The organism is Nocardia seriolae NBRC 15557, assembly GCF_007990715.1.
Taxonomy (GTDB): Bacteria; Actinomycetota; Actinomycetes; order Mycobacteriales; family Mycobacteriaceae; genus Nocardia; species Nocardia seriolae.
In genome coordinates this window covers 1-47,119 of sequence record NZ_BJWY01000047.1, presented here as the reverse complement: position 1 = coordinate 47,119, position 47,119 = coordinate 1, and the positions used below count along the sequence as shown (strand labels likewise).

The following is a 47,119-nucleotide window of genomic DNA, read 5'->3' as shown; positions in this document are numbered from 1 at the left end:
TTAGCTGCCGGGACGAGTGGAGTGCAGTCAGAGGAGAGGTCCTTCGGCGGTGAACCGGAGCCGCCCTCGACGGATACGACTAGTCGAGCAGCGGCCCCATCAACAGGAGATTTTGCGCGGTCACCGTGTCGTTGGGCTGTGTTCCAGGAGGCGGGTCTGATGAAGACGGCGACAACTCTGCTGCCGCTGGTGGTCGTTCTACTGATGGTGGCAGTCCTGGTCTGGTGGTTGCTGGAGCGCGGTAATGCCCTGGGCGCGTGGCTGGTTGCGGCAATCCTGTTCGCGCACGGCTGGGCGCATCTGGTCTTTCTCCTGCCGACACCGCGTGGGTCCTCCACAGCCAACGCGGACAACCCGTTCGATATGGACCGCTCGTGGTTGATCGGGCGGGGCGTTCACAGCAGATTCGTGCACTCCATGGGAGCCATGCTGGCCGTCGTCACATTTGCTGCGCTAGCGGCCGCTGCGTTGGCAGTGCTCGGATGGTTGGTTCCCAACGCCTGGTGGACCGGTCTCACGGTTGCCGGTGTCCTAGGTTCCACGACGTTGCTCGTGTTGTTCTTCGCGCCCACCCTCGTGCTCGGCTTCGTTATCAACGCCGGCCGGATCGCTCTGGTGCTCCAGACGGCCTGGGACGTGCCTCGATGCCATCGGGCCGCATCTCGCAAGATCGGTCCGGCACGAGTGTGAGGCCCGAATCCGACGATTGTCGCGCGCAATGCCCGAGGAAAAGGGAGGGACTTGTTCTGCATCGGAGGGGACCTTGGCCCCTTGGTCCAGACCGCATTGGATAGTCACGCTGGATAGCGGAAACCTCTCATCGATCGAGGACACATCGATGACTTCTCCATCGGACCCCATCGACGAAGAAACTCCGCGTCAGACCGTGCCCTGCCAATCAGGATGGGCGGCAACCGACTTGGATTGGGCTCGTCGGCGAGTCGAGCGTAAACACAAACTGCGGGCCGACGTCATCGCGTATGTCGTGGTGAACCTGTCCCTCGTCGGCGCCTGGGCGGTCACCGGATTCGGGTATTTCTGGCCCGGCTGGGTGATCGCCGCGTGGGCGGTGCTGCTGCTCCTCGACGCCATCCCGATCTATTTCCATCGCCCTGTGACCGCCGCGGAGATCGACCGCGAACTGCGCACCCGCGGTTAGGAATACGGAGCCGGCAATGAGGGCGCTGAACCTGCGCGGCAGAGTGCTCGATTCCTGCCGGTGGCCGGGCCAGCAGTGGTTCGTGCAGCGGGCGTTGTGCGGGAAGTCCTCCGTCGAGTTCACCGCCCTCCTCCGGGGGTGGCCTTCATGGCCCCTATCCACTTCTGCAACTGCCCGCCGCTTCTCGAGGGCTGGATCAACCGGGTCTGGACCCTGGACTTCGCATTCGGGCTCACTGAGGCGGGCAGGCACGGCGACGTCGAACACGTCTACTTCTACGCCGCCGCCGATCCCGACCGGATCAAGCAATTCCTCGAACAGGCGAACGACCTCGGCCCCTTCGATCGACCGCACCCCACCGAAGCACCGCAATGACAGGACCATCGCATGGACCACACCACTCCCACCACGCTTCCTGCCAATGGTCGTGCCCACGGCGACCTACTCGCACCGATCGAGCGGGCCAGCGCGACGGATCGGGCATTCCTGGCCATGGACACCGGACCAGCGCCCGAGCAATTCGGTGTCGTCCTGATGCTCGACCATGCCGACTCGATCGATCTCGACCGCACCCGCCAGTTGATCGCCGAACGCATCGACTCCGTCCCGCGGCTGCGGCAAAGACTGATCCGAACGCCCCTCGGCTGCGGCGCACCGATCTGGGTCGACGATCCGCGATTCGACCTCCGAAACCACGTACGCACCATGCAATGTCCGGTGCCCGGCGACGAGCAGGCCATGCTGGACCTGGCGCTATCGGTGATCATGAACCCGCTGCCGAAGACGGCACCACTGTGGGCGGCGGTCTTGATCACCGGCCTCACCGATCGGCAGCGCGCACTCGTGGTCGTCCTGCATCACGTGCTCGCCGACGGGATCGGTGGGCTGGCCGTGCTGACCGATCTCATCGACACGCGACCCCGCCCCGCGCGACACGACTTCCCTCGGCCCGAACCCACCGCGCCCGCGCTCGCCCGCGACGCGTTGATCGTTCGATGGCGGTCCTTGCGTGGCGCTACTCGATCCCTGCGCCTGTTACGTGCATCCCTGCATGCGGCAGGCGGGTTGCGACCGTCGCGGGTCGTGCCCGGTTCTCTCACTCAGCGCACCGGACCGCGCCTGCGTCTGGCCCTCGTCCGCGCCGATGTCACGGCCTTGCGAACCTGCGCGCACCGTTATGACGCCACGACCAATGACGCGGTCCTGGTCGCCGTGGCAGCCGCGCTGCATCACGTGCTGAGAAATCATGGGGAATCCGTCGACCCGATCGTGGCCACAGTTCCGGTGTCCGGCCGCCCACACGACACGACCCCTGGCGTGGGCAACATGGTCGCACCGATGCTGATCTCGATTCCCACCGATGGGGCTGTGGCGCAACGCCTTCGCAATGTCGCCGACCAGGTGCACACGCTCCGGGACGCCGCGACCGGACCGCCTCCGATCGCGACATTGGGATGGCTGTTCCGGCCGATGGCGGCACTGGGCGTATTCCGCTGGTACATGAACCATCAGCACCGATTCCACACGCTCATCTCCCATGTCCGCGGCCCCTCCCAGCAGATGTCGTTCGGCGGATCGACCATCACCTCCGCCATACCCATCGGCGTCGGCCCGGGCGGGAACACCCCCGTCTACTTCGAAGTGCTCTCTTACGCAGACACACTCACCGTGACGATCGCCGCCGACCCCGACCACTTTCCCTACCTCGCGGAACTGGCCGACGCTGTGCGGACCGAATTCGACCGCATGCTCGGCGACCATCCCCGACCCCAGCCACTCACCTAGGGCGGCTCGATGGCGACACAAGCTGGTTGGGTGGCCATCGAGCCGAGTGAATTGTTCATACGACGGCCAATCAGCAAGCCTCACAAGGTTTTCGAGGTACTCATATGAAGCGAATCACACGAAACATCGATCTGGCGGAGGCGCGGGATCTCCTCGAGAACGTGCCACGCGCATGCCTGGCATTCACCGGTGAACAAGGCCCACAGGCCGAACCGGTCACCGTTCTGTTCGAGGGCGACCGCTACCTGGTCGGAATACCCTCGAGTGCCGCCGGTTTCCCGGCTGTCGGCGACGAAGTCGTGCTGCTGGTCGACGCGGGATCCCAATTCTTCGACCTCCGGGCGGTCTATATGCGAGGGCACGTCGAGCCGATGAGCGGGATAGAGCACCTCGCCCGCGGATTCCTTTGGTACGCACTTCAACCGGCGCGAGCTGTCGCATGGGATTACGGGCGCATGAGGGAGGCCGAGGATGAATCCTGACGATCCGGACGCGGTCGATATTCTTCGTCGCGCGATGGTGGCGCGCACCGCGACCGTCTCGCGGACGGGACGACCGCATGTCAATCCGCTCTACTTTGTATACGGGAACGGCGAGATCTACCTCGGCACCTCGGAGCGCACCCTGGCGGCGATGAATGCCAGGGCCAATCCACGAGTCACGGTCCTGTTCAATGTCGAGAGCGCGCCGAATGATCGGAGAGTCCTGCGGATCAGCGGCCGTGCGACGGTGCGCACCGATTCCGGGCTGCGCCGATGGTATCTGCGCCGCGACGTGTGGAAGTACTTCGTGAACTGGCGTGGGTTCAGCAACGCGATCATGCACGCTCGCCTGCTCTTCCTCGTGCGCCACTACCTGTCGTCGGGGTCGAGCGACCGTATGTGCGTGCTCGAGGTCCTACCGGAGACCGCGGAACTGTTGACCGCGCCCGAACGAGTCCGGAATCCGGAAGCGTTGTGATCTCGAACGGCCAGCTCACAACCCCGGACACCGTGGCAAGACGAACGCCCGGGCAAGGACGACGAGCTCCACGCGGCGAGAGCTGCCGAAGGGCATACGCAGCCCGGGATCGATACCTCTGACAACGGCAATCCTCACTCGTATGGCGACAGCACCGGCCTACATCGCCGCCGCGATCACTGGCTTGTGGGTGTCTCGCACGCCATTCCGCTGCGGCAGGTGATACCAGGATTCGGGGATATCTCGGCAGACAATCGGCGGCGCTGGTCCAGGAATGGCCGACCGAAGCGATCACCATGCGGGCATTCGCCCCACCGGTCGTCGCGGTCACGGCTGTGAGAGCGGAAACGATTGTGGCGGAGTGGTCTACCACGTGATCGCAGAGGCGTAGATCGTCCTGGCGGTCCTCACCGGCTTGACGGGTGCGCGCACTCTGGGTGCCGTCGGGCTGTGACAACCGGCCCTTCCGCTGTCGGGCGCCACTCGGTGATGCTGGGTTGATGAGCCGACACGCACATGTCGATCCCTTGGCGGCCGCCGAGGCCGCTGCCGCGTCCGGTGCTCCCGCACTGCGGATGACCGGGGTCGGCAAGACCTACGGGTCCGGTCCTGGCCAGGTGGTCGCACTGCACGGCGTGGATCTGGAGGTACGCCCCGGTGAGTTCGTGGTGCTGCTGGGCCCGTCGGGGTCGGGCAAGACCACGCTGCTGAACCTGGTGGGCGGCATCGAGGAGCCCTCGACAGGTGTCATCGAGGTCGCCGGCATGGATATCGGCACGCTGAAAGACAAGCAGCGCACCGCTTTTCGACGGGATCGGGTCGGGTTCGTGTTCCAGTTCTTCAATCTCGTCCCAACCCTGACCGCACAGGAGAACGTGGAGGTGCTGGCGGAATTGACCGGACCGAATGCCGCCGTCCGCAGTCACGACGCGCTCGGCCTGGTTGGTGTCGGCGATGTCGCCGACCGGTTTCCCGGGCAGCTCTCGGGTGGCCAGCAGCAGCGGGTCGCCATCGCACGGGCGATCGTGAAGGAACCGCCGCTGCTTCTCTGCGACGAACCCACCGGCAGTCTCGACCTCACCACGGGCCGGCAGGTACTGGGTGTGCTGCGGGATCTCGCGCGGGAGGGCCACCACACCGTCCTGCTCGTAACCCACAATTCCGAGATCGCCCGCATGGCCGATCGCGTGGTGTGGTTGCGGTCCGGTGCGATCAGCAGTTCGCAGACCGTGGCACGTCCGGTCGAGGCGTCGGAGTTGCAGTGGTGAGCCGGGTGCTGCTGCGCAAACTGCTCCGCGATCTGTGGCGGCAACGCTGGCAGTTCCTCGCCATCGCGACTGTCCTGGGCATCGGAGTGGCCGCCTTCGTCGCGGCCACCGATGCGTATCGCAACCTCGATCAGTCTTTCGCCCGCGCCTACAGCGAGCAGCGGCTGCCGGACGCGATCATCTCCGGTCCCGGTGCCGCGCAACTGAGTTCGACGCTCGACCGGTTGCCCGGGCAGCCGATCGTCGACGTCAGGCACCAGAGCGAGGTCGGTATCCGCGTGCATGGACGAGCGTTCCTGGGACGCGCGATCGGTGTCCCGGAGTCGGTGCAGCCCGGTGTCTCCCAGCTCGAGATGAAATCGGGCACGCTGCCGTCGGCCGGGCGGCTCGTGGTCGAACAGCATCTTGCCGACCATTACGGCCTGAAGCCGGGCGACAGCATCGAGTTGCTGACTTCTCTTGGGTGGCAAGCCATCCCGGTGGCGGGATCGGCGCTGTCGGCCGAGTATTTCTGGCCTGCCCGCTCGGTCCAGGAGATCATGACCACCCCCGAACACTTCGGCGTCGTGTTCGTCCCGGACGGCGACCTGGTCGCGAAGCTGCCCGACCCCGTCGAACAGGTCGCGCTCTACGCTCGCGATCGGGCCGCGGTAGGCGACCTGACTCAAGCAGCCGAGCAGACGGCGCGAGAACATGGACTCCAACTCGTTCCGCGCGATCAGCAGCCCTCGTATCGGGCTCTCCAGGATGATGTGAACGCGTTCGGGACCTTCGCCAATCTCCTGCCGTGGTTGTTCCTGGCCGCTGCGGTGCTCGGGACCTACGTGTTGTTGTCACGGGTCGTCGCGGCGCAGCGCGCGGTCATCGGAACCCTTGTCGCCAACGGGTTCTTCCCCGCCCGGCTGCGTCGACACTATCTGGGATACGGCCTGGCCTGCGCTGTGCTCGGTATCGTTCCCGGTTTGGCCGGAGGTTACCTGCTCGGCGATTGGATCACCACTCGCTACACCCGGGCGCTCGGACTGCCGTTGCATGTGACCGCGCTGCATCCCCTCACCCTGCTCATCGCTGCCGCCGCCACGCTCGCCGCCGCCACCCTCGCGGCATGGGCGCCCGCGCGTGCCGCCGCGCGGATGCGGCCCGCCGAGGCCATGCGGGTCGCCCCACCGGCCCAGAGTGGGGGCCGCAGCCTGGTCGAACGCCTGGTGCCGCCGCTGAAACATGCACCCGCACGCTGGCGGATGACGGTGCGCGCCGTGCTGCGCAACCGCCGCCGCGCCGTGTTCACCGTCGCCGGCGTGGCCGTCGCGGTGAGTCTGGTGATGGTGTTCGCGGGACTGCGCGACACCGTCGCCACCCTCATCGACCGTCAATACGGCCGAATCACGCTGCAGGACGCCGAGATCGCCATCACACCTGGCAGCACCGATACGGTGCTGACCCGAGTCCGGCAGGACCCCGACGTCGCCGCGGCCGAGCCCGTGGGCCGCTACGACGTCATGCTCTCAGCGGGTCAGCGCCACTACGACACCCTCCTGATCAGTTTGCCGCCCACGACCCAGATGCACCGGTTCACCGCGACATCCGGCTCGAATCAGTTGTCCGGCAAGGGGGTATTGCTCGGCTCCGGGCTGCGCGAGACGTTGGGACTGTCTGTGGGAGACAGCGTCGATGTCTCCGCCTCCGCTACCGGGCACCACGTCTCGGCCCCGATCGCCGGTTTCGTCGACGAGCCGCTGTCCCCGGTCGTCTACGTCTCGTCCGACTATCTGCGGCAAGCGATCGGACCCGTGCCGGACACGGGCGTACTGGTGAAGCTGCGCCCCGATGTCACCGACGAGCAAGGCGTCTCCGGCCGCCTCACCGCGATACCCGGTGCGGTTGCGTACCTTTCCACGGCAACCCTCGCCTCGGCGATGCGACAAGCGTTCGCCATGTACAACACGCTGGTCGGGATCATGCTGGTGTTCGCGGCCGTCATGGCGGCCGCGCTGCTGTTCAACGCGATATCGGCCAATATCGGCGAACGCCTCGGTGAGCTCGGCGCGCTGCGCGCCGCTGGCATGGGTTCGGGAATGCTGTCGCGCCTGATCGCCGCCGAGAACCTCACCCTGGCCGTGGTCGGCATACCCGTCGGGGTCGGCTGCGGAATCCTGCTGGCCCGCTGGCTGATGTCCACCTACGAAAACCAAGGCGCCCACCTCGAACTCGCGATGCGGGCGTTCACACCTGCGCTCGTCGCCGTCGCCATTCTCGCCGCCGCGATCGTCGTCCAGTTGCCCGCACTGCGCCGCGTCCGCGCTCTGGACATCGCGAGAATCGTCCGCGAACGCTCACTCTAGAACAAGGTGATCGGCGAACCCCCCAGGACCGCCAGATGCGAGGACCGTGCTCATCAGGTGAAACTGCTTGTTGTTCGATCGAATACTGCTCACCCACAAGCAATTCCAGTGACCAACGTCGATTCGGCAATGGGACTGACGGCCCTGCTGAGGCGACCGGATCCGGCGGAGGGTTGCCCTATGACCTCCGACAACAGCGACCGTATCGAACACTCGACGCTCATCGTCTACGCGTCCGCAGCGGGTTCGACCGCCCAAATCGCCGAGTTCATGGCGCAACGCATGCGGGACAAGCAGTTACACGTCCGTGTCGAACCCGTCGACCGCGCACCCGACCCCGGCCTGTTCGAGGCGGTGGTGCTGGGCAGCGCGATCCACAACGGCCGTTTCCTGCCCGGCTTCGCCGACTACATCCAACGCCACGCCGCCACTCTGAAACAACAGCCGAACTGGTTGTTCAGCGTCGGCATGGGCCCCGCGCTGCATGGTCCGGTAGGAGCGATCTTCAAACGGATCACCCCACCCGCCGTGACCGAATGCCGAACTGCGGCCGACAGCAAAGGGTATCAGGGCTTCGCCGGTGTCGTCGCCCGGCCGCCCGACTTGCGGACACGGCTACTGGTCCGTCTGTTCGGTTGCCCCTTCGGCGATCTGCGCGATTGGACCGCGATCGCCGCCTGGATCGACGGCATCACCGGCTGGATCGACGACAACCTGCCCGCTACCCGTTTCCCTGCCACCGGCAACCTCGGCGAGTAGCGCACACGACATCGAACGCCGAGCCGAATCGACTCGTGATCACGCCGCTGTCATCGCCCGGGTGGCCGTCACAGCGGCAAGAGCGAATCCGGCTACCGCCAGAATCGCCAGGAATAGCGCTCCGCCCCAAGGCGGAACCTCCAAGTACGGGTGGCCGACCGCACCGAACAACGAAAGCCGGGTAATCCAGGACGGCCAGGCGAACATCGGCACCAGAAGCGCGAGCAGATACGACAGCCCGAGCACGATTGCCAGGCCCGCAACGGCATACCGCGGAATCCAGGTCACCAGCCACGTCGCGACCGCACCCAGTCCGGCGGCCAGCAGCAACGCGCTCGCGGCGACCCGCGCCGTCCCGGCGGCATCGAGAGACACATCGACGACCGTCGCGCCGATGAGCAACCCGCCGAGGGCGACCGCGACGATGATGACCGTGCCGACGAGCACCGTGATCAGCCGCTGCCTGATCAGCGCGGTCTGTGACAGCGGAGTGGACAACAGCAGGGCAAGGCGGCCCTGCTCGCGATCGCCGACCCCGCTCGCGGCCTGGGTGACCACGTACCCGGCCACGATCGGGCCGGTGAATTCGGAGACGAAGCCGAGGTACTGGCCGCCGGCGCTGAAACCGGGGTCGACCTGCAGCATCCGGCGGGTGAGATCGAATTTGTCCCATATGTCGATCACTTCGGGCTCCAGCCACGCCATCAACCCGAGCGCCGCCGCCGACGCCGCCGACCACACTGCCAGCCCGCTGCGCTCCCGCAGCACGGAGGCCGACCACAACCGATTCAGTACGGGACGCTGCACCGGCCGAACGGGTTTCGCGTGACGGACCGACCGTGTCCACAGCGCACTGCCGACATCGCGACGTCCGAACAGCCAGGCCGCGACACCGCTCAGGCCCGCGGCCGCCAGCACCAGGCCGACCAGCGAGAACCCGTCGAAACCCGCGCCGGGCACCAGGGCACGACACCGTGCGAAGTAATAGAACGGCGACAGGAATCGCAGCATCGTCAACGGCCCGAACCGGTCCCACACATTGGTGTAGAGGTAGAGCGCCACCACGACCAGCGCCGCGACCGCACCGGCCGAGCGTGCGGTCGCCGCGAGCTGCGCGACCGCCGCGCCGAGACCGTAACCGGCGAAAGCGCATGCCGCCGCGGCGAATGCGATCGCGAACGAGCCGACCGGATCGGAGTCGCCACCGACCGCCATGGCCAGCGCCAACCCGGCGCCGAGTCCGAACCCGATCAGCGCCAGCACCATCGCGAATCCCAGGGCGCGGTCGCGCACCAGCTGTGCCCGCGTTCGTCCGGTGGCCAGGATCGACTCGATCGAGTGCCCGGCCTCGGCGCCACGGACCGCTCCTCCCCCTGCACCGCCGCGTAGAGGGTCAGGAACAGCACCAGCAGGGTGATGTTGTGATACGTCAGGTAGCCACCGAGAGTGTCGAGCCGATCGGCGGGCCAGCGCAGCAGCCGCATGGCCTGCACCCCCGCCTGCATGCTATCGGCCATACCTTTCGGACAGCCGGCGAAGCGCTCTGTCTCACTGCGGAATCCGGCGCCGATGGCCGTTATGGCGACGGCGCTGCCCACAGTCCAGCCGAGGATGCCCCGGCGATGGCCGCGGACGGTGTCAGCGGCCAGCCGCAGGCTCACGAGCGGTTTCGAACTCATGCAGGAACACCTCCTCGAGCGACAATTCGTGGCTGTCCAGTTCGACGACACCGGCCGCCGTCAACACGTCCAGCAGCGGCCCGATCGAGCCCTGCACCGAGCAGGTGAGACGAGATCCGGTGACCCGAGGATCGCCGACACCCGGAATCTCACGAAGTCGCGCCGGATCCAGTGCCCCGGACACGATCGCCTCGACACGGTGAATCCGCGTGACCCGCAACTCGTTCAGCGAGCCGACCTTCCACACCCGGCCGTCGCGGATCAACCCGATGCGGTCACAGACCGATTCGACTTCCGAGAGCACATGCGAGGACAGCAGCACGGTGGCGCCGCCCGCCACGGCTTCGTGCAGCAGTTCGTGAAAGACACGCTGCATCAACGGATCCAGTCCCAGTGTCGGCTCGTCCAGGACCAGCAATTCGGGCCGGTGCATGAACGCCTGGATCAATCCGACCTTCTGCTTGTTGCCGTGTGAGAGTTCCTCGTAGCGGCGGCCGAGGTCCAAGCGCAGTCGCTCGGCGAGGGCCTGGATGTAGTCCTCGTCCACGCCGCCGCGCAGGCCCGCGAGCATGCCGATCACGTAGCCCGCGCTGACCCGCGGCCATTGCACCAGTTCGCCGGGCAGATAACCGATCTTGCGTTTGATCTCCACGCTGTCGGTGTGCGCGTCGAGCCCGCAGATCGTGGCATGCCCGCGATCGGGACGCGCGAGGTCCATAAGCAGGCGAATCGTGGTCGTCTTCCCGGCGCCGTTGGGGCCGATGAAACCGAACGTCTCCCCACAGCCGACGGTGAGGTCCAGGTCGAAAACACCACGGCCCGCGCCGAAATCCTTCGTCAGCCCGGTGCAGGCCACCACCGGTTCGGCGGCCGGGCGGGCATCGATATCGGAGGTCATGATTCATCGTCACCATCGGCGCCACCGACCGGCAGGGCCCTTCGTCCTCGACCGGTGAGGATCTCGCCACCATCGGCAAACGCGATTCGCCAGGCCACCCCGATCGTGATCGTACTCAACGCGACCAGTTGAATCCGCTGCGGAACGCCTACCCACCCGAAGGGATAACCGGCCACACAGGCCAGCCCGGCGACGATCACAACGGCCAGCCCCGTCCGGAGACTCACCCGATCGATGCGGGTGCACGATCGTGTGGCCAGCCGCTCGAGAGCGAGTACGACGGTGATGGCGGCGAGCTGGGAAACGACGCTCGATCCCAGATGCGCGAGGTGATGCCAGGACACTTGCGCGGCGAATTCCCTTCGCTCGCATTCAGGATCGACCGTGGTGAGGCAGTCCGGCACGAACACGGCGTCGGTCACGGTCGCCATCCCGAACAGCGCCGCCGCTGCGACCGTACCGGCGATGAGCCGATCACCCGCGCGGCGCCCCGCGGCCACTAGAGCGGCCGCCGCCGTATAGAGGATGCCCGCGATGACGTCCCCGCCGCGGAAGAGCAGGTGGTAGGGCTGAGACACCACATAGTGCTCGCTGACGAAGCTGGAGATCAGCGAAAGTCGTGTCGGCAGTGCGAATTCCACCAGCCACAACGCATAGGCGAGACCCGCCCCGGCGAGTATCGCGGCAGTGAGGATTCGCCATCGATGACGATTCCCGGATTCGCTGCCGACCGCCGGCGAGCGACGGGTAAGTATCGTCATGGCTCCGACTCCGGTTCTCGTTTTCTCTCACTATCGACCGTGAAGCGGATTCCTACATCGGACGAAAGTCACTGGAGTGCAGGTCTTTACGATTCGATATCGCCGTAGGGCAGGTGCTGACCATCGCCGGGATCGCCCGGTGTGGCGGGAAGTAGTTTCGTCCAATCGATTCGGGCCAGTGGCACGACCAGCAGCAGGAGGATCAGCTGAAGGGCGATCCCGTACACCGAGGTGACCGCGTCGGTGAACACCGCGCCCAGGCTCTTCTCCGCGATGCTTGTGGCGCCGACGTAGAGGGAGTAGCTGACGAGCCGTCCGCCGATGAACGCCACCGTGATCGGCAGCAACCGAATGCCCATCAGCCCGGCGGCCTCGAACAGCGGCGCCGAGGGGATCGGGGACAGGAGAAAGACGCTCAGCCCGAGCAGTGATCGGCCTTTGTGGCTGGTGAGGTAGTCGCGGGCCGCTCGCAGGCTCTCCTGGCGATGCGGACTCACCCGGGCGCGAATCCGGCCCGTCGCGGTGGCCAGCAGATATCGTCCGCAACCGCTCGTCAGCGCGCCCGCCACAACCAGGACAACGGGATTCAGATGCCAATTCAGCTTGAACAGCACCAGCACGAGCGCGGTGGGCGGCCCGAACGCGGGCATCACGTTGACCAGGAAGGTGCTGCAGAAACTGCGTTGTTGCCCGCACCGAGCCGGATCGCTGGCCAAGGCCATCCACGTGCTACAGGACCGCGAGATTCACGCCGCACAACGATGAAAAAGGCTCAATGCCTCCAATACCGTTTGGTCTGCTCCCGTCCGTTTCCACGTCGGCACCAAAACGAGAGGCCACCAATCCAGATCGAGATAATCGGTGTCCGGCACCGCGGTGAACGAACACACCGTGTCCAGCGCCTGCACCGACTCGCGACATTTGGCGAGCAACACCGTCGGGATGCGGGCGAGCTGCCGGGTCATGGCCACACAGGGCAGTATGCCCAACGGACGGTCCGAAACCGCGCTGTCCGGCAGTCGGTCAGCTTCGACCGACCCGTTGCACCGCTGCTTTTCACCCGAATCACCCACACGACAACAGGGTTCCGGTAACGAATCCGCTGGTACAGATGCGGACGACAGTCACCTTCAAATTAGGAGGCCACCGCAACAATTCGTTGGCGGACGACTGCGACCGCTGCTACCATTACGGTGGCCGTGCCGGAGAACGAGGAGGTGGTACCCGTGAACGCAGTATCGACGTGGGTGCTCCCCTCCGGGGTCACGGTCGGGCGATAGAGGTCGTCCGGGAGCGCCGTTTTCAGCACTCCCGAAAGGCACGACCGTGCAACTCATTTCAGAACAGCACCTCGACAACGACATCCTCGAGCGCGAATTCACCCTCGGCGAGATCCCCGGCATCCTGTGGACACCCGCATCCGCCTCCACACCGGTACCGCTGATCCTGGTCAGTCCCCCTCCCTTCGGGCTGCGCAAGGCGTACCCGCGACTGCTCGCCCGGGCCCGGCACGCCGTAGCCGAGGGTTATGCCGTGGCCACCATCGAGCTCCCCTGGAGCGGTGACCGACCCCGTTCGGCCGCCGCCGATTCGGCCCTCGCCGACCTGCGCCGGGCGCTGGCGGCCGGCGGGCCGGTCGACGACGAGATCGTCGACCGGCTCATCCTCCCGCTGGTCGACAAGGCGGTCCCGGAATGGCAAACCGCTCTGGACGCCCTTCTCGCGCTGCCCGAGATCGGCGGCCCGGTCGGTTACTCGGGCGGGGTGATCGCCATCGGCACCCGGCTGGCGGTGGTCGAGCCGCGCATCGAGGCCGCCGTCCTTTTCGCCGGGAGTTTCGTTCCCCGCAGCATCATCGAGGAGGCCCGGCAGGTCACCATTCCGCTGCACGTCCTGCTCCAGTGGGACGACGAAGGAAACGACCGGCAGATGGCCCTGGATCTGTTCGACGCCTTCGGCTCCAAGGAGAAGACGTTGCACGCCAATATGGGCGGGCACACCGGCGTCCCGCAGCACGCCGGGGAGGAGGCGAACCGGTTCTTCACCCGACACCTGAGGTGAGGCCGGGCCGCCGGGCCGGTTGCAGACAATAGGGCCGTCGGCCAGTGCGCCGCTATCGAGGACGAGTCCCGACCCTCCTCGATAGCGGTGGCCGTCAAGCTGAACGGCATTCAGCAGTACGCTTGTCCTGCATAGGGTTCGAGGAGGGATGCCCGAACGCCGGGCGGCTGCTTGCCAACAAAGTGAAATAGAGCTATTTTGCTTTACCGGTCAGCTGCTGAGACCTGCGTCACGGTCGAAGCCTAAACCGGCCCGCCTGTGACTCGATGAGGATTTGCATTGACCAGTACCTGGACCAAGGGTGGCGTTCTCCCGCCCCGGCTGGCCGCGGCCGTCGTCGGCGCGCTCGCCTGCACGGTCCCGATCGGCACGGCGGCGGCCGATGCCGAACCCGCTGCGGGCCGCGCCCTTGTCGTGCTGGGTGATTCGTACACCGCGAACCCGCCGTGCGATGCGGTGCTGGTGAAGTGCGTGGATACCAGCAGCGCCGGACTGCGGGCCTGCCTGCACGGCCCGACCTCCTGGCCCGTCCAGCTGAGCACGCTGATGGGCGTCGAAGCGGCCGACGTCGAGAACAACTCGTGCTCGAGCGCGACGATCGACACCGGTCCGGCGACCTCCACCGGGCAGCAGGTGCCCGGCCGCGACGGCTACACCCTGACCCAGGAGGTCCGGCAGGCCGCCGAGGACGGCGCGTTCGGCCCGCGGACCCGGGTGGTGGCGATCCAGATGGGCTTCAACGACGCGTGGCCCCGCGACGCCGCCGTCAGCCCGGACGCGACCCGGGTGTTCACCTGCACGCTCGATGTCGTGCGCGGCTGTGACGAGAATGCGGTGACCGAGGGCCGCTGGCCGGACCTCGACGCGGTCACCGGTGCGGCCTACGCCGATCGCATGCGCAAGGTCGTCGAGTTCGTGAAGTACTACGCGCCCAACGCAAGAATCGAACTGGTCGGTTATCCAGAAGTGACACCGGAGGACGCCACGGCGTGGTGCTTCGATATCCTCGGCGTCGTCCGCTGGGTCCAGCCTCGGGCACGAGCCATGGTCGAGTACTGGAATCGGCTCCAGGTAGCCGAACGCGACGCGGCCGGAATCCTCGGGATCGACTTCGTCGACGTCAAGCCGGTGACCGCCGGTCACGGTCTGTGTGCCGCCGATCCGTGGTTCAACGGTTTCCTGGATCCGCGGACCGATCCGGCCGGGTTGCCCTTCCATCCCTCACCGCGCGGGGACACCGCCGTGGCCGAAGCCGTCTTCGGCCACGTCGCGCAGACCCGCTGACCCGGCGCATCCATCGGAGCAGCAATGACGCTTACCTATACCTCGCAACCCGAATCGACGGCCGCGCCGGCACGTTTCGCGTGGCGGGGCGTCGTCCTGGTGTCCGGCTTGATCACGCTGGTCTGGTCGGTCTCCGCCATGCGGTTCCAGTTCGCGGGCGACGAGCTGTACTACCTGGCGTGCGGTCGGCGGCTCGCGGTCGATTACGTCGACAACGGTCCGGTGATCCCGCTGATCGCGCGGCTGGGCGATCTCATCACGCCGGGATCGGTGGTCGCGCTGCGGATCCCCGGACTGCTGCTGCTGGTCGCGGTGTCGGTGCTCGCGGCGGCGGTGGCCTTCGAGTGCGGCGCGCGGCCGCGCTATCAGATGCTGACCGCGGCGGCCTACGCCATGTCGCCGTTCGTCGTCGCCTACACCGTGCTCGACAGCGTCGCCTTCGACGTGGCGTGCCAGGCCCTGATCGTCTGGCTGCTGGTCCGCTGGGTGCGAATCCGCCAGGACCGCTTGCTCATTGCGGCGGGTGTGGCGGCGGCGCTCGACGTGCAGGACAAGTGGCTGATCCTGATGCTCGGGGCCTGTATCGCCGCCGGCGTGCTCATTGCCGGACCCCGCGCGATGCTGGGCCGACCCGCGCTGTGGCTGGGGCTGTTGATCTTCGCCGCGGCCATGACCCCCGCCCTGCTGTGGCAGGCCGCCCGGGATTGGCCGCAGCTGGCGACCAATGCCGCCATCGCCCACGAAACCGCGCAGACCGACGGCGGCCCGTGGGGAACCGTGGCCGCGATCATGGTGACCACCGGATTCCTCGGCGGCGGACTGGGTTTGCTGGGTCTCTACGGCCTGGCCCGCTCACCGAAGCTGCGGCCGTACCGGTTCGTGCTGGTCGCGGCCGCGGTGATGGTGGTCCTGGTGATCGTCGAGCACGGCCGCTCCTACTACGTCGCCGGGATCGTCCCCGCCATCTTCGGCGCGGGCGCGGCAGTCCTGTCCGGCCTGCTCGAAACCGCCGGGACGCGCGCGAATCTGCGGCGGCTGTTCACCGGCCTCATCGTCGCCTCGGCGGTGCTGACCGCCGGACTGGCCATGCTGCCGTACCCGAAGAGCTGGATCGATGTGCCGGACAACGAGGGCTACTGGGGTTTCCTGCAGCACTACGGCAACGACAGCTGGCCGGACCTGGCCGACGCGGCGCACAGGGTGGCGATCGGCCTGCCGCCGGAGGAACAGGCCGACGCGGCGGTCGTCGCCGCGGCCTACAACCAGGCCGGTGCGCTCGACCGGTACCGGCGGTCGGAATGGATCCCGCCGGTCTACAGCCCCAATCGTGGCTTCGCCGAATGGGGTCCGCCGCCGGACTCGGCCCGGACCATCCTCTACGTCGGATTCAATGACGGGCCGCAGACGCGCGCCTTCCTGGCCGGCTTCGCCCACACCACACCCGCGGCGCGGCTGGACAACCGCCTCGGCATCGGCGGGCAGAACGATCAGGTGAGCATTTGGATCTGCCGAGATCCCTTGGTACCCATGTCCGTTGCGTGGCCGAAGCTGACCTATATGGTTGTCCCACCGGCCTCGTGAGCACCACCGCCGGTACCACTTATCGAGGATGTGCATGATCAGCTTCAGGCCCAAGCGCGCGGCCGTTCTTCCGCTCCGGCTGGCCGCCGTCGCCGCCGTGCTCACCGCCGCCGGATCGACCGGCATCGCGTCCGCCGACGAACCGACCCCGGCGGCGGGCCGCACGCTCGTGGTCATGGGTGATTCGTTCGCCGCCAACCCGCCCTGCGACGGGGTACTGGTCAAGTGCGACGGCAACAATGACGCCTCGGCCCACGAATGCCTGCATCGCGACACCTCCTGGCCCGTCCGGCTGAGCCAGCTCATGGGCGTCGAGGCGGCCGACTTCGAGAACGCCACCTGCACCAACGCCTCGATCGACAGCGGCCCGGTGACCTCGACCGGCCAGCAGGTGCCCGGCCGCGACGGCTACACCCTGGCGCAGCTGGCCATCAAGGCCGCCAAGGACGGGGCGTTCGGCCCGCGCACCAAAGTGGTCGCGATCCAGCTCGGCGCCAATGACGAGTGGCCCCGCGATTCCGCCACCACCGCCGATGCCCCCGCCCAGCTGACCTGTGCCTTCAACCTCGAAAAGGGTTGCGACACCGACGCGGTCGCGCAGGGTCGCTGGCCCGACCTCGACACGGTCACCGGCGCGGCCTACGCCGACCGCATCCGCAAGGTCGTCGACTACGTGAAGTACTACGCCCCCAACGCCAGGATCGAACTGGTCGGCTACCCCGAACTGGCCCCGGAGAATTCGACCGCCTGGTGCCTCGACGTACTGGGCGCCTTCCGCTACGTCCAGCCCCGCGCCACCGCCATCAACGAATTCTGGAACCGCATAGACGACGCCGAACGCGATGCGGCCCAACTGCTCTCGATCGACTTCGTGGATGCCCGGACGCCCACCGCCGGCCACGGCCTCTGCTCCGCCGACCCCTGGCTGCTGTCCGTCCTGGACCCGAAGGTGAATCTGGTCGGCCTGCCGTTCCACCCCACCCCCGTCGGAGACGCGGCGGTCGCGGGCGCGGTCCACAGCCGCGTCTCGTAGCCACCCGGCCCGGCGCCGTCTCAGGCGTGGGGCGGGAACTGGCCGTCGGCGGTGACCTTGGCGCCCTTCAGGGTGAAGGTGACGACGCTCGGCCCGCCCTTCGGGCAGCACATGGCGTCGTCGGCCTGGAGCCAGTGGTAGGTGAGGGACAGGCTGGTGGAGGTCTTCGCCGTGACCATCGTGTACATGTACGGGTCGGTGGTGGCGGTGCCCAGGTAGGTGCCGCCGGTGAAGAACAGCACGTGGGTGTAGGGGTGATTGACGTTGGAGTTCACCGTCATCCACGACAGCACCCCGTCGCAGCCGGAGGAGATCGGGTTCTCGCTGACCTGCCCGGTCTGCCACTGTCCGACCGGCGGTGCGGACAATTTCGCGATCGCCGATCGCGCCAGATCCGAGTTCAGGTCGAAGCACAGGCCGTGCCCACTACCGGCCGGAGCCGCGGGCTGTTGGCCCGCCGCCGTGGTACCCCCGGATGTCGTTGTCGCACCGCCCGATGTGGTGGTGTCCTGACATCCACTCACGGCGAGGGCCAGCCCCGCTGCCGCCGCGACCGCCGCCACTGCCCCGACCCTCATGAATCCCTCCGGTCTCGCTTCACGAACTGATCATCGAGCATGCCGGAAGCGGCGTTAATCCGGACCTGCGGACACGTTCGACAAGACCGTCCGCCCGGTCCGGACCGCTCGGCCGGAATGGGAGAATGCGTTATGAGCATCAAGATCGACGGGCTGGATTCCGCGCTGCTGGCGGAGTTGGCGTCCGATCCGCGGGCGCCGATCCTGGAGTTGGCGCAGCGGCTGGGGATCGCGCGGAACACGGTGCAGGCCCGGATGAAGCGGCTGGAGGCGTCCGGGGTGGTGCGGGGGTATCCGCCGGATGTGGATCTGGAGGCGATCGGGTTCGCGGTGCACGCGTTCCTCGGGATCGAGCTGAATCAGAACAAGATGGACGACATCGTCGCGGCGCTGCGGGAGTTCCCGAATGTGCTCGAGGTGCATGCCACGACGGGGCGCTCGGATCTGCTGGTGCGCATTGCCGCGCGGTCGCAACCGGATCTGCTGGCGATCATTCAGCGGGTGCACGCCATTCCCGGGGTCAAGCACACCGAAACCATGCTGGCCCTGGCGACTCCGGTGGAGTACCGGTCGCTGCCGCTCGTCGAGCATCTGACGGGGAGCCCCGGCGCCTGAGCAGAATGCTGCGCGCGTCACAGTGCTCCAGATCACTTTTGAGCAGTCTGATCAACTTTTCGCACCCCTGTTGACACAGATCACACTTCACGGCAGATTTCGCTGCACCGATCGCTAGATCCCCTTCGTTTGCAGCTCACGAGGCTGTGGAGAGTGTGGTGACTGTCCATGACCGACGTTGCCTGGGCGCCTGTCCGGCAGGCCGAACCGGCTACGCCCTACGACCTCGCCGACCGCTACCGGTCCGGCGCGGGTCCGGTGCTTCTCACCGGCGTGCAAGCCATTGCCAGACTGCTCGTCGAGCAGCACGTTCGCGATATGCGCGCCGGGCACCGGGTGGCGACCTTCGTGTCCGGGTATCAGGGCAGCCCGCTGGGCGGAGTCGACAAGATGCTGCTGGGCATGCCGAATGTGCTGTCGGAGCACGACATCACCTTCGTGCCGGGATTCAACGAGGAACTCGCGGCCACCTCGGTGTGGGGCAGCCAGGCCGATCTACCGGCCGGGACGGCGACACACGATGGCGTGGTGGGTGTTTGGTACGGCAAGGGTCCGGGCGTGGACCGGGCAACCGATGCCATCCGGCACGCGAACATGTACGGGGTGAATCCGCGCGGCGGCGTACTGCTGCTGGTGGGCGATGATCCGGCCTCGAAGTCATCGACGGTGCCCGCGGTGAGCGAGCGGTCGCTGGCCGCCATGGGGGTACCGGTGCTGTTCCCGCGCAATGCGCGCGAGATCATCACGATGGGCATGCAGGGGGTGGCGCTGTCGAGGGCCTCGGGGTGCATCGTGGCCATGAAGATCGTGGCCGATGTCGCCGACGGGGCGTGGACGGTCGATTCCGCGGTCGCCGACCTGCCCATCTCGGTGCCCGAGGTGCAGTGGGAGGGAAAGACTTTCGCCTACCGGCAGCGGCCCATGGCGGCTCCGGCGGACAGCGTGCTGGCCGAGGCGGACCTGTACGGGCCGCGGTGGGCCACGGTGCGCGCCTTCGGCGCGGCCAATGATCTCGATGTCATCGAGGTGGATCCCGTGCGGGCGCGCCTGGGTATCGCGGCCACCGGAACCACGTTCGACGCGGTCCGCCAGGCACTGGTCGACCTGGGCGTGGACGAGGCGGCCATGCATCGCGCGGGCATTCGGCTGCTGCGCATCGGGATGCCGTATCCCATTGGGGCGCACAAGGTCACCGAGTTCGCGGCGGGGCTCGACGAGGTGATCGTGGTCGAGGACAAGACCGCGTTCATCGAGACCCAGATCCGTGAAATCCTCTACGGCACCGCGCATGCGCCGCGGATCATCGGCAAGCTGGACGCGAACGGCATGCCGCTCATGCCGTTCGACGGCGAGCTCACCGCGGGACGGCTGCTGGCTCCGCTGCGGCGGGTGCTGCGGGATCGAGTCGAGCTGACAAAGGCTCCGCCGCCCGCGCTTTCGCTGGAGGTGCTGTCGGCCAAGCGGACCCCGTACTTCTGTTCCGGTTGCCCGCACAATCGCTCCACCGCGATCCCGGAGGGCTCGATCGGCGGCGGCGGCATCGGCTGCCACACCCTGGTCACCCTGTCCGGGCGCAGCGACAGCGCGGTGACCGGGCTGACCCAGATGGGCGGCGAGGGCAGCCAGTGGATCGGGCAGGCGCCGTTCACCGATGTGCCGCACCTGTTCCAGAATGTCGGCGACGGAACGTTCTTCCACTCCGGGCAGCTGGCGGTACAGGCGTGCGTGGCGGCGGGGGTGAACATCACCTACAAGCTGCTCTACAACGAGGTCGTCGCCATGACCGGCGCGCAGGACGTGGAGGGGCAGCTGTCGGTCGCTCGGCTGACGCACAAGCTGACCACCGAGGGCGTCGAGAAGATCGTCATCTGCGCCGATGATCCCAAGCGGCACAATCGGAAAGAGCTGGCCAAGGGCACGCTGCTGTGGCATCGCGATCGGCTCGACGAGGCGCAGCGGATGCTGCGCGAGATCGAGGGCGTGACGGTGCTGATCTACGACCAGCACTGCGCCGCCGATGCCCGGCGGCAGCGCAAGCGTGGGACGCTGCCGGTGCGCAATACGCGCGTGGTGATCAACGAGGCGGTGTGCGAGGGGTGCGGCGATTGCGGCACCAAGTCGAACTGCCTGTCGGTGCAGCCGGTGGAGACCGAGTTCGGGCGTAAGACGCGCATCGATCAGACCTCGTGCAATACCGACTACAGCTGCCTGGACGGGGACTGCCCGTCGTTCGTGACGGTGGAGGTGAACCCGGAGGCCAAGGGCCGCAAGGGTTCCAAGCGCGGCAAGCCCGCCGAACCGCCCGCCGTGGCCGATCCGGAACTGGGCGCGCCGCTGGGCACCCAGAACGTGCTCATCGCGGGTATCGGCGGCACCGGCATCGTCACGGTGAACCAGGTGCTGGCCACCGCCGCGCTGCGGGCCGGGTACTCGGTCGAGAGCCTGGATCAGATCGGGCTGAGCCAGAAGGCCGGGCCGGTGCTGTCCCACTTGCGCTTCTCCACAACGGAATTGGAGCCGTCCAACCGGCTCACCCCGGGCAGCGCCGACTGCATCATGGCCATCGATCTGCTGACCGCGGCCGATCCCAACAACCTCCAGTACGGCAATCCGGACGGCACCGTCGTGGTCGCCTCGACCAGCCAGACGCCGACCGGTGACATGGTCTACGACAAGTCGGTGCAGTACCCGGACACCCAGCCGCTGCTGGATCGCCTTGCGGGGGTGTCGGATTCGCTCTTCGATTTCGATGCGCTGGCCGCGGCGCTGCGACTGTTCGGCAATACCGCGGCGGCCAACTTCCTGATGGTCGGTGCGGCCTTCCAGACCGGCGGCCTGCGGCTGCCCGCCGCGGCGATCGAAGAGGCGATCGGTATCAACGGGGTCGCGGTGGCGGCCAATATCGCGGCGTTCCGCTGGGGCCGGGTGGCCATCGCGGATCCGGAGGCTTTCGCGATCGCGACCGAATCGGCTGCTACGCATCGTGTTCCGCGCGTCGCGCCTGCCGAGCTGCTGGCCGGAACCAGCTTCGACGGTGAGGTCCGGCGGCTGGTGGAGCTGCGCGCCGCCGAGCTGGTCGACTACCAGAACGCGAAGGTCGCGCGCCGCTACATCGAGACGGTCCAGGCCGCCTGGACCGCCGAACGCACCGTCACCGAGCGCACCGAGTTCAGCGAGGCGGTCGCGCGCGGCCTGCACAAGTTCACCGCCTACAAGGACGAGTACGAGGTCGCCCGCCTGCTGGTGGATCCCGCCTTCCTCGCCGACGCGCGGGCCCAGGTCCCCGGCGGCGAAAACCTCACCTACAAGCTGCATCCCCCGATGCTGCGGGCGCTGGGCCGCAAGAAGAAGATCGGCCTCACCCCCAAATCCCATGTGGCCCTGAAACTCCTCGCCAAGGGCAAGTCCCTGCGCGGCACCAAGCTCGATCCCTTCGGCTACGCCCACGTCCGCAAGGTGGAGCGGGAACTCCTGTCCCACTACACCGAAATGGTCCACCGACTCGCGGCCGGACTGACCGACCAGAGCTACGCCACCGCCACCGAAGCGGCCGGTCTCCCCGACCTGGTCCGCGGCTACGAGGACGTCAAGCTCGGCAACGTCGAGCTGTACCGCACCCGCCTCCGCGAACTCGGCCTCGACGGCTGATCCGCGGGTGGCCGCCTGAAACCAGACGGTCCCGACACCCAGCCGGGCCGCGCTCGGCAGCCCCGGTGACGGGTGCCCCTCGCCCCCGACCAATTCCATACCGGCCCGGCGCGATCCAGCGGCAATCTCTCCTGCCGCCGGACTCGGGCCGCCGCGTGGCAGCGCACGGCGCGACCACATGACCCCCGACCGCAGCGGCCCGCTCAGCGAACACGAGCGAGGCACCACCACCACCGCCGCACGCCGCGGCAAACCGGCTGGCGCACCGAGCGACAGCCCACCCGGCCGCCCACCACGCGGCCACCCACCAGCCGCCACAAGCGGCGTCCACGAAAGGAATCGATTGTGACCGCAATGCACACCGACGCAGGGGTTTTCGGGCGCTCTCAGGAGTTGAGCGGGCGACGCCACGAGCAGGTGGTGTTCTGCGAGGACGACAAGAGCGGGCTCAAGGCGATCATCGCGATTCACTCGACCACGCTGGGTCCGGCGCTGGGCGGGACCCGGATGTACCCGTACGCCTCGGAGTCGGCGGCGCTGGACGATGTGCTGCGGCTGTCGTGGGGCATGACCTACAAGGCGGCGGCCGCCGGGCTGAATCTGGGTGGCGGCAAGGCCGTCATCATCGGCGATCCGGCGGTGGACAAGAGCGAGGAGCTGTTCGCGGCCTACGCGCGGTTCGTGGAATCCCTTGGCGGGCGGTACATCACGGCGGGTGATGTGGGCACCGATACCGACGATCTGGACACCATCGGCCGCTACACCAGCCATGTCACCGGTCGCAGCACCGGCGCGGGCGGTTCGGGTGACAGTGCCCGGCTCACCGCGCTGGGCGTGTTCAACGCCATGCGCGCCGGTGCCGAATCTGTCTGGGGCGCACCGACTCTGGCCGGTCGGACGGTCGGCGTCGAGGGCGTCGGCAAGGTCGGGCGCGAACTGATCCAGCTGCTGCTGGCCGACGGCGCGGAGGTCTGCGCGACCGACGTGAACCAGGCCGCGCTGGAACGCATTTCGAGCGATCACCCTTCGGTTCGACTGTTGAGCACGGTTTCCACCGCTCCGGTCGACGTCTACGCCCCCTGCGCGCTCGGCGGGACGCTCACCGCGTCCAGCGCCGAGGCCATCGAGGCGAAGCTGATCTGCGGCGCCGCCAACAACCAGTTGGCCACGCCCGCAGTCGAATACGCCCTGAACGAGCGCGGCATCACCTGGGTCCCGGATTTCGTGGCCAATGGTGGCGGGCTCATTCAGGTGGCCGGTGAGCTGCGTAAGGCAGCCGCGGCCGAGGTCGAAGACGCGGTGAGGGGCATCTTCGACCGTTGCCGCGACATCATCGCGGAAAGCAAGGCCGAGGGAATCGGCACCGGTGCGGCGGCGAACAGGTTCGCGGAGCGGCGTCTCGACGCCATCCCGCGGGCGCTCTGATCGCACCGCTTTTCAGGAAGGAGACGCAAAGTGGCGTTCGCGAGCGGAATGTTCCGCACCAAATCGGTCGAGCAATCGATCCGGGATACCGATGAGCCGGATTCCAAGCTACGCAAGGATCTGACCGCGAGGGATCTCACCATTTTCGGTGTCGCGGTGGTCATCGGGGCGGGCATCTTCACGCTCACCGCCCGGACCGCGGGCACGGTGGCGGGGCCGTCGGTCTCGCTGGCCTTCGTGTTCGCGGCCATCGCCTGCGGACTGACGGCGCTGTGCTACGCCGAGTTCGCCTCGACGGTGCCGGTGGCGGGCAGTGCGTACACCTTCGCGTACGCCACTTTCGGCGAGGTCATCGCCTGGATCATCGGGTGGGATCTCATTCTCGAATTCGCCCTTGCGGTTTCGGTGGTCGCCAAGGGGTGGTCGCAGTATCTCGGGGAGGTCCTCGGCGGGCTGGTGAATCCGGTCGCGCACGTCGGGTCGGTCTCGTTCGACTGGGGCGCGGTGCTGATCATCGCGATCGTCGGCGTGCTGCTGGCCACCGGCACCAAGCTGTCCTCGCGGGTCTCGGCCGTGGCGGTCGCCATCAAGCTGGCCGTGATCGCGCTCGTACTGGTGGTCGGCGCGACCTACTTCAAGGCATCCAACCTCAGCCCCTACATTCCGCCGTCGCAGCCGTCGGAGCAGGCGGGCGGCGTGCACCAGTCGCTGTTCTCCTTCCTGACCGGTTCGGGCGGAACGAGTTTCGGCTGGTACGGCCTGCTGGCGGCGGCGTCGCTGGTGTTCTTCGCCTTCGTCGGGTTCGACGTGGTGGCCACCACCGCGGAGGAGACCCGCAATCCGCAGCGTGATGTCCCGCGCGGCATCTTCGGCGCGCTGGCGATTGTCACCGTGCTCTACATCGCGGTGTCGCTGGTGCTCACCGGCATGGTGCCCTACACCGAGCTGGACAGCGGAAACGCGACGCTCGCAACGGCTTTCGCGATCCACGGCGCTACCTGGGTGAAGAACATCATCTCGATCGGCGCGCTGGCGGGCCTGTCGACGGTCGTCATGGTCATGTTCCTGGGCCAGACCCGCGTCCTGTTCGCCATGGCCCGTGACGGCCTGCTCCCCCGCGGCCTGGCGCACACCGGCAAGCACGGCACCCCGGTGCGGCTGACCGTCATCGTCGGCGTCGTGTGCGCGCTGCTGGCCGGTTTCGTCGACTTCGGGACGCTCGAGGAAATGGTGAACATCGGCACCCTGGTGGCGTTCGTCCTGGTCTCGCTGGGCGTGCCGATCCTGCGCCGCACCCGCCCCGACCTGAAGCGCGGCTTCCGCGTCCCGCTGGTCCCGGTGATTCCGATTCTGGCGGCGCTGGCCTGCCTGTGGCTGATGCTCAATCTGTCCATCGAGACCTGGTTGCGCTTCGTGATCTGGATGGTGCTGGGCATCGTCATCTACTTCGCCTACAGCCGTTCGCATTCCGTGCTCGGCAAGCAGCGGGCCCACCCGGCCGAATCGATCGCGGTCCCGACGCCCGAACCCGATCGCGTCTCCTGACCCGATCCTGATCGCGCCCGTCGCCCACATCCGGGTGGCGGGCGCGATTTCGCGTACATCGGGCCCGTGGCGAGGCACGATAGGGCCATGGAACTGACTGCGGTGCCCATCGACAAGCCCGATGAGCTCAATGTCATCATCGGGCAATCGCACTTCATCAAGACCGTGGAGGATCTGCACGAGGCGCTGGCCGGGACCTCCCCGCACCTGCGGTTCGGCCTGGCCTTCTGCGAGGCCTCCGGCCCCCGGCTGATTCGCTACTCCGGCAATGACGACGACCTGGTCGAACTCGCCACCAAGAACGCGACCGCGGTCGGCGCGGGCCACTCCTTCATCGTCTTCCTGCGCGAGGGCTACCCGGTCAACGTCCTCAACGCGATCCGCAACGTCCCCGAGGTCTGCGGCATCTTCTGCGCCACCGCCAACCCCGTCGAGGTGCTCATCGCCGAAACCGCTCTCGGCCGCGGCATCGTCGGCGTGGTCGACGGCGGCGCACCGCTGGGCATCGAATCCGAGGCCGACCGCGCCGACCGGCACGGGCTCCTGCGCGCCATCGGCTACAAACTCTGAAAGCCTTGATCTCGGGATTCGGGACATTGGTCAGTGTCGGCACAGACCGCCGGGTCCTAATGTCGAGGCAGTGAATACCGCTTCCGAGAATGTCGCGAGCACCGTCGACCAGGCCGTTCACAAGGCCGAGGAGCTGCGCAGTCCCGGACGATTCCTGGTGTCGGCCATGCTGGCGGGCGCGTATATCGCGGTCGGCGAGGTGCTGCTGCTGGTCGCGATCTCGCCGTTCGTGGCCGAGCACTCCGCGAGTGTGAAACTGCTCGAGGGCGCGGTTTTTCCGATCGCGCTGACCCTGGTCATGTTCGCCGGGGCGCAGCTGTTCACCTCGACGGTCATGACCATGCTGGTCGGCGCGTTGTCCGGGCGCACCGGCGTCAAGGATATGCTGATCGCCTGGGCCGCCACCCTTTTCGGCAATTTCGTCGGCACCCTGGCCTTCGCCGCGATGGTTCACGCCTCCGGCGTCACGTCCTCCCCCACCGCGAAACATATGCTCGCCGAGCTTCTTTCCGGCAAGAATGCCCTCGCGGGTGGCCAACTCTTCTGGCGCGCAGTCCTCTGCAATATGCTCGTCTGCCTGGCCGTCTGGATGTTCTCCCGGGTCCGCACCCCCGGCGCCAAGATCGCCCTCCTCTGGATGCCCGTCCTCGTCTTCGTATCCGCAGGCTTCGAACACTGCGTAGCCAACATGTCCCTCTACACCATCGGAATCCTCGAAGGCCAAGCCACTTTCACCGACCTCGCCCGCAACCTCCTCTACACGGTCCCGGGCAATATCATCGGCGGCGGTCTCCTCGTCGGCGCCGTCTACTGGTACACCTCGGGCGCCCACCGCGCCCGCCCGGCCCACGTTCCGACGCCCGCCGGTCAGGGAATCCACTGCCTCGTACCCGGCGCGTAGGCTGCACCGCCATGCAGCCCGCCACCGCTGTCGTAGCCGACCCCGCCGCCAACGCCATCTACCTCGGCCGGCACCGTAAGTCGGGCCTGCATCTCCCGATGGGCGGCTGACGTGGAGGAAGTCGAGGTTGTTGCCGCGCATCATGAGCGCGCGACACTGCGGGTCGGGCAGGTTTTCCTGAAGATCGACAGCGATCAGAAGCGCGCGGATGTCGAGGTTGAGGCGATGGCGCTGGCGCCGATCCCGACTCCGGAAGTCCTGTGGCGCAAGCCCCCGGTGCTCGCGCTGGCCGCCTTGCCGGGGAGGGCCCTCGGTCGCCTCGGCGAACCGTCCGCCGCGTCATCGGAAGCATGGGCGGCGGCTGGTGCAGCACTGAGGATGCTGCACGACGCGCCGCTGCCCCCGCGGCTCGGACGAAGTCCTGCCGAAATCACCGTCGAGCTCGATACCGAATGCGAGTGGCTGATCACGAACAACGTCCTTCCCATCGATGTGGTCAATTGCAGCCGCCGAATCGCTGACGCGGCGCTGCGGCCATGGACACCGGTCTTCACCCACGGCGACCTACAGCCCACCCACGTATTCGTCGACGGCGACGAGGTCACCGGGGTGATCGACTGGTCCGAAGCGGCCCCAGGCGACGCCCTCTACGACATCGCCACCCTGACCCTCGGCCACGAGGAACACCTCGATGATGTCGTCGCCGGCTACGGAACAGCCGTAGACCTCGAGGTAGTCCGCGCCTGGTGGTCACTCCGAAGCCTGCGCGGAGTCCGCTGGCTGCTCGAACACGGCTCCGACCCAACCTCACCGGGCTGCGAGGCCGAACTCCTTGTTCGGTATGCCGAGCGGACACTACGCCGTCGGCTGTCGTGACAGTTCCGCCTGGTCAGTAGCTCTCCCAATGGACACTGATCTTGGTGAAGTCGACTGGTGTGCCGGCCGTGTGGGCTGTGGAATTCGGCTACTGCTTCGGTGGGGATATCGGAGGGGCGAGTCGGAGTTGGGGGAGGGCTTCGGGGAGTTCGGTGACCAGGAAGTGCTGCAGTTGTTCGCGGACGTGCTCGCACAGGGTGGAGGCGGCGGTCGGGGATTCGCCGGTGACCGCGATCTTCAGGCGGAGGAGGTGGGCGTCGGGGTCCGGTTCGGCGATGGTCAGGGACCATTCGTCGCGGTCTCACAGGGGGGAGTTCTCGATGATGTCGGCGACCTTCGTGCGGATCGTCGGCACCGGGGCGGCTAGATCGAGGTTGATGTGGGTTTCGGACTTCACGCCGGGGTGGATGCGCGTCCAGTTCTCGAACGGCTTGGTGGTGAAGAAGGTGACCGGGACTACCAGTCGGCGGTAGTCCAGCAGGCGGACCACGACGTAGGTGAGGGCGAGTTCCTCGACCATGCCGCGCTGGCCGTCGACGACGACCATGTCACCGATGCGCACGACGTCGCCGAAGGCGATCTGCAGTCCGGCGAACATGCTGCCCAGCGTGCCCTGCGCGGCGATACCCACCACCAGGCTGAGCAGGCTGGCCGAGGCGAACAGGCTGGTCGCGATCGGCCGGGTCGCGGGGAAGGTCAGCATGATGAAGATGGCCGTTGCCAACCAGATGATCGCGGCGATGACGGCCCGGAACACGGTGAGCTGGGTATGGATTCGCCGGACGCGCTCCGGATCGCTCGCGAATCGGCCGGCGAGCCGCAGGTGCAGCAGGGCGACCAGCACCCGCGAGATGGCGACGGCCAGCCAGCCGAGAATCAGCATCATCGCGACATTGAGCATCGTCCCCCGCGTCCCGAAATGCAGCGAGGACTCGAAGATCGGCTGGTAGGCCCGCAGCATGAACACCAGCACCAGCGCCACCAGCGGCCCCCGGCAACCGGCGATGGTCTCGAGCAGTTCGCCGGGCACCCGCTCCCGGACCACGCGGCTGGCGCTGAACCGCCGCAATCCCACCGCGAAACCGATGGCCACCAACACGATCGCGACCGGCGCGAGCACATGGACGAGCATCCAGGCAGACCTCCGGCATAGGGGATCCAATATCCAGATTGTGAACACTGATCGTTTATTTCCGCCGTTTCCGGCCGGGCGAGTCGATCTCATTCCGGTGTCGGCGAACCCGGCCGGGCGCGCTCGACCGATCATTGGTCGTACACCGTCTAGTGCGTCGGACATGGGCTGATACCTTGGCCCGATGACCCGGGTGCATGACGTGACAGAGGAACCGACCGCGCTGGACGAGGCGGGGACACGGGCGTATTACCTAGCGCGGGGCGCGGCCGCCGACGGGTACGAGCGATACCTGGCCACCGCGTCGACGGTGAGTGTGTGGGCGGCGTCGATGCAGCACGGCGCGCCGCCCTCCGCCCTGCTGGCGCGGGCCGTGGAGCGGTGCGCGCCGCGCGACGGTATGCGGGTGGCGCGGCTGACCATGGAGATTCTGGGGCCGGTGCCGGTGGGTGAGATCGAGGTGCGGGCCTGGGTCGAACGACCGGGTAAACGGGTCGAACTGGTCGGTGCGGAACTCGTTGCCACGCAGCCGGATGGGAGCCGCCGGGCGGTGGCGAAGGCCGCGGCGTGGCGGATCGCCACCTCCGACACCACCGCGGCCGCGCATACCGCGGATGCGCCGCTGCCGCCGGTGCCGGAGGCCGCCGAGATCGGCTGGGGCGTGCCGGACGGGTGGGACATCGGATACGTGAAGTCGGTGGAGATCCGCGCCGTGGAGAGCACCGCGATCACCCGCCGAGTGTGGGTGAAGCCGCTGGTCGAGGTGGTCGAAGGGGAAGAGATTTCGCCGCTGGTACGGGTGTTCTCGGTCGCGGATGTCGCGAACGGGGTAGGGGCGCAGCTGGATCCGTACCAGTGGACGTTCCTCAATACCGATCTGACCATCGACCTGTTCCGGCTGCCGGAAGGCGAGTGGATCGGCCTGGCGGTGGAGACCTCGATCGGGCCCGACGGCGTCGGGATGTGCTCGACCGTCCTGCACGATGAGCGCGGCCCGATCGGGCGCTGCCTGCAGATTCTCGAGGTGCGCGCCCGGGGATGATCCGGCGATAAGGAAAGCGATATCGTCGGACGGGTGGATCCGCTGCGTCAGTTGCGCTACTTCATCGCCGTCGCCGAGGAGCTGCATTTCGGGCGGGCGGCGGAGCGGTTGCAGATCGCGCAGCCGGCGCTGAGTCAGCGGATCAAGAAGCTGGAAGGCGATATCGGGGCCAGACTGCTCGAACGCGACAGCCGGCGGGTGGAGCTCACCGAGGCCGGGCAGATTCTGCTGGTGGAGGCGCGGGATCTGATCGCACGGTGGGAGCGGGCGCGGGCACTGGTGGGCAAGGCGCATCGAGGGGAGATCGACTCGCTGCGGGTGGGGGTGCCACCGGAACTGGCGGGACGGGTGCTGGCGGCCCTGGTGACCGCGTTCGAGAGCCGTGACGTGCGGGTGGATCTGCAGGAGCTGACCACCGCGGAACAGGTGCGGCTGCTGGCCGATCGGCAACTGGACGCGGGGCTGCTCCAGTACCCGGTGGATGTGGTCGGGCTGGAGTCGGGCCCGGCGGTGGAGACGCCGCTCGGAGTGGTGCTGCCGCGCGACTCGCCGCTCGCCGCGCGATCCACGCTGACCCTGGCCGACCTGGCGGGATACGGTCTGGTCATCTTCCCGCGCGCCGCCGCGCCCGGCCTCTACGACGCCACCCTGCGCACCTGCTGGGAGCACGGCTTCCGCCCGACCTCCGTGCAGCACGCCCGCAATCCCGAATTCGTGCTCGGCATGGTGCTATCCGGCCGCGGCGTGGCCTTCGACCAGGGCTTGGTCGCGCAGAAGGAACCGCGCGTGGTGTGGCGCCCGCTGCCCGAAGGCACGCTGACCTGGCGGCTCGCCCTGACCTGGCCCGCCGCCGCACCGCATCCGCTGGTACGGGAACTGGCCGAGGTCATCGTGACCGTGGTGCAGGGCGACGGCGCATCCCGCCCGGCCCCGCCTCAGACGGCATCGATCGAAGACGTGCCGCAGCGCCGACCGTGGGATGTGGTGGCGGGCAGGCCGTGAGCAATCCGCTCCACCGCCTGCCGAGCCGCTTCTCCGATGGCCCGATCCACCGCGGGCTGCCGCCCGGCCAGGCTGTGTGACACGGTGAAAACCGCGATGGCATAACGACTTCCATCCGGATACCCGACCACGCCGATCTCATTGCGGATCCCCGGCAAAGTCCCCGTCTTGGACCAGACATCGGTACCCGGCGCAAACCCCGACGGCAGCCGATGCCCGAACACCTGCCGCCGCATCAGATCCCGCACCCACCCGCACGCCTCCGGAACTCCGGCCAGATCCTGCCCGATCAGCAGCAGCATGCGCGTCATATCGCGCGGCGTGCTCGCGGTGGTCCGCAGCGGATCCACCGCCCGCGACCCGAACACCTCCGCCGCACTCGATTCCGGATAGCGCCGGGCGAATTCCTGCAGGTCACGCGCGCCGATATCCTCGGCCATGCTGTAGAGAATGTCCCGCAGCGAGCCGTCGACGCGGGTCCGGGTGAGCCCGAGCTCCCGCACCAGCGAGCGCACATTGTCGACCCCGACCCGATCGAAGAGCAGATCCGCCGCGGTGTTGTCGCTGACGGTGAGCGCGAAGTACGCGGCATCGCGCAGGCTGTACTCGACATCGTCGAGACACCCCGCGGTCCCCACCCCGCCGAGCCGATCCGCCGCCGTGGCCCGCACCCGATCGGTGGCGTCGAGCTGCCCCGCCGCCACCTGCCGCGCGAACTCCAGCACCAGCGGCACCTTCACCACCGAGGACAGCACGACCGGTTCGTCCGCGCCCCAGCCGAATTCACCGTCGCAGTCGAAACAGCGGGCATGCACCCTGCCCTCGACGCCGGCCGTCCGGAAGATCTCGTCCACTCCCCCAGCATTCCGGGTGGTCCGATCCAGCCGTCGACCGCCCGCCCAAACCGTCACACGCTGCGACGATAAGAATTCCGCTATCGATTGTCAGCCGTGTCGGTCTTGGACAGCCACCGGTGATCCGTGCTGGGGTGGCAGGCATGGCAGAGTTCAGCAGGAGGGCACTCACCGGTGTCTGCGCCGCGGCAATGCTGGTGACGGCGACGGCATGCTCGTCGGATCCGACATCCGGACTGTCCAAGACGGTCGACGGTTTCGCGGACGCCTTGAACCGCGACGATGTGCAGGCAGCCGCCACCGCGACCAGCGACCCGGCCACGGCCGCCACCACCCTCGGCGCCCTGTACGACAACCTCGGCAAGCAGGTGCGTTTCGCCGCGAGCAAGGTCGAGAAGACCGACAACGGCGGCACTTTCACGCTGAACGCCACCTGGAAGCTCGGCACCGACGGCAAGGACGAGTGGACGTACACCACCACCGGCCGCGCGGACAAGTCCGGCGGCGATTGGAAGATCCAGTGGGATCCGGCCACCATCGCACCCGGCTTGAACATCGGCCCGCTGACCTACGGCATCGCCTACCCGAACCCCGCCAAGGTCCTCGACGGCGCGGGCGGTGACCTGCTCACCCAGCAGGTGGTGACCCTGGTGAATGTCGCGCCGGGGGCCGATACCGCGGCCGTCGCGGCGGCCCTGCGACCGGTCGTGCCGGACATCACCGCCGCGAGCCTGCAATCGGAACTGGCCGCGGCCCAGGGCAAACCGATCACCGCCGTCACACTGCGCGAATCCGATTACGCCACCGTCCAACCCGCCCTCGCGAACCTCGCGAATGTCACCACCGCGCAGCAGACCCGACTGCTGGCCGTCGACAAGTCCCTGGCGTCACCGACCTTCTCGGGCCTGTCGGAGCTGTGGCAGCAGCAGGCCGATGCCGCCGCGGGCTGGGCGGTCCGCGCCCAGGGCGGCGGCGGCACCCAGCGCGTCGGCGGCCCGGATCCCAAGCCGGTCAGCGACATTCGCACCACCCTCGACCTGGGATTGCAACGCGCCGCACAGGCCGCGCTGGCCCCGATCACCACACCGGCGGCCATTGTCGCCATTCAGCCCTCGACCGGGGACGTGCTGGCCATGGCGCAGAACGCCGCCGGGGACGCACAGGGCCCGATCGGCTTGACCGGCCTGTACCCGCCGGGCTCGACCTTCAAGACGGTCACCGTCTCCGCCGCCCTGCAAGCGGGTGAGGTCACCCCCGATTCGATGGTCGCCTGCCCCGGCAAGGAGAACATCGAGGGCCGAACGATCCCCAATGACAACAACTTCGACCTCGGACAGGTGCCGCTGCACACCGCCTTCGCCAAGTCCTGCAACACCACCATGGGCCGGCTGGCCGTGCAGCTCGCTCCGGACGGACTCACCAATGCGGCCGCGCAACTCGGGCTCGGCATCGACTATGTGACACCGGGATTGACCACGGTGACCGGCAAGGTCCCGACCGCCGACACCCCCGCGCTGCGGGTGGAGGAGGGCATCGGCCAGGGCAAGGTCACCGCGTCGCCGTTCGGTATGGCCCTGGTGGCCGCCGCACTCGCGCAGGGCTCGGTCAAGCCGCCGACGGTGGTGCAGGGACAGCCGGGTAAGCCGGACAGGCAGCCGCCCGCACTCCCCGCGGGCATCGCCGATCAGGTGAAATCCATGATGCGCGAGACGATTACCGGCGGCACCGCCACCGCACTGCGCGATATCCCGGGCCTGCTGGGCAAGACCGGCACCGCCGAATACATCGACGACAAGCACGCGCACGGCTGGTTCGTGGGCATCGACGGCGATCTGGCCTTCGCCGTATTCATCAGTGACGCGGGCAGTTCCGAGCCCGCCGTCCAAGCCGCGGGCCGCATGCTGCGCGCACCGCGGTAACCGCAGTTCTCGCAATTCCCGAAACAGATCGAGAGGTTTATTTTGTCGACCCTGAAATACGGCGCGATGGCATCCTTGCTGTTCCTCGCCCCGTTGGCCGCCGGATGCGATTCCACCTCGAAAAGTGATGCGGCACAGTCGACCTCCACACCGAGCGCCACGGTGGTCACCGACGACGACGCGCTGCGCGCGCGCGAACGAGACCACGGCGCACGAGTCGGGCTGTTCGCCGTCGACACCGGTACCGGCAGGACGCTCGGCTACCGCCAGGACGAGCGCTTCACCATCAACTCCACCTTCAAGCCCCTCGCCTGAGGTGCGCTGCTGCGCGCCCACCCGCTCGCCAGCGGATACTTCGACCAGGTCATTCATTTCACCGCCGCGGACATCGTCAGCGCCTCCCCCGTCACCCAGACGCGCATCGACACCGGCATGACGGTGAGCGAGCTCTGCGACGCCGCCATCACCCGCAGCGACAACACCGCGGGCAATGCGCTGTTGAAGCTGCTCGGCGGCCCGGAGGCGCTCACCGCCTTCACCCGCACCCTCGGCGACCAGGTCACCCGACTGGATCGCTGGGAGCCGGACCTCAATACCGATATCCCCGGCGACGAACGCGACACCACCACCCCGGCCGCGCTGGCCGCCGACTATCGCGCGCTGGTGCTGGGCGATGCCCTGCCCGCCCCCGAGCGCAGGCAGCTCACGGATTGGTTGCTGGCCAACAAGACCGGTGATGCCCGCATTCGCGCCGGTCTGCCCGGCGATTGGAGGACCGGCGACAAGACCGGCAGCGGCGACTACGGAACCGCCAATGACGCCGCGATCACCTGGCCCGCCGACGGCGGATCCCCGGTGGTGATCGTGGTGCTGTCCAGCAAGCCGGATGCGGCTGCGACCGCGGACAATCCGCTGTTCGCCGCCGTCGCGAAGGAGGCTCTCGGCAAGGTCCACTAGCGCTATGCTGACAGCTTCGAGGCAAAGAGGTACCGCCATGACGGCTGTCACCGCACTGTTGGCCGCGCTCGCCGACGGATCCACCGAAATCATCGATCTCACTGCGCCATTGCACTCCGGCACCCCGATTCTCCAACTGCCACCGCCGTTTTCGAACACCGTTCCGTTCGGGCTGGAGGAGATCAGCCATTACGACGATCGGGGACCAGGCTGGTACTGGAACAATATCCACACCGGCGAGCACACGGGGACCCATCTGGATGTGCCCATCCACTGGGTCACCGGGCAGGGCGGATTCGATGTGCACGGGACGCCACTGCGCGGGCTGATCGCGCCCGCGGTGGTCGTCGACGTCTCGGCGCGGGTGACGGGCAACCCCGACTTCCTGCTCGAGGTCGACGATCTGCTGGAGTGGCAGAAACAGCACGGCCCCCTGCCCGACGGCGGCTGGGTACTGCTGCGCACCGGATGGGACGCCTACGCCGACGACGCCGCCCGCTTCCGCAACGCCGACGCGACCGGCCCCCACTCCCCCGGCCTGTCCGCCGACTGCGCCGAATGGCTCTCGCAGCAAACGATCTTCGGCCTGGGCGTCGAAACCGTCGGCACCGACGCGGGCACCGCGCACGGCTTCGAACCGCCCTTTCCCTGCCACCACTTCCTGCTCGGCGCGGGCAAATGCGGGCTGACCCAGCTCCGCAACCTGTCCCGGCTCCCGACGACCGGGTTCGGTCTGATCGTGAGCCCCCTGCCCATCAAGGGCGGAACCGGCAGTCCCACACGGGTTCTCGCCCTCGTCGACCGGTAGCACCATGCCGCCGGTGAGCGAGGTCGTCGGCCGTGTCCTCGCCGAACTGGGCATCTCCCGGGTCTTCGGCGTAGTCGGCAGCGGCAACTTCGACCTGACAAATGCCCTGCGCGCCAATGGTGTCGGTTACATCGCCGCCCGCCACGAATGCGGCGCGACCACCATGGCCGACGCCTACGCCCGCATGACCGACACCGTCGCCGCGGTCACCCTGCACCAGGGTTGCGGTCTCACCAACGCCCTGACCGGCATCACCGAGGCCGCGAAAAGCCTTACGCCCCTGGTCATCCTGGCCGCCGACACCGCAGGGGAAGCGGTGCTGTCCAACTTCCGCGTGGACCAGGACGCGCTGGCCACGGCGGTCGGCGCGGTCGCCGAGCGCATCCACAACCCGCACAGCGCGATCGCCGACACCATCCGCGCCTTCCGCACCGCCCGAGACCAGCGCCGCTGCGTGGTGCTGAACCTCCCGCTCGATATACAGGCTGCGGAAATCGCCGTCCCCGCATCCTTCGCCTCGGCAGGGTTGGGGACGGCCGCGCTCGGACCGTTCGATGCACCCGGGCCGCCGGATGCCGTCCGTCCCACCGCGGCGGCGGTCATGAAACTGCTCGGGCTGCTGTCCGAGTCGTCCCGGCCGGTGTTCATCGCCGGTCGGGGGGCTCGCGCTTACGGGCCGGAGTTGCGGGCGCTGGGTGAGTCGAGTGGTGCGCTGCTCGCCACTTCGGCGGTCGCCCACGGTCTGTTCCAGGGTGATCCGTGGTCGCTGGGAATATCGGGCGGGTTTGCCTCACCCCTGGTCGCCGAATTGATCACCGAGGCGGATCTGATCGTGGGGTGGGGTTGCGCGTTGAATATGTGGACCATGCGGCACGGAATTCTCATCGGTCCGAACACAACCGTGGTTCAGGTGGATTCGGACGCCGCGGCGCTGGGTGCACACCGCCCCATCGACGTCGGCGTGCACGGCGACGTCGGTGAGGCCGCGCGCGACGCACTGGTGGCCGCCACGCCGCGGGCCGGGTATCGGACGCCGCGCGTGGCCAGCAGGCTGGCGGCGCTGGGACGGTGGCGTGATGTCCCGTTCACGGATCGATCGACCGGCGACCGCATCGACCCGCGAACGCTTTCCATCGCTCTCGACGATCTGCTGCCGACCGAACGGATCGTCGCCGTCGACTCCGGCAACTTCATGGGGTATCCGAGCGCCTACCTCGAGGTGCCCGATCAGTACGGATTCTGCTTCACCCAGGCTTTCCAATCCATCGGGCTGGGCCTGGCCACCGCCATCGGCTGCGCGCTGGCCCGGCCCGATCGGCTGCCGGTGGCCGCACTCGGCGACGGTGGTGCGCTCATGGGTATCTCCGAGCTGGAAACCGTGGTGTGCCTGGGTATTCCGATGCTCATCGTGATCTATGACGATCATGCCTACGGTGCTGAGGTACACCATTTCCGGGACGCGGATCTGGGGGCGGTGACCTTCCCGGATACCGATATCGCGGCGCACGCGCGCGGCGCGGGTTGTGCGGCCGCGGTGATCCGCACCGTCACCGATCTCGATATCGTCGCGAAATGGCTGGCGGGTCACCGGAACACGCCGCTACTGCTGGACGCGAAGATCATCAGCGACGGTGGTTCCTGGTGGCTTCAAGAGGCTTTCGCCCGGCATTGATCAGGGCACCGCCGAGCGAAAGCCGTCATTCAGTTGGTGATCCGCCCGCCCGCGACATCGATGGTGATGCCGCTCGGATAGGAGGAGGCATCCGAGGCCAGGAACAGCGCGGCCAGCGCGACATCCGCCGGAAATCCCATGCGCCGCAGTGGATGTGACGCCGCCATCTGCCGCTGGACCGCCTCGGGCATGTTCGCAGCCACCTTCTCGGTCAGAATCGACGACGGCGCAATCGCATTCACGCGAATCCCCCGCGGCCCGAGCTCGGCGGCCAGATGCCTCGTCATCATGATGATTCCCGCATTGGCCACCCCGTAGGCGAGCTTGGCCTGGCTGGGCTGGCGTCCCGCCGACGAGGCCATGGTGACGACACTGCCCGACCCCTGCGCCAACAGCATCGGCAGGAACGCCCGCACGGTCAAAAACGCGGAGGTCAGATCCGAATCCAGCACCCGCCGCCACAGCTCCTCCGACAGTTCGGAACTCGGTGTCGGATAACCCATTCCGCCCGCGAAGACGCCGAGCACGTCGACCCGGCCGAACTCCCGCTCGACCAGCGCCGCGACCTCGGCGAGCGCGGCCGCCGAGGTGACATCCGCGACCGCGCCGACGGCGGTGCCGCCCGCCGCGCTGATCTCGGCGACGACCGCGTCCAGCGCCTGCTCGTCACGCCCGACCACGCACACCTGCGACTGCTGGGCGGCGAGCATGCGGGCGGTCTCGGCGCCGATTCCCCGCGAGCCCCCGGTGAGGACGGCGATCTTTCCGGCGAGGTCGGAGTAGTTGCCGAGCATGGGACTGAGCCTTTCGATCGATACCACGATTGTGTGGGGCGCAGGCGATTCGGCGATCGCGGCCGAATCAGCCGGGAATGGTCGCCGAATCAACGACGGGACAGGAAGACGGCCGCCGCGAGCAGCCGTATCAGGGCCTGACGCCGGGCGTCTACCCGGGCTACAAGGCGGTTTGAGAGCCGTCGGACGATGCGCCGGCGGCGAGCGCGTCCTCGCTCGGCATGCGCCCGGCCATCACCTCGGCCAGCAGGTGCCGAAAGGTCGGGCACTGTCCGTGACTCGGGGCCGGGCAGGCGGCGGCATGGCGCAGGCCGTCGCGCACGGCGGTCAGTTGCGTGATGGTGCGGTCCAGCTCGGCGGCCTTGCCGAGCAGCAGGGCGCGATCCACCCGCAGCTCGCCCTGGGGTCCGAAGACCTGGACGATGTCGTCCAGGGAGAACCCGGCGGTGCGGCCGATGGAGATCAGGGCGAGTTGTGCCAGGACCGATTCGTCGTATTGCCGCCGGAGTCCACGCCGACCGGTCGGCATGATGAGCCCGCGTTCCTCGTAGTAGCGCAGGGTCGAGGCCGGGACGCCGGAGCGGCGCACGACTTCAGCGATATCCAGACTCCGCACCGGATCACCTCGGTCCTTGACCTCAAGTCGGCTTGAATTGAGACAGTGTAGTTCTCCGCCCGTCCATCGACGAAGGACCGCGACCATGACCACACCCCTCGACAATGACCAGACCACCCGCTGGAAAGTGGCCGGCAATGCCTGGGTCGACGCCCAGGACCTCATCACCACGGTGCTGCAGCCCTTCCAGGACATCCTGGTCGAGCTGGCGAAGGACACCGCCGCGCAACGGGCGCTCGATGTCGGATGCGGCACCGGCGGCACCACCCTCGCCGTCGCGCGGGAGGCGGGCGCGCGCTGCACCGGCGTCGACATCGCCGAACCGATGATCGACGCGGCCCGCGCGAACACCGAAAGCGAGGGCCTGCCGGTCGATTTCGTGTGCGCCGACGCCCAGACCCACCCCTTCGAACCCGCGACCTACGACCTCGTCATGTCCCGGTTCGGGGTGATGTTCTTCGCCGACCCGGTGGCCGCCTTCACCAACCTGCGCCGCGCCACCGTGCCCGGCGGCCGGCTCGGCTGCCTGGTCTGGCGCGGCATGGACGAAAACCCGTACTTCACCGTGGCCGAGCGCATCGCGGCGCCGCTGCTGCCGAACCTGGCGCCCCGAATCCCCGGCGCACCAGGCCAATTCGCCTTCGCCGACCGCGAGCGCGTGACCGAGATCCTGGAATCCAGCGGCTGGACCGATATCGACGTCCGCCCGGTCGACGCCGTGTGCGCCATGCCGGAACCCGCGCTCATCGGCTACATCTCGCGGCTGGGCCCCGTCGGCATCGCACTGCTCGACGCGGACGAGGCCACCCGCGAGAAGGTCATCGCCGACGTCCGCACCGCCATGGAACCGTTCATCGACGGCGACCAGGCCCGCTTCACCGGCGCCTGCTGGATGCTCGACGCCCGCGCCCCGGAATCGGCCTGACCTCGACCAGCGGTCCGGCGCAAGGTCCGTTGGTCGGGATGGCACCGGCGTCAGGACATCCGGATGCCGTCCGTGACGAGGGCGGACGCCACGGAGGCGGCATCGGGCAGACGCTCGATTTCGGCCCGGATGCGTTGGGCGCCCGCGCGATACGAATCGTCGGCCAGGATCGTGGCGACCTCGTCGTGCACGGCGGCCGGAGTCACCCGGTCGGGTTCGAGGACCCGGGCCGCACCGATCGCGCGGCAGGCCGCCGCGGTGGGGAACTGGTCCGCACCGCGTGGCGTGAGGACCAGCGGAAGCCCGTGTGAGAGCGCGGCCAGCGTGGTGCCCGCGCCCGCGTGGCAGACCACGGCGTGGCAGCGCGGGAGGATGTCCGCCAGCGAAAGCCATTGGGCGACATGAATATTGCCCGGTTGCGGGCCGTGCGCGGCCGGGTCGGTGTCGGTTCCGACGGTGACCACGACGTCGAGATCGAGATCGGCCAGACCCGACAGCAGCGGTCCGAAAGCACCGGGCTGGTTGAAGATCGGGACGGTGCCCAGTGAGACGTACACCGTCGGGCGGCCGCCCAATTTCCCGGCCCAATCCGGCAGTTCGTCGTCGGCCTCGCCGGGCACCGCCGGGCGGATCGGCCGCGCGATACCGGCGGCGGGGCCGAGGGCCGGTTGCAGACTGCGCGGCACCGGGTCGAGATAGCCGTACCGGTACAGCCCCGCGTGGCGATCCGGCGGCAGACCGGCCGACTCCCACAGCGGCGCAACCCATTCCGCCATGACCTCGACGAGTTCGGGTTCGAGCAGCAGACCGGTGCCGTAGGTGATGGCCGGAACCCCTCGTTGCGCGGCCAGCACCGGCGCGGCCAGATCGACCGGCGCGTGCAGGATCAGATCAGGTTCGAATTCCGCTGCCAGCGCCCGCAGTTCAGGCAGCTTGCGGGGTGCCATCACCTTGCCGAACATGACCGCCCCGATCCGCCACGGCTGCGTCCCGGACGCGAACTCCGGCAGCGTCACCGCCTCGGCCGCGGCGTCGGGTGCGTTCGGACCGGCCGCGGCACCCGCCAATCCGGCCGCCCGCACCCGAGGCAGCAACTGCGGCGCGGTGGCCACCACCACCTCGTGGCCCTGCGCGCTCAGCGCCCGCGCCAGCGGAACCACCGGCGCGAACACCCCCTCCATCGGTGTGGTCGAAACAAGTACGCGCATCTCGCCTACCTCCCGTAGCTATAGTGCGCTATATAGCGAACTATAGCTAAGATCGAGACCATGTCAACACCGCGCAATCGACCACCGGAGAGCACCCCGCCACCCGCGCGCGGCAGCCGCCGCGAGGCCACTCGCCGCCGCGTCGCGGAGGCCGCCGCCGCCCTCTTCGCCGAGCGCGGCTACGCCGGGACCACTCTCCAAGCCATCGCCGATGCCGCGGGCGTCCACGTGCAGACCATCTACCAATCCTTCGGCACCAAGGTCGCTGTGCTCGCTGAGACGGCCGCGGTCCTGGTCGCCGGTCCCGACGAGGAGGCCGCCACCCCGCCTCCCGAACGCCGCTGGCTCCGTGAGCTTTTCGCCGAACCCGACCCCGCCCGCCAGCTCGCCCTTTACGCCGCCCACATGCGCACGGTCTCCGAGCGCTACATGGGCCTGCTCGACATGATGCGGGTCACCGCCGCCGCCGACCCCGAGGTCAGCACCTTCCTCACCGCCGCCGAACAGGGCCGCTACGACGGCCCCCGCCACATCACCCCCGACCTGGCCGCCAAGGGCGCCCTCAAACCCGGCCTCACCCCTGAACTGGCCGCCGACATCATGTACGCCCTCACCAGCTACGACGTCTACCGCTCCCTCATGGCCGACCGCGGCTGGACCGGCCCCCGAACCGAACAATTCATCACCGAAACCCTCACCACCGCACTCCTTTCCACCCCCTGAACCGCAGAAGATCCGGTCAGCGGACGCTATTCGGCATGACAACCGGCGTTCGATGGCGCGGGCAGCGGTCAGAACCTGGTCGCCGAGGCGGAGTGGCAGCGTGGAGCGCAGGACGAGGGCTGAGACCACGCCTGCGTAGTAGCCCTCCGGGGTCCAGATCGGGCCTGCAATTGCTCACAGATGCGGTGCGACCGCATTCACCGGCAAGGATCGACCGGCGGCGTTCACGCGACGTGCGGATGCGCACGCAGCACCGCGAATGCCCGCCGGGTTTCGCGGTGCACGTCACGGACCGGAATATCCAGTGCGACAGCCGTTTCCAAGGGCGAGAGGCCGACCGGCACCCGCAGGGTGATGATTTCGCGCTGGCGATCGGTCAGGGGGCCGGACAGTCGCTGATGCGGCACCTGGTAGCGGCAGATCCGGACGGCGCGGTGGGCGCTGGTGTACGCGAATTCGAGGAAGTCGCGCCGGGCCGCCCACGCGGCGGGCCAGCCGGTGGTGATGGCGGTGCCCAGCTGGGTGGCCAGGTTATCGGAGATCGGTTCCGGCCCCAGGGCCGCACGGCAATACGACGTGACGAATCGATGGGTGTAGGCCAGCACCTCGGCCAGGGCGGATCGCTTGCCGCTCGCGGCCGCGGTGAGGGTGTCCAGGCCGGGCATGGTCGGTGCTGCACCGGAGACGGGCTGGGTGGGGAAATCGGCGGGCATGGGAGGTCCTCGGTTCGACCGGGCAGCCGCCCGGTTATCGGATCTCCCCCTCTGTCGTGGGACCTGAGAGCTTCGCCGGGCGAACCCGGCTTGCACCGTAGGTGAGGCGCGGATGCGCCTGCTTTCCAGAGTGGCCTGGTCGAAACGGTATCTGTACCTGAGAGATTCCGGGGAGGTTGCTCCTTCGGTACCCCGTTCCCGAGGCTTCTCCCGCCACGACTCATAAGCGGACCGATATGTGTTTGTCCCGTGAGCCTAGACGATCCATCGGGTTGCCCACATCGCCCGGCAATCCGATAGCATCCACATTGTGGCGGATCTCACCACGGTCCGCCGAACCTCACCACAAGTCGCCGAACCTCACTGCGGATCGCTGAGCAGCCACTGCTCGCGCAGGGTCCGGCGGCGTTCCCGGCGGCTGCCGACCCGGGCGCGCATGGCATAGGTGTGCTCGCGGGTCTCCGCGGTGAGCTGATGCCACCCGCTGCCGCCCCGGATGTCGAATACGCCGATATAGCCGCCGGGCAGCAGCTGGAACGGCTTGGTGATGTGCTTGCCGTAGTCGAATTGCGTGCTGCCCGGCTTCCGGAAGTTCTCGAACCAGGCCGGAAACACGAAGTCCGACACCAGGACTCCATCGATCGGATAGGCGTACTGGTCCGCCTCGCAGGCGTCGGCCACCTCGTAGGCGTACATGCGGCCGGTGGTCGCGCCGGAGAACACATAGGCGGCCAGGTTGATGTCGGGGTCGCCGAGCATCTCCAGCAGTTCGTGACTGGCGGTGACACTCCACTGCAGGCCCGCATTGATGTCGCTGCGCGCGAACACCTTCCCCATCGGCAGGCCCTCACTGGTGAGATCGTGGTAGCCGAGCGCTCCGGCCTGATCCGAATCGTCGGCGATGACCACCCACCAGGCCCCGGGCGGCGGCTGCTGACCGGTGCCTACGAAGATCAGATCGGCGTCACTGCCCCACGCGGGGGCCCAGTCCCGGTGCACCTGCGTCTGCAGGGCCGGGACCACGGCGGAAACCTGGGCGTCGGTCAGTACGGTACTGCGGTTCAACACGGCAATATGTATGGCAGACATGGCGAATCCTCATCGGCGCGGCTTCATTCGATCTTGCTGACTGTCATCATCGCGCGAAAAACACAGGGAGGCAGGCGGAAGTGGGCATCATCGATCTCTCGGTTCCGATCCGGTCCGGTATGCCGGTGTATCCCGGCGATCCGGAGGTCAGCATCCGGCCGGCGCTGACCGTCACCTCCGACGGCGTGAATGTGCTGCACGTGGACATGGGTTCCCAGACGGGAACGCACGTGGACGCACCGCGCCACATCGACGACTCGCTGCCCGCACTGGACGAACTGCCGCTGGAGCGGTTCACCGGGACGGGCGTCGTGATCGACGCTCGCGCGGCCGGGGCGGGCGGGGAGATCGGGCGCGAGTTCTTCGAGGGGCGGGTGGCCGCGGGCCGGATCGTGCTGATCGCCACCGGATGGTCCGAGCATTGGGGCACGCACGCCTATGTGAACCATCCGCATCTGACGGTCGAGGCGGCCGAGTTCCTGGTTGCCGCGGGTGTGCGGACCATCGGCATCGACGCGCTCTCGGTCGATCCGACTCCGGCCGAGGAGATTCCGGTGCATCGGATCCTGTGCGGCGCGCACGCGGTCATCGCGGAGAATCTGACCCGGCTCGACCGGGTGCTCGCGGCACAACAGACAGGTCAGCGCATCGAGGTGTCGCTGTTCCCGCTCAATCTGATCGGCGCGGACGGGGCGCCCGTACGTGCCGTCGCACGCACGGAACCCTGAGGCGGACCGCGCCGCACTGTGAGAGAAACATCAGTGTGTCGCATTTTGCGTCGCAGGTCACGCGATCTTCGTAGACTGCTTTCGACATTGGGGGCGTCGGGGCCCCCGACCCACGCTCGATACGAAGGATCCGCACGTGAATCGTTATGCCGTAACCACTTTGCTAGCTGTTGCGGCCATGCTGCCCGCCGCGCCCGCCGCGATGGCGGAGATCACCCTCGTCGACGTGACGACCAGCACCACCACCCCGGGCACCACCACGACCATGCCGGGCACGACCACCACGCCGGGCACCACCACGCCCACCCCCACCACCAAGGACCCCGCGCCGAACAGCCCGATGGAGGCCCTGGTCAGCGGCTCCTCCGGGTTCAAGCTGGGCGCGGCCACCGGTTCCTCGAACACCAACTCCGCGGAGCCCGGGACCTGCACCGTGGCCGGTAGCGCCGCGGCACTCGGCGGCTTCGCGGCGCTGGGCTGCGGCGCGAACGGGCCCGGCACCATCGGCTGATTCTCGCGCCGGCATCGAGCACGGCCGAGAGGCATCGGCGATTCCGCTGATGACCCTCGGCCGTGTCCGTTCGGTCGCGCTCAGCTCCGGTCGGCGTTGCCGGCCTTCCACTGCTCCCACGGAATGTTCCAGTCGCCCAGCCCGTCCACGCCCGACAGCGTGCCGCCGACGGTGTTCTTGACGATGGTGATGTCACCGCGCTTGACGTTGTCGTACACCCACTTGGCATCCGAGGGGCTCAGATTCAGGCAGCCGTGGCTGGTGTTGACCGACCCCTGCGCGCCCACCGACCACGGGGCCGAGTGGAAGAAGATGCCCGAGTACGAGATTCGCGTCGCCCAGTCGATCGGGGTCTTGTAGCCGTTGGGCGAGTTCACCGGGACGCCGTAGGTGGAGGAGTCCATGATGATCCGGTCGAACTTGTCGCCCACGATGTAGACGCCGTTGTCGGTGGGCGTGGAGTCCTTGCCCATCGAGGTCGGCATGGTCTTGATCACCTGGCCGTTGCGCTCGACCGTCACGATCTTGGTGTTGTCGTCGGCGGTGAAGATGGTGGCGTCGCCGACGGTGAAGCTGGAGCGGATGTCACTGTCGCCGACCAGGCCGCTGCCGAGATCGTGGCCGTAGGTGCTGACCGCGATGTCGACCTTGGTCCCCGGGGCCCAGAAGTTCTGCGGCCGCCACCGGACCTCGCGGTTGTTGACCCAGTAGAACGCGCCCTCGACCGCGGGCGTCGTGGTGATCTTGATCGCGTTCTGGGCGGCCTTGCGGTCCGGAATGTTCTCGTCGAACTGCACGGCCACCGGCTGGCCGATGCCGACCACGTCGTTCTCGGCGGGCAGCAGGTACGGGTGGGTGCGATTGTTCGGGGAGATGGTGGTGAAGCTCATAGTCGAGTTGCTCGCGCCACCCAGGCCGATCGCGTCGATGCTCAGCTTGTAGGTGCGCCCGAATCCCAACTGCTCGGCCAGCTTCCACGTGCTGCCGTCCTTGGCCAGCTCGCCGGGCACCGCCTTGCCGTCCGGGTTGGTGAGCACCACATTGGTGAACTTCCCGTCCTCGACCTTCAAGGTCAGCTCGCCCGGCGACACCCCCTTGTCGCCGTCTTTGATCGGCGAGATCACCTTCGGCTTCATGAGCTCGCCGATCGGATTGGAATCGATTGCCACCGTGGACGACTGGTGCTTACCGCCGGAGGAGCACCCGAGCAGCGCCAACGCCAGCACGGACACCACCGCCCCGACGCCGAGCACCCTCCGGTACCGCCGGACCTTCACATCACTCATCGCAACCCCGCTTACGTCTCGGTGTAGACCCGTCACGTCCCGCCCCACAGGGCTCTTACCGAACATCAGAGATCACCCCCGCCGCGTTAACAACTTCACCTTCCCGAAACCTCGCAGCTCAGAGGGGCGATTTCACTTTCGGCACCCAACCCTGTTAATGTTCTCTCCGCACCGCAGAGCGGCCGAAGCGAAAGCCCGAGCCCCCCGCGGAGTAACTTGCGCCATTAGCTCAATTGGCAGAGCAGCTGACTCTTAATCAGCGGGTTCGGGGTTCGAGTCCCTGATGGCGCACAACAGAAGGCCCCTGACCAGGCAATACGTTCAGGGGCTTTGTTCATTCCACCCGCCAAAACGTATCATTCCCAAGAATATCCCGAAGACTCAGCACCGCCTGGTCCCGCTGGTTGGCAAACCGCCAAACCCTCGCTCCAGCACCGCAAATGAGCCTGACGCCTACTCGAAGCTCCCGGTCCGCAGAGGTCCGCCTGGCCGGCGTACCCGTCCCACGACAATCTGATTGTGACCTATCCGGGGCCCTGGTTCCTGCACTGTCGCGCCCCACTGACAGGCCGCCACACCGGCCTCCATCGGCAATATGCTGCCGATTTCCCCTCTGCAGCAACTAAAACGAGTTATCCTCGCGGAAATCGGCAGCATTCTTCCGATTTTGGAATCGATTCGGGTAGCCTGAATGACATCAGCACGATATCGGCAGAATATTGCCGATTCATGGAGGTGATGCGATGACCGTGGCAGCGAGCATCGGGGACGCCATTCACGCGGCACGCCGCCGTCATCGGCTGACGCAGGAGCAGTTGGCGGAGCTGGCGGGCACCTCCACTCGCACGGTACGCGAGATCGAGCACGGCAGCGGCTCGACCAGTATCGCCACTGTCGCCGCCGTGGCCGACGTGCTCGGACTCACCCTGGGGGTCGTCGGTTGAAGGATCTCGAGGAGCTTCGGCGGGTTGCCCGAGCGGATGTGTACAAGGCCGGTCGTCGCGCTGGCGTTCTGGAGCGGACAGCGGAGGGCGGGACCGAATTTCGCTACGAGAAGGATTATCTCGCCGACCGCGGTACTCCTGTGGCCACGACGCTCCCACTCGGCCCGGATCCGGTGCGTAGCATCGCCGGTGCCGTGCCGCCCTTCTTCGAAGGGCTTCTGCCCGAGGGGCATCGGCTCACGGTGTTGCAGCGTGCGGTCAAGACCAGTATCAGCGATGAATTGAGCCTGCTGCTGGCGGTGGGGAATGATGTGCCCGGGGATGTGCAGATCATCCCTGCTGATCAGCCGCTCATCGACGTTCCGCCATTGGTTGAGGGAGACTCGCCCGCCGAACTCGAATTCGCGCGATTCGCAGACGAAATCGATACTCATGCGCTGCCGGGAGTGCAGCGTAAGGCTAGTGTCG

At 67.7% G+C, this 47,119-nt stretch carries 48 protein-coding genes, 1 tRNA gene and 2 riboswitches; of the genes, 34 read left to right on the top strand and 15 right to left on the bottom strand.

Going from position 1 to position 47,119, the window contains the following annotated elements:
* Positions 1–159 precede the first annotated feature (159 nt).
* From NS2_RS16560 to NS2_RS16520, 9 genes are all read left to right on the top strand, one after another.
* Entirely contained in the window at positions 160–690 is a 531-nt protein-coding gene (locus tag NS2_RS16560; protein ID WP_143161425.1) for a hypothetical protein, read from the top strand.
* A 148-nt stretch (positions 691–838) separates the two neighbouring features.
* Positions 839–1,159: a 2TM domain-containing protein gene (locus NS2_RS16555; RefSeq protein WP_096490687.1), complete on the top strand. Its 321-nt coding sequence runs from the start codon at positions 839–841 to the stop codon at positions 1,157–1,159.
* A gap of 147 nt (positions 1,160–1,306) precedes the next feature.
* Positions 1,307–1,534, top strand: a complete 228-nt coding sequence (locus tag NS2_RS16550) for an NAD(P)H-dependent oxidoreductase (protein WP_143161426.1) — start codon at positions 1,307–1,309, stop codon at positions 1,532–1,534.
* Between the two features lie 12 nt (positions 1,535–1,546).
* On the top strand, positions 1,547–2,944 hold the full coding sequence (locus NS2_RS16545; RefSeq protein WP_081985963.1) for a wax ester/triacylglycerol synthase domain-containing protein: 1,398 nt from the start codon (positions 1,547–1,549) through the stop codon (positions 2,942–2,944).
* A gap of 104 nt (positions 2,945–3,048) precedes the next feature.
* On the top strand, positions 3,049–3,426 hold the full coding sequence (locus NS2_RS16540) for a hypothetical protein (RefSeq protein ID WP_033088256.1): 378 nt from the start codon (positions 3,049–3,051) through the stop codon (positions 3,424–3,426).
* Positions 3,416–3,904 carry a pyridoxamine 5'-phosphate oxidase family protein gene (locus NS2_RS16535; RefSeq protein WP_033088257.1) on the top strand — a complete coding sequence of 163 codons (489 nt, stop codon included), beginning with the start codon at positions 3,416–3,418 and terminating at the stop codon, positions 3,902–3,904. Before NS2_RS16540 ends, NS2_RS16535 begins: the two co-directional genes overlap by 11 nt.
* A 500-nt stretch (positions 3,905–4,404) precedes the next feature.
* Positions 4,405–5,172 (top strand): ABC transporter ATP-binding protein, encoded by a 768-nt coding sequence (locus tag NS2_RS16530; RefSeq protein WP_081985964.1) that lies wholly within the window; start codon positions 4,405–4,407, stop codon positions 5,170–5,172.
* A complete protein-coding gene (locus NS2_RS16525; protein WP_147207205.1) occupies positions 5,169–7,514 on the top strand; it encodes an ABC transporter permease in 2,346 nt (781 codons plus the stop codon). Before NS2_RS16530 ends, NS2_RS16525 begins: the two co-directional genes overlap by 4 nt.
* Positions 7,515–7,571: 57 nt before the next feature.
* Positions 7,572–8,273, top strand: a complete 702-nt coding sequence (locus NS2_RS16520; protein WP_143161428.1) for a flavodoxin domain-containing protein — start codon at positions 7,572–7,574, stop codon at positions 8,271–8,273.
* A gap of 39 nt (positions 8,274–8,312) precedes the next feature.
* Here the strand turns inward: NS2_RS16520 and NS2_RS16515 are convergent, their stop codons facing one another.
* The 6 genes from NS2_RS16515 to NS2_RS16490 all read right to left on the bottom strand — a co-directional run bounded on the left by NS2_RS16515 (position 8,313) and on the right by NS2_RS16490 (position 12,582).
* Positions 8,313–9,539 (bottom strand): efflux permease Rv1217c-related protein, encoded by a 1,227-nt coding sequence (locus tag NS2_RS16515; protein WP_327127743.1) that lies wholly within the window; start codon positions 9,537–9,539, stop codon positions 8,313–8,315.
* Positions 9,524–9,952 carry a hypothetical protein gene (locus NS2_RS37535; protein WP_228102624.1) on the bottom strand — a complete coding sequence of 143 codons (429 nt, stop codon included), beginning with the start codon at positions 9,950–9,952 and terminating at the stop codon, positions 9,524–9,526. Before NS2_RS37535 ends, NS2_RS16515 begins: the two co-directional genes overlap by 16 nt.
* On the bottom strand, positions 9,912–10,850 hold the full coding sequence (locus tag NS2_RS16510; protein WP_045437916.1) for an ABC transporter ATP-binding protein: 939 nt from the start codon (positions 10,848–10,850) through the stop codon (positions 9,912–9,914). Before NS2_RS16510 ends, NS2_RS37535 begins: the two co-directional genes overlap by 41 nt.
* Complete coding sequence (locus NS2_RS16505) at positions 10,847–11,611, bottom strand: DUF998 domain-containing protein (protein ID WP_081985966.1); 765 nt, start codon at positions 11,609–11,611, stop codon at positions 10,847–10,849. The genes NS2_RS16510 and NS2_RS16505 overlap by 4 nt, the downstream gene beginning before the upstream one ends.
* Positions 11,612–11,697: 86 nt before the next feature.
* On the bottom strand, positions 11,698–12,333 hold the full coding sequence (locus NS2_RS16500) for a hypothetical protein (RefSeq protein ID WP_045437918.1): 636 nt from the start codon (positions 12,331–12,333) through the stop codon (positions 11,698–11,700).
* Positions 12,334–12,357: 24 nt separating this feature from the next.
* Positions 12,358–12,582 carry a hypothetical protein gene (locus NS2_RS16490; RefSeq protein WP_033088261.1) on the bottom strand — a complete coding sequence of 75 codons (225 nt, stop codon included), beginning with the start codon at positions 12,580–12,582 and terminating at the stop codon, positions 12,358–12,360.
* Positions 12,583–12,937: 355 nt separating this feature from the next.
* Here NS2_RS16490 and NS2_RS16480 point away from each other — a divergent pair, with 355 nt between their 5' ends.
* The 4 genes from NS2_RS16480 (at position 12,938) to NS2_RS16465 (ending at position 17,570) form a co-directional block, all read left to right on the top strand.
* Positions 12,938–13,672 carry a dienelactone hydrolase family protein gene (locus tag NS2_RS16480; RefSeq protein WP_033088262.1) on the top strand — a complete coding sequence of 245 codons (735 nt, stop codon included), beginning with the start codon at positions 12,938–12,940 and terminating at the stop codon, positions 13,670–13,672.
* Positions 13,673–13,951: 279 nt separating this feature from the next.
* Entirely contained in the window at positions 13,952–14,956 is a 1,005-nt protein-coding gene (locus tag NS2_RS16475) for an SGNH/GDSL hydrolase family protein (protein ID WP_052086531.1), read from the top strand.
* Between the two features lie 24 nt (positions 14,957–14,980).
* Entirely contained in the window at positions 14,981–16,537 is a 1,557-nt protein-coding gene (locus NS2_RS16470; protein ID WP_052086532.1) for a glycosyltransferase family 39 protein, read from the top strand.
* A 34-nt stretch (positions 16,538–16,571) separates the two neighbouring features.
* Positions 16,572–17,570: an SGNH/GDSL hydrolase family protein gene (locus tag NS2_RS16465; protein WP_071344553.1), complete on the top strand. Its 999-nt coding sequence runs from the start codon at positions 16,572–16,574 to the stop codon at positions 17,568–17,570.
* Positions 17,571–17,590: 20 nt separating this feature from the next.
* Here NS2_RS16465 and NS2_RS16460 read toward each other — a convergent pair whose 3' ends face one another.
* Complete coding sequence (locus NS2_RS16460; protein ID WP_045437920.1) at positions 17,591–18,148, bottom strand: LppP/LprE family lipoprotein; 558 nt, start codon at positions 18,146–18,148, stop codon at positions 17,591–17,593.
* Between the two features lie 132 nt (positions 18,149–18,280).
* On the opposite strand from NS2_RS16460, the gene NS2_RS16455 reads away from it, so the two are divergent.
* The 7 genes from NS2_RS16455 (at position 18,281) to NS2_RS16425 (ending at position 27,728) form a co-directional block, all read left to right on the top strand.
* Complete coding sequence (locus NS2_RS16455; RefSeq protein WP_033088265.1) at positions 18,281–18,763, top strand: Lrp/AsnC family transcriptional regulator; 483 nt, start codon at positions 18,281–18,283, stop codon at positions 18,761–18,763.
* Between the two features lie 168 nt (positions 18,764–18,931).
* On the top strand, positions 18,932–22,411 hold the full coding sequence (locus NS2_RS16450) for an indolepyruvate ferredoxin oxidoreductase family protein (RefSeq protein WP_033088266.1): 3,480 nt from the start codon (positions 18,932–18,934) through the stop codon (positions 22,409–22,411).
* 354 nt (positions 22,412–22,765) lie between these two features.
* Entirely contained in the window at positions 22,766–23,836 is a 1,071-nt protein-coding gene (locus tag NS2_RS16445) for a Glu/Leu/Phe/Val dehydrogenase dimerization domain-containing protein (RefSeq protein WP_096490690.1), read from the top strand.
* 48 nt (positions 23,837–23,884) lie between these two features.
* Positions 23,885–25,381 (top strand): amino acid permease, encoded by a 1,497-nt coding sequence (locus NS2_RS16440; protein WP_147207206.1) that lies wholly within the window; start codon positions 23,885–23,887, stop codon positions 25,379–25,381.
* An 87-nt stretch (positions 25,382–25,468) separates the two neighbouring features.
* The gene (locus tag NS2_RS16435; RefSeq protein WP_033088269.1) at positions 25,469–25,951 is read left to right on the top strand and encodes an adenosine-specific kinase; all 483 of its coding nucleotides are present in this window, start codon (positions 25,469–25,471) and stop codon (positions 25,949–25,951) included.
* 70 nt (positions 25,952–26,021) lie between these two features.
* Positions 26,022–26,852, top strand: coding sequence for a formate/nitrite transporter family protein (locus tag NS2_RS16430; RefSeq protein ID WP_045437927.1), 831 nt, complete (start codon positions 26,022–26,024; stop codon positions 26,850–26,852).
* Between the two features lie 111 nt (positions 26,853–26,963).
* Positions 26,964–27,728, top strand: coding sequence for a phosphotransferase family protein (locus NS2_RS16425; RefSeq protein WP_033088270.1), 765 nt, complete (start codon positions 26,964–26,966; stop codon positions 27,726–27,728).
* Positions 27,729–28,029: 301 nt separating this feature from the next.
* On the opposite strand, the gene NS2_RS16420 is transcribed toward NS2_RS16425, so the two are convergent.
* Entirely contained in the window at positions 28,030–28,860 is an 831-nt protein-coding gene (locus tag NS2_RS16420) for a mechanosensitive ion channel family protein (protein WP_052086533.1), read from the bottom strand.
* 184 nt (positions 28,861–29,044) lie between these two features.
* On the opposite strand from NS2_RS16420, the gene NS2_RS16415 reads away from it, so the two are divergent.
* Both NS2_RS16415 and NS2_RS16410 read left to right on the top strand, forming a co-directional pair.
* Positions 29,045–29,902 (top strand): thioesterase family protein, encoded by an 858-nt coding sequence (locus NS2_RS16415; RefSeq protein WP_052086534.1) that lies wholly within the window; start codon positions 29,045–29,047, stop codon positions 29,900–29,902.
* A 33-nt stretch (positions 29,903–29,935) separates the two neighbouring features.
* A complete protein-coding gene (locus NS2_RS16410) occupies positions 29,936–30,904 on the top strand; it encodes a LysR substrate-binding domain-containing protein (protein WP_036546542.1) in 969 nt (322 codons plus the stop codon).
* Here the strand turns inward: NS2_RS16410 and NS2_RS16405 are convergent.
* Entirely contained in the window at positions 30,838–31,758 is a 921-nt protein-coding gene (locus tag NS2_RS16405) for a serine hydrolase (protein WP_033088272.1), read from the bottom strand. The genes NS2_RS16410 and NS2_RS16405 overlap by 67 nt on opposite strands.
* Positions 31,759–31,901: 143 nt before the next feature.
* On the opposite strand from NS2_RS16405, the gene NS2_RS16400 reads away from it, so the two are divergent.
* The 5 genes from NS2_RS16400 to NS2_RS16385 all read left to right on the top strand — a co-directional run bounded on the left by NS2_RS16400 (position 31,902) and on the right by NS2_RS16385 (position 37,114).
* Positions 31,902–33,677 (top strand): penicillin-binding transpeptidase domain-containing protein, encoded by a 1,776-nt coding sequence (locus NS2_RS16400; RefSeq protein ID WP_033088273.1) that lies wholly within the window; start codon positions 31,902–31,904, stop codon positions 33,675–33,677.
* Between the two features lie 66 nt (positions 33,678–33,743).
* Complete coding sequence (locus NS2_RS37530) at positions 33,744–33,992, top strand: hypothetical protein (protein ID WP_228102625.1); 249 nt, start codon at positions 33,744–33,746, stop codon at positions 33,990–33,992.
* Positions 33,993–33,998: 6 nt separating this feature from the next.
* On the top strand, positions 33,999–34,634 hold the full coding sequence (bla, locus tag NS2_RS16395; protein ID WP_308640199.1) for a class A beta-lactamase: 636 nt from the start codon (positions 33,999–34,001) through the stop codon (positions 34,632–34,634).
* 37 nt (positions 34,635–34,671) lie between these two features.
* Positions 34,672–35,442, top strand: coding sequence for a cyclase family protein (locus NS2_RS16390; protein WP_033088274.1), 771 nt, complete (start codon positions 34,672–34,674; stop codon positions 35,440–35,442).
* A 4-nt stretch (positions 35,443–35,446) separates the two neighbouring features.
* Positions 35,447–37,114 (top strand): thiamine pyrophosphate-binding protein, encoded by a 1,668-nt coding sequence (locus NS2_RS16385; RefSeq protein ID WP_033088275.1) that lies wholly within the window; start codon positions 35,447–35,449, stop codon positions 37,112–37,114.
* A 29-nt stretch (positions 37,115–37,143) separates the two neighbouring features.
* Here the strand turns inward: NS2_RS16385 and NS2_RS16380 are convergent, their stop codons facing one another.
* Both NS2_RS16380 and NS2_RS16375 read right to left on the bottom strand, forming a co-directional pair.
* On the bottom strand, positions 37,144–37,908 hold the full coding sequence (locus NS2_RS16380; protein WP_033088276.1) for an SDR family NAD(P)-dependent oxidoreductase: 765 nt from the start codon (positions 37,906–37,908) through the stop codon (positions 37,144–37,146).
* 160 nt (positions 37,909–38,068) lie between these two features.
* On the bottom strand, positions 38,069–38,524 hold the full coding sequence (locus NS2_RS16375) for a helix-turn-helix domain-containing protein (protein ID WP_033088277.1): 456 nt from the start codon (positions 38,522–38,524) through the stop codon (positions 38,069–38,071).
* An 85-nt stretch (positions 38,525–38,609) separates the two neighbouring features.
* Here NS2_RS16375 and NS2_RS16370 point away from each other — a divergent pair, with 85 nt between their 5' ends.
* A complete protein-coding gene (locus tag NS2_RS16370; RefSeq protein ID WP_033088278.1) occupies positions 38,610–39,449 on the top strand; it encodes a class I SAM-dependent methyltransferase in 840 nt (279 codons plus the stop codon).
* Between the two features lie 50 nt (positions 39,450–39,499).
* Here NS2_RS16370 and NS2_RS16365 read toward each other — a convergent pair whose 3' ends face one another.
* Positions 39,500–40,657 carry a glycosyltransferase gene (locus NS2_RS16365; RefSeq protein ID WP_096490693.1) on the bottom strand — a complete coding sequence of 386 codons (1,158 nt, stop codon included), beginning with the start codon at positions 40,655–40,657 and terminating at the stop codon, positions 39,500–39,502.
* 60 nt (positions 40,658–40,717) lie between these two features.
* Here NS2_RS16365 and NS2_RS16360 point away from each other — a divergent pair, with 60 nt between their 5' ends.
* Positions 40,718–41,380: a TetR/AcrR family transcriptional regulator gene (locus NS2_RS16360; RefSeq protein ID WP_045437929.1), complete on the top strand. Its 663-nt coding sequence runs from the start codon at positions 40,718–40,720 to the stop codon at positions 41,378–41,380.
* 224 nt (positions 41,381–41,604) lie between these two features.
* On the opposite strand, the gene NS2_RS16355 is transcribed toward NS2_RS16360, so the two are convergent.
* Positions 41,605–42,093 (bottom strand): hypothetical protein, encoded by a 489-nt coding sequence (locus tag NS2_RS16355; RefSeq protein ID WP_033088279.1) that lies wholly within the window; start codon positions 42,091–42,093, stop codon positions 41,605–41,607.
* Positions 42,094–42,134: 41 nt separating this feature from the next.
* Positions 42,135–42,228: riboswitch (glycine riboswitch) on the bottom strand.
* A riboswitch (glycine riboswitch) is annotated at positions 42,229–42,316 on the bottom strand.
* A 137-nt stretch (positions 42,317–42,453) separates the two neighbouring features.
* Positions 42,454–43,182 (bottom strand): hypothetical protein, encoded by a 729-nt coding sequence (locus tag NS2_RS16350; RefSeq protein WP_081985969.1) that lies wholly within the window; start codon positions 43,180–43,182, stop codon positions 42,454–42,456.
* 80 nt (positions 43,183–43,262) lie between these two features.
* Here NS2_RS16350 and NS2_RS16345 point away from each other — a divergent pair, with 80 nt between their 5' ends.
* Together NS2_RS16345 and NS2_RS16340 are read left to right on the top strand one after the other, a co-directional pair.
* Positions 43,263–43,910 (top strand): cyclase family protein, encoded by a 648-nt coding sequence (locus NS2_RS16345; RefSeq protein WP_033088281.1) that lies wholly within the window; start codon positions 43,263–43,265, stop codon positions 43,908–43,910.
* A gap of 136 nt (positions 43,911–44,046) precedes the next feature.
* Positions 44,047–44,421, top strand: coding sequence for a hypothetical protein (locus NS2_RS16340; protein WP_145961851.1), 375 nt, complete (start codon positions 44,047–44,049; stop codon positions 44,419–44,421).
* Positions 44,422–44,501: 80 nt separating this feature from the next.
* Here the strand turns inward: NS2_RS16340 and NS2_RS16335 are convergent, their stop codons facing one another.
* Positions 44,502–45,707: a L,D-transpeptidase gene (locus NS2_RS16335; RefSeq protein ID WP_045437931.1), complete on the bottom strand. Its 1,206-nt coding sequence runs from the start codon at positions 45,705–45,707 to the stop codon at positions 44,502–44,504.
* 218 nt (positions 45,708–45,925) lie between these two features.
* Here NS2_RS16335 and NS2_RS16330 point away from each other — a divergent pair.
* The 3 genes from NS2_RS16330 to NS2_RS16320 all read left to right on the top strand — a co-directional run.
* A tRNA-Lys gene (locus NS2_RS16330) sits at positions 45,926–45,998 on the top strand.
* A gap of 452 nt (positions 45,999–46,450) precedes the next feature.
* On the top strand, positions 46,451–46,651 hold the full coding sequence (locus tag NS2_RS16325; protein ID WP_033088284.1) for a helix-turn-helix domain-containing protein: 201 nt from the start codon (positions 46,451–46,453) through the stop codon (positions 46,649–46,651).
* Positions 46,648–47,119: HipA N-terminal domain-containing protein (locus NS2_RS16320; RefSeq protein ID WP_186817599.1), on the top strand; the 472-nt coding region annotated here is incomplete at its 3' end. The genes NS2_RS16325 and NS2_RS16320, both read left to right, overlap by 4 nt.

Excerpts from the sequence above, each read along its gene's own strand:
- NS2_RS16460 (WP_045437920.1), bottom strand. The coding sequence starts at position 18,148 with ATGAGGGTCGGGGCAGTGGCGGCGGTCGCGGCGGCAGCGGGGCTGGCC.
- NS2_RS16400 (WP_033088273.1), top strand. The coding sequence starts at position 31,902 with ATGGCAGAGTTCAGCAGGAGGGCACTCACCGGTGTCTGCGCCGCGGCA.
- NS2_RS16465 (WP_071344553.1), top strand. The coding sequence starts at position 16,572 with ATGATCAGCTTCAGGCCCAAGCGCGCGGCCGTTCTTCCGCTCCGGCTG.
- NS2_RS16415 (WP_052086534.1), top strand. The coding sequence starts at position 29,045 with ATGACCCGGGTGCATGACGTGACAGAGGAACCGACCGCGCTGGACGAG.
- NS2_RS16335 (WP_045437931.1), bottom strand. The coding sequence starts at position 45,707 with ATGAGTGATGTGAAGGTCCGGCGGTACCGGAGGGTGCTCGGCGTCGGG.
- NS2_RS16530 (WP_081985964.1), top strand. The coding sequence starts at position 4,405 with ATGAGCCGACACGCACATGTCGATCCCTTGGCGGCCGCCGAGGCCGCT.
- NS2_RS16550 (WP_143161426.1), top strand. The coding sequence starts at position 1,307 with ATGGCCCCTATCCACTTCTGCAACTGCCCGCCGCTTCTCGAGGGCTGG.
- NS2_RS16470 (WP_052086532.1), top strand. The coding sequence starts at position 14,981 with ATGACGCTTACCTATACCTCGCAACCCGAATCGACGGCCGCGCCGGCA.
- NS2_RS16325 (WP_033088284.1), top strand. The coding sequence starts at position 46,451 with ATGACCGTGGCAGCGAGCATCGGGGACGCCATTCACGCGGCACGCCGC.
- NS2_RS16535 (WP_033088257.1), top strand. The coding sequence starts at position 3,416 with ATGAATCCTGACGATCCGGACGCGGTCGATATTCTTCGTCGCGCGATG.
- NS2_RS16450 (WP_033088266.1), top strand. The coding sequence starts at position 18,932 with ATGACCGACGTTGCCTGGGCGCCTGTCCGGCAGGCCGAACCGGCTACG.
- NS2_RS16560 (WP_143161425.1), top strand. The coding sequence starts at position 160 with ATGAAGACGGCGACAACTCTGCTGCCGCTGGTGGTCGTTCTACTGATG.
- NS2_RS16350 (WP_081985969.1), bottom strand. The coding sequence starts at position 43,182 with ATGTCTGCCATACATATTGCCGTGTTGAACCGCAGTACCGTACTGACC.
- NS2_RS16420 (WP_052086533.1), bottom strand. The coding sequence starts at position 28,860 with ATGCTCGTCCATGTGCTCGCGCCGGTCGCGATCGTGTTGGTGGCCATC.
- NS2_RS16390 (WP_033088274.1), top strand. The coding sequence starts at position 34,672 with ATGACGGCTGTCACCGCACTGTTGGCCGCGCTCGCCGACGGATCCACC.
- NS2_RS16500 (WP_045437918.1), bottom strand. The coding sequence starts at position 12,333 with ATGGCCTTGGCCAGCGATCCGGCTCGGTGCGGGCAACAACGCAGTTTC.
- NS2_RS16510 (WP_045437916.1), bottom strand. The coding sequence starts at position 10,850 with ATGACCTCCGATATCGATGCCCGCCCGGCCGCCGAACCGGTGGTGGCC.
- NS2_RS16385 (WP_033088275.1), top strand. The coding sequence starts at position 35,447 with ATGCCGCCGGTGAGCGAGGTCGTCGGCCGTGTCCTCGCCGAACTGGGC.
- NS2_RS16540 (WP_033088256.1), top strand. The coding sequence starts at position 3,049 with ATGAAGCGAATCACACGAAACATCGATCTGGCGGAGGCGCGGGATCTC.
- NS2_RS16455 (WP_033088265.1), top strand. The coding sequence starts at position 18,281 with ATGAGCATCAAGATCGACGGGCTGGATTCCGCGCTGCTGGCGGAGTTG.
- NS2_RS16435 (WP_033088269.1), top strand. The coding sequence starts at position 25,469 with ATGGAACTGACTGCGGTGCCCATCGACAAGCCCGATGAGCTCAATGTC.
- NS2_RS16360 (WP_045437929.1), top strand. The coding sequence starts at position 40,718 with ATGTCAACACCGCGCAATCGACCACCGGAGAGCACCCCGCCACCCGCG.
- NS2_RS16515 (WP_327127743.1), bottom strand. The coding sequence starts at position 9,539 with ATGGTGCTGGCGCTGATCGGGTTCGGACTCGGCGCCGGGTTGGCGCTG.
- NS2_RS37530 (WP_228102625.1), top strand. The coding sequence starts at position 33,744 with ATGGCATCCTTGCTGTTCCTCGCCCCGTTGGCCGCCGGATGCGATTCC.
- NS2_RS16545 (WP_081985963.1), top strand. The coding sequence starts at position 1,547 with ATGGACCACACCACTCCCACCACGCTTCCTGCCAATGGTCGTGCCCAC.
- NS2_RS16365 (WP_096490693.1), bottom strand. The coding sequence starts at position 40,657 with ATGCGCGTACTTGTTTCGACCACACCGATGGAGGGGGTGTTCGCGCCG.
- NS2_RS16440 (WP_147207206.1), top strand. The coding sequence starts at position 23,885 with ATGTTCCGCACCAAATCGGTCGAGCAATCGATCCGGGATACCGATGAG.
- NS2_RS16370 (WP_033088278.1), top strand. The coding sequence starts at position 38,610 with ATGACCACACCCCTCGACAATGACCAGACCACCCGCTGGAAAGTGGCC.
- NS2_RS16555 (WP_096490687.1), top strand. The coding sequence starts at position 839 with ATGACTTCTCCATCGGACCCCATCGACGAAGAAACTCCGCGTCAGACC.
- NS2_RS37535 (WP_228102624.1), bottom strand. The coding sequence starts at position 9,952 with ATGAGTTCGAAACCGCTCGTGAGCCTGCGGCTGGCCGCTGACACCGTC.
- NS2_RS16445 (WP_096490690.1), top strand. The coding sequence starts at position 22,766 with ATGCACACCGACGCAGGGGTTTTCGGGCGCTCTCAGGAGTTGAGCGGG.
- NS2_RS16355 (WP_033088279.1), bottom strand. The coding sequence starts at position 42,093 with ATGCCCGCCGATTTCCCCACCCAGCCCGTCTCCGGTGCAGCACCGACC.
- NS2_RS16505 (WP_081985966.1), bottom strand. The coding sequence starts at position 11,611 with ATGACGATACTTACCCGTCGCTCGCCGGCGGTCGGCAGCGAATCCGGG.
- NS2_RS16380 (WP_033088276.1), bottom strand. The coding sequence starts at position 37,908 with ATGCTCGGCAACTACTCCGACCTCGCCGGAAAGATCGCCGTCCTCACC.